This window comes from Pseudomonas sp. Emmai (assembly GCF_055179735.1).
The window spans coordinates 6,840,687-6,895,497 of sequence record NZ_CM143685.1; the positions used below are offsets into that span (position 1 = coordinate 6,840,687).

The following is a 54,811-nucleotide window of genomic DNA, read 5'->3' on the forward strand; positions in this document are numbered from 1 at the left end:
ACCGCCAACGCGTCCAAGCCGCTGAAAACCACGATCGTCGGCGAGTCGCTGTTCAACGATGGCACGGCGGTGGTGGTGTTCACCGTGTTGCTGGGTATCGCGCAATTGGGCGAAACCCCGACCGTCGGCGCCACGGCCATGCTGTTCGCCCACGAGGCGATTGGCGGCGTGGTGTTTGGCGGGCTGATCGGTTACCTGGTGTACCTGATGATCAAGAGCATCGAGCAGCATCAGATCGAAGTGATGCTGACCCTGGCGCTGGTGATCGGCGGTTCGGCCATGGCTTCGGAGCTGCACGTGTCCGCGCCGATCGCGATGGTGGTCGCCGGTCTGATCATCGGTAACCTGGGGCGCAACCTGGCGATGAACGACATGACCCGAAAGTACCTGGACGGTTTCTGGGAACTGCTCGACGACATGCTCAACGCCCTGCTGTTCGCGCTGATCGGCATGGAACTGTTGCTGCTGCCATTCAACTGGCTGCACGTATTGGCCGCGAGTTTGCTGGCGTTGGCGATTCTGCTGTCGCGTCTGTTGACCGTGGCCCCGGCCATCCTGCTGTTGCGGCGCTGGCGCACCGTGCCGCGCGGGACGATCCGAATCCTGACCTGGGGTGGTTTGCGCGGCGGTGTGTCGGTAGCCCTGGCCCTGGCGTTGCCGCTGGGCCCGGAGCGGGATCTGATCCTGAGCATCACCTACATCGTGGTGTTGTCGTCGATCCTGTTGCAGGGTTTGAGCATCGGCAAACTGGTCAAGTACGTGACCCGGGATGAGCCTGCGCCAACGGCACAGGCCGAGCATCACTGATTACTTTTTGATCTTCTGCGGGTCAGGCTTCCCGGGCAGATCCGCAGCCTTGTTCGGCGTGCTGCTTTCACTGCGCACCTGGGCATGGCTGATCAGGGCAAAAATGAAACTGCCGCCAATGATGTTGCCCGCCAGCGTCGGCCCGGCGAACACCAGCCAGAAATCCTTCCACGGCAACTCGCCGGCAAACACCAGGTACGACACCTCCGCCGAACCGACGACGATGTGGGTGAAATCCCCCAGCGCCATCAGGTAGGTGATGAGGATGATGATCCACATCTTGGCGCTCTCCATGGACGGGATCATCCAGACCATGGTGGCGATCATCCAGCCGGAAATGATGCCTTTGGCGAACATCTGGCTGGCGCTGTTTTCCATGATCTTGCGCCCGATGTCGAGGAAGGCCAGGTCGGTGTTGGTGTCGAAGATTGGCAGGTGCAGCATCACGTAGGCCACCAGCAACGTCCCGCACAGGTTGCCGAACAGCACGACACCCCACAGGCGCAGCAAGCGCCCGAAATTGCTCAACGTGGGTTTGGTCATGATCGGCAGCACGGCCGTCAGGGTGTTTTCGGTGAACAGTTGCTGGCGCGCCAGGATCACCGCGAGGAAACCGGCGCAGTAGCCGAAACTGGCGATCACCTTGAAACCTTCGCCGTCCGGCAGGCGGGAATTGAGCAGCCCCATGGCCATCAGCGACAGGCCCATGGTCAGGCCGGCGGCCAGGGCCGACCACCACAGCGCGGCGACGCTGCGTTCCAGCTCCTGATCGCCCTGGGTGCGGATGATTTCATGCAACACCGCCGCCCGGGGCGGCTGGTTGCGGTCGGCTTCGTGCTGCTCTTCAGCCGAGAGGTTCGGGGTCTTGCCGTCTTTTTGAGTGTCCATGGAGCTCCGGAACCGGTGGCGTGTCATGTAGGTACGACACGCGGGGTTCGGAGCTGTTCACTGACCTCGGCAGATCGCTCCCACGCTCTGCGTGGGAATGCCTCTTGTAACGCTCTGCGTCACGCTTTGGGACGCAGAGCGTCCCGGGCTGCATTCCCACGCGGAGCGTGGGAACGATCATCAATCGACGACGACGTCATCCTTGAACTGGTCTTTGACGTAGAGGATTTCGGTGCGGCCGTGGGGCGCCGGCAGGCCGTCTTCGCCGAGGTTGACGAACACCATGCGCTCGACGGTCAGGATACTTTTGCGGGTGATCTTGTTGCGCACTTCGCAGGTCAGGGTGATCGAGGTGCGGCCGAACTCGGTGGCGGTGATGCCCAGTTCGATGATGTCGCCCTGGCGCGAGGCGCTGACGAAGTTGATCTCGGAAATGTACTTGGTGACCACGCGCTGGTTGCCCAACTGGACGATCGCATAGATCGCCGCTTCTTCGTCGATCCAGCGCAACAGGCTGCCGCCGAACAGCGTGCCGTTGGGGTTGAGGTCTTCGGGTTTTACCCATTTGCGGGTGTGGAAATTCATGGGGGGCTCCGGGGTTGAGGCGTTTGAGCGATAGGTTTCTGCCCCCAGCTTCAAGTTTTAAGCGACAAGCTGCAAGTAAAAGCAGATTCGCTGTTACTTGCCGCTTGTAGCTTGTCACTTGCCACTAGCCGGACAAAGAAAGCTATAATCGCCACCGTTTCAAAACGGCTACTACCGTTTTCCCGCCACCTGTCCGAGGGGCGCTGCAGCAGGTCAAACCTGTCAGGCTCGGATGGGGCGTTGCCTGGCCCTGGCCAGACACTAAACGCACAACGGCGCCCATTCGCATACATTACGAATGGAGGCTCATCATGAGCGCTGTCATCACGCCTGCAGATTTTACCGATTACAAAGTTGCCGACATGTCCCTGGCTGCCTGGGGTCGTCGCGAAACCATCATCGCCGAATCCGAAATGCCTGCCCTGATGGGTCTGCGCCGCAAGTACGCCGGTGAGCAGCCGCTCAAAGGCGCCAAGATTCTCGGCTGCATCCACATGACCATTCAGACTGCCGTGCTGATCGAAACCCTGGTTGCCCTGGGTGCCGAAGTACGCTGGTCGTCCTGCAACATTTTCTCGACTCAAGACCAGGCCGCTGCTGCTATCGCCGCTGCCGGCATCGCGGTGTATGCCTGGAAAGGCGAAACCGAAGAAGAGTACGAGTGGTGCCTGGAGCAAACCATCCTGAAAGATGGCGCGCCTTGGGATGCCAACATGATCCTCGACGACGGCGGCGACCTGACCGAGCTGCTGCACAAGAAATACCCGGCGATCCTGGACCGCGTCCACGGCGTCACCGAAGAAACCACCACTGGCGTGCACCGTCTGCTGGACATGCTGGCCAAGGGCGAGCTGAAAATCCCGGCCATCAACGTCAACGACTCGGTGACCAAGAGCAAGAACGACAACAAGTACGGCTGCCGTCACAGCCTGAACGACGCGATCAAGCGCGGCACCGACCACCTGCTGTCCGGCAAGCAAGCGCTGGTCATCGGTTACGGTGACGTGGGCAAGGGCTCGGCCCAGTCCCTGCGTCAGGAAGGCATGATCGTCAAGGTTTCCGAAGTTGACCCGATCTGCGCCATGCAAGCCTGCATGGACGGCTATGAGCTGGTTTCGCCGTTCATCGACGGCATCAACAACGGCACCGAAGCCTCCATCGACAAAGCGCTGCTGGGCAAGATCGACCTGATCGTGACCACCACCGGTAACGTCAATGTGTGCGACTCGAACATGCTCAAGGCCCTGAAGAAGCGCGCTGTTGTCTGCAACATCGGCCACTTCGACAACGAAATCGACACCGCTTTCATGCGCAAGAACTGGGCATGGGAAGAAGTGAAGCCACAGGTTCACAAGATCCACCGCACCGGCCCTGGCGCATTCGACGCCCAAAACGACGACTACCTGATCCTGCTGGCCGAAGGCCGTCTGGTTAACCTGGGTAACGCCACCGGTCACCCAAGCCGCATCATGGACGGTTCGTTCGCCAACCAGGTGCTGGCGCAGATCTTCCTGTTCGGTCAGAAGTACGCCGACCTGTCGCCAGCCCAGAAAGCCGAGCGCCTGACCGTTGAAGTACTGCCGAAGAAACTCGACGAAGAAGTGGCCCTGGAAATGGTCCGCGGTTTCGGCGGCGTCGTGACTCAACTGACCAAGACCCAGGCCGACTACATCGGCGTGACCGTCGAAGGCCCGTTCAAGCCGCACGCCTACCGGTACTGACAGCAGCTGCAAGTGGCAAGCTTCAAGCGGCAAGTAAAAGCGGTTCGTTTACTTGTGGCTTGAGGCAGGTGCTTGCTTCTTCATCGCTTTTTTGCAGCCGTGAGTTGCGGGCTTCAACTACGAGAGTCGGCGCTACGCCCTCTTGCAGCTTGCAACTTGCAGCTGGAGGTCCCCTCCATGTCCCAAGACCGTCGCTACAGCTTCGAGTTCTTCCCGACCAAGACCGATGCTGGGCATGAAAAACTGCTCGCCACTGCCCGTCAGCTGGCGACGTACAACCCCGATTTCTTTTCCTGCACCTATGGCGCTGGCGGTTCGACCCGTGATCGCACCATCAACACCGTGTTGCAGCTCGAAAGTGAAGTCAAAGTCCCGGCCGCACCGCATCTGTCTTGCGTGGGCGACAGCAAGGACGACCTGCGCAGCCTGCTGACGCAATACAAGGCTGCCGGCATTACCCGTATCGTTGCCCTGCGCGGTGACCTGCCTTCGGGCATGGGCATGGCCAGCGGTGAACTGCGCCACGCCAACGACTTGGTTGAATTCATTCGTGAAGAAACCGGCGATCATTTCCACATCGAAGTCGCCGCTTACCCGGAAATGCATCCGCAAGCGCGCAATTTCGAAGACGATCTGAACAACTTCGTGCGCAAGGCCAACGCCGGCGCCGACAGCGCGATCACCCAGTACTTCTTCAACGCCGACAGCTACTTCTACTTTGTCGAGCGAGTACGGGCGATGGGCGTGAACATCCCGATCGTGCCGGGGATCATGCCGATCACCAACTACAGCAAACTCGCGCGCTTCTCCGATGCCTGCGGTGCGGAAATCCCGCGCTGGATCCGCAAGCAACTGGAAGCCTACGGCGATGACACCCAGAGCATTCAAGGCTTTGGCGAGCAAGTCATCACCGAAATGTGCGAACGCCTGCTGCAAGGTGGCGCGCCAGGGTTGCACTTCTATACGTTGAACCAGGCTGAGCCGAGTCTGGCGGTGTGGAATAACCTGAAGTTGCCGCGGTAAAACAGCTGCAAGCTTCAAGTTGAAAGCGACAAGCCAGATCAAAAGATCGCAGCCTTCGGCAGCGCCCACGCGCCTCCGAGCGCTGCGATCTTTTGCTTTCAACGCCCGAAACAGAGCTTCTGGATCCCGTTTCTGGCTCTTTACGGTTTCTCGTCGTAATCTCAAGTCATGCCATTGATCGCGCAGTTACTGACCGTGCTTCTTTTCACTTGCCTGAGCTTCGCCGCCCGGGGCGAGAAATTGCGCATTGTCACAGAGCCGTGGGCGCCGTACGTGTACGAGGAAAACGGCAAAGCCCTGGGCCTGGACTACGAAACCACCGCCATCGTCTTCAAACGCCTGGGCATCGAAGTGGAATGGCAATTCCTGCCCTGGAAGCGCTGCCTGTCGATGCTCGACACCGGCCAGGCCGACGGTGCGCTGGATATTTTCCACAGCGACGAACGCGACGCCACCCTGCTCTACCCCAGCGAACCGCTCTCGGAAGTCGAGTTCGTGATGTTCTACGCCAACGAACGACCTCATCCGTTTCGCACCCTTGAAGAACTCAAAGGCCTGACCATCGGCACCTCGCCGGGTTATCTCTACAGCGAGGACTTCAGCGGTTCGACATTGTTTACCCGGGAGCCGGCGCCGACCCACGAAGCCAACTTCGGCAAGCTGCTGCGCGGGCGCATCGACCTGTTGATCACTGACCGCCGGGTCGGCCAGCATTTGCTGGATGAGCTAAAGATTCGCGATCAGATCAGCGAAAACCCGACGATCATCAGTCACCAGAGCCAATTCCTGGCGGTCCGACGCAATGCCGGCATGGATTTGCTGGTGCAACGTTTCGGCGCCGAACTCAAGCGCTTCAAGCGCGAGCCCGCCTACGCCGAGCTGAGCGCCCGTTATGGCGCCGGCCCGGCCCCCGATCTGCAAGCGCCAGGCATCACCGCCGCCCGTGGAAAAACCGTTGAGCAGCAGGAAAGCGGCGCGCAGTGAATGCTCTGTTATACTCCGGCCTTCCCGCCAGGCTCACGCCCGGACGCTCGGAATCGTTCAAGGCATCTCGACCCCGCTACAGCGCAGCTTTTCAGCCCGCGCGAGCGCTCCAGACGAGCCTTCGAAACCCAGCAGGACCGGACGGGATTGCGTCCTCTTAAACGCCATTCGCGCCAGGCAAGACTCCCATTGGGCCAAGCCCTAACTAAAACAGGATTACTCATGTCCTTTGCTTCCCTCGGTCTCTCCGAGGCTTTAGTCCGTGCCATCGAGGCAGCGGGCTATACCGAGCCTACTCCGGTGCAACAGCGGGCTATCCCCGCCGTGTTGCAAGGTCGCGACCTGATGGTTGCGGCGCAGACAGGTACTGGTAAAACCGGCGGCTTCGCCCTTCCGATCCTGGAGCGGTTGTTCCCCAACGGTCACCCGGACAAATCCCAGCGTCACGGCCCGCGCCAACCGCGCGTCCTGGTCCTGACCCCTACCCGCGAACTCGCGGCTCAGGTCCATGAAAGCTTCAAGGTCTATGCCCGTGACCTGAAGTTCGTCAGCGCCTGCATCTTCGGCGGCGTCGGCATGAACCCACAGGTTCAGGCCATGTCCCGCGGTGTTGACGTGCTGGTGGCCTGCCCTGGCCGCCTGCTCGACCTCGCCGGTCAAGGCAGCGTCGATCTGTCCCACGTGGAAATCCTCGTGCTGGACGAAGCCGACCGCATGCTCGACATGGGCTTTGTCCATGACGTGAAAAAGGTCCTTGCCCGTCTGCCGAGCAAACGCCAGAACCTGCTGTTCTCGGCGACCTTCTCCAAAGACATCACCGACCTCGCCGGCAAACTGCTGCACAACCCGGAACGCATCGAAGTCACGCCGCCGAACACCACGGTCGAGCGTATCGAACAGCGTGTGTTCCGCCTGGCCGCGAGCCACAAGCGCTCCTTGCTGGCGCATTTGATTACCGCCGGCGCCTGGGAACAGGTTCTGGTCTTCACCCGCACCAAGCACGGCGCCAACCGCCTGGCCGAGTACCTGGACAAACACGGCCTGAGCGCCGTCGCGATCCACGGTAACAAGAGCCAGAACGCGCGCACCAAAGCCCTGGCCGACTTCAAGGCCGGTGAAGTGCGCATCCTGGTTGCCACCGACATCGCCGCTCGCGGCCTCGACATCGACCAGTTGCCCCACGTGGTCAACTTCGAACTGCCGAACGTCGACGAAGACTATGTGCACCGTATCGGCCGTACGGGCCGGGCCGGTCGTTCGGGCGAGGCGATCTCGCTGGTCGCCCCGGACGAAGAGAAGCTGCTGAAAAGCATCGAGCGCATGACCAAGCAGAAGATTGCCGACGGCAACCTGATGGGCTTCGACTCCAGCGCTGTAGAAGCCGAGAAGCCAGAAGTCCGCGAGCGTCCGGATGTGCGTAACCCGCGCAACCCACGTGGCCCGCGCGGCGACGGTCCGAACGGCACTGGCGGTGGCGGCGGTCGTAAAGACAAAGGCAAGGACAAGGGCGGCAAGGAAAAACCTGCCGCTACTGGCCGTGGCGATCGTCCTGCCCGTGAGCACAAACCACGCGAAGGCACTCCGGCCCGCGAACAACAGCGTCCGGCGCCACGCGCTGCGGCGGCTGATCGCGCTCCGGACGAGTTCCTGGACGATGACGTGGATAACTTCGGTAACCGCGTTGACTACGTGCCGCAAGCCAAACCGGCCCAGGGCCGTGGTCGTCGTCCGGGTGCTCCGGCACAAGGCGCGGCGGCGGGCGCAGGTGCTGGTGCTCCGCGCACCGGCGGCAAGCCTCAGGGTCGCCAAAGCGGTCCGCGCAGCAGCGACGGCGCCACCACCGGCACCCCGCCAGCCAAGCGCAGCGGCCCACGCAACGGCGCGCCACGTGACGGTCAGGCCCGTCGCGAAGAGTCCCGCAACCGCCGCCCGGCCCGCACCGACGACCAGCCTCGTTCGGAACCGGCCGTGCAGAACCCGCGTGGCCCGGCACCGAAGATCATCCATAAAGAGTCGAAAACCGATCGGTTCCCGACGCCTGAGCAACTGGATCAACTGCCAGGCCGCCCACGCGGCGAAAAACCAGCATTGCTGACTCGCAATCGCTGATTTAACGCAGTAACCAAAAATGCCCCGGATCGCGAGATTCGGGGCATTTTTTATGCGCACCAACCCCTGTAGGAGCGAGGCTTGCCCGCGAACGGGGGCAACTCGGTTTCTGTTGTGTCGCGGATGGCGCCTTCGCGGGCAAGCCTCGCTCCTACAGGGTTTTGTCGTCCATGCAATTTGTGTTCGGCCATAAAAAAACGCCCCCGATCGCGAGATCGGGGGCGTTTTTGTTGAAGCGGCGAAGGTTACTTCGCTTTCACACCTTCAAACGTGACGTACAGATCAACCGCGTCGGACTGCGGACCCAGGTCCATCATCTTGCCGAAATCAGAGCGCTTGATGCTGGTGGTGCCTTCGAAGCCGGCACGGTAGCCGCCCCATGGATCCTTGCCTTCACCCAGGAAAGTGGCCTTGACCACAACTGGTTTGGTGACACCAGCAATAGTCAGGTTGCCCGCCACGTCGGCAGTGACTTTACCGTCGGCGTTTTTGCCGGTGGTTTTAACGCCGGTGGACACGAACGTAGCTTTAGGGAAATCAGCTACTTTCAGGAAGTCTTTGCTGGAGATGTGCTTGTCGCGCTCAGCGTTGTTAGTGAAAACGCTGGCGGTGTTCACGTTGAACTCGATCTTGCTGTCTTCTGGCTTGGCAGCGTCGAAGCTGAACTTGCCGTCGATATCCTTGAAGGAACCGGTGATGTAGCTGTAACCCAAGTGGCTGATCTTGAAGTCAACGAAGGCGTGCTGGCCTTCCTTGTCGACGGTGTAGTCAGCAGCCATCACGTTAGCGGACAGCAGCGCAGAACCGATTGCCAGAGCGGCGAGAGTCTTTTTCAACATGCTTTATTTCCTTTTGGAGTCGAGGTTGAATTTCAGGCTTTGCGACCCAGCATTCGCTTAAGGGTCACATCACGGTCGATAAAGTGGTGCTTCAATGCTGCCAACGCATGGAGACCGGAAAAAATTACCAGCGCCCACGCCAGGTACAGATGAATCGCACCTGCGGTATCTGCCTGGTCCGGTAGTCCGGACACCAGTGCAGGCACTTCAAACCAATCAAACACCGGGATCCCGACGCCTTCTGCGGTGGAAATCAGGTAACCGGCAATCATCACAGCAAACAGGCAGAGATACAGAAAGGCATGCCCGAATTTCGCGCCCAGGCGCGTCATGCGGCTGTAGCTGGTCAAGGTCGGTGGCGGTGGGCTGATAAGGCGCCACACCACGCGAAACACCATCAACGCCAGCAAGATCAGACCGATGCTCTTGTGGATATCCGGCCCTGCCTTGCGCCAGGGATCGTAATAACCGAGACCGACCATCCACAGACCCAACGCGAACATTGCGAACACCGCCAGCGCTACGCCCCAGTGCATGAAGATGCTGACCCAGCCGTAGCGAGCAGTAGAGTTTCGTAGTTGCATTGCCAAGTCCCTGTAAGTGCTGGCCCAAGACTATCGAGTTATCTATCGATTTAAAGCGGAAAATTTCGCTTTGAAATATCGAGAAATACGATCAAGAGTCTCTTAGGGATGCGTTAAGGAAAGATTAAAGACGCCAATCTCTGAAAAACCAGGTAGTCCAGGCCAAGAACACCTGCGCCATCCGGTTTATTCGAATCGTGAGGGCCCTTTTCTTCAGGCGTAAAAAAAGCGCGGCATCACTGCCGCGCTTTCTTTTTCAACCCAAAGCCTTACTGCGCTTTGGTATCGGTCGCTGCCGGTGTCGTTGCAGCAGGCTTCTTGGCCGCTGGCTTCTTCGCCGGTTCAGCTTTCTTGGCCGGAGCCTTTTTAGCATCGGTTTTCGCTGCTGGCTTCTTCGCCGCAGGCTTGGCCGCTTTCTTCGCAGGCTCGGCCTTGGCCGGTGCCGCTGGCTTCGGTGCTTCCACTGGCGCCGGGGCCGGGGTTGGCACTGGAGCAGGGGCCGGAGCTGGCGGGGTCACTGGCTCTGGGGCCTTGACCGGTTCTGGCTTCTTGTCGTCATCCGAACCGCCGAACAGGTTGGTGAAGAAGTTACCTTTCTTCGCCGCCACTGCGCCGGCCGCTGCTGCGGTCGCTGCCGGCACAACTTTCACCGGTTCAAACGACTTGCCCGCCGCCAGGTCTTCAACCTGACTGGCCGCACGCTGGCCAGTGCGCAAAGCGCCTTCCAGGGTGCCCGGGTACAAGGTGTCGGTATGTTCGCCAGCAAACGCTACGCGTTGCAGCGGACGCTCCCACAGGCGCCAGTACTTGCTGATCTGGCCCGGACCGAAGGCCAGGTAAGCGCCACCCATCGACGGGTCGGTGCTGTAGCGGCGGATTTCATAACCAGTGAACGAACCGCGCGCCTGTGGATAAAACGCGTGCAGGCGAATCAGCACCTGATCGACCATCTGCTTGTCGCCGAAAGCCTGCATCACCCGCGCATTGTCGCCGGACAGGTTGATCACCACGTTGGCGCCACCCTTGAGCGCCGGCTCTACCCACAACATACCGAGGCCGGCGTTGCTGTAGATCTCGCCGGACATGCGCGCCTTGCTTTCCCAGACCGGGGTCTTGAACTTCAGCATGATCTGGTCGCGCCAACCGTAGTTGGTGCCCTTGATCGCGCCCATGTGCTGGGCATCCAGCGACGGGGTCATGATGATCTTGCTCAGGGCGCGCAATGGCACAGCGACCACCACGTAGTCAGCCTGGTAGCCAACACTGCCGACCTTGACGGTCACGCCGTCCTTGTCCTGGGTGATGGCCGAGACTGGCGAGTTGGTTTTGATGGTCTTCAGTTGTTTGACGAAGGCCTGGGCCAGCACCGGGCTACCGCCGATCAGGCGCCAAGCGCGCAAGTCACGGTCGGAAACGCCTTGGTACACCCGGCTCTGTTGTGCGAAATACAGCAGCGACAGGCGCGAAGGTTCGTCGTAACGGGTACGAATCTGCTGGTTCACCAACTGACGGGCAGTCGCTGGCAGGGTCAGACGATCGAGCCAGTTGGCCACGTTGATCTGGTCCAGGGCGAACAGCGTGCTGTTGGCCGCCGGGTTCTGCGGGTCGGTGATCGAGCGCGCCAGGTCGTCGAGGGTCTTTTCGTAGCGCTTGAGCGCTTCGGTGGTGGCCGGTTGCTTGGTTGCCAGGTCGGCGGCGGTGAAGTATTCGCCGTCGATCAGGTAGCCCGGCGTACGCACGAATTCAGGCGCCGGCGTGGTGCCGAGCTTGAAGGTCGACACGTACTTGTTCAGCACCGGCTGGGTCTTGTCGTTGCCGATCCACTCGCTGGTGGCCATGCCGGAGCGACCGCCCAGGCTCGGCTTGGCTTCCAGCAGGGTGACCTGCCAGCCTTTGTTTTGCAGCTCGTAGGCCGCGGTGAGGCCCGAAAGCCCGCCGCCGATCACGATCGCCGTTTTATCCTTGGCCAGCGCAGACACGCTGAACAGCCCCAACATCACCAGCGCACAGGCGCGCAGCCAACCAGCAGACATTCAGCGAACTCCGGAAATCAGGTAGGAAAAAGCAGTTTTGCGAGTCAGACGACTCAAAGAACCGCGAAGAATACGTCAGCCATCAAAACGCCGCCAGCGACGTCTATCTCCCCATACAAAGTAGCTCAATCGACACAATGGGTTGTCCCGGCGCGATGCATTGCATAGGCTTGCGCGATTGTTTGCCCGCGCCTGCCGCGGACCGCCTCGAGGAGACTGTAAATGGGCCTGAATAATCAGTGGATGCAACGGGACCTGGCCGTGTTGTGGCACCCCTGCACCCAGATGAAAGACCACGAACAGCTGCCGCTGATCCCGATCAAGCGCGGTGAAGGCATCTGGCTGGAAGACTTCGAAGGCAAACGCTACCTCGACGCCGTCAGTTCCTGGTGGGTCAACGTGTTCGGCCACGCCAACCCGCGAATCAATCAGCGCATCAAGGACCAGGTCGATCAACTGGAACACGTGATCCTTGCTGGTTTCAGCCATCAGCCGGTGATCGAGCTGTCCGAACGCCTGGTGAAGATGACCCCGGAAGGCCTGACCCGGTGCTTCTACGCCGATAACGGTTCGTCCTGCATCGAAGTCGCGCTGAAAATGAGCTTTCACTACTGGCTCAATCGCGGCCAGCCGAACAAGAAGCGCTTCGTCACCCTGACCAACGGCTATCACGGCGAAACCATGGCGGCGATGGCGGTGGGCGACGTGCCGCTGTTCACCGAAACCTACAAAGCCCTGCTGATGGACACCATCAAGGTGCCGAGCCCGGATTGCTACCTGCGCCCGGAAGGCATGAGCTGGGAAGAACACTCGCGCAACATGTTCGTCGCCATGGAACAGACCCTGGCCGAGAACCATGACACCGTCGCCGCCGTGATCCTTGAGCCGTTGATTCAAGGCGCGGGCGGCATGCGCATGTACCACCCGGTGTACCTCAAGCTGCTGCGCGAAGCCTGCGACCGTTATGGCGTGCACCTGATCCACGACGAAATCGCCGTCGGCTTCGGCCGCACCGGGACGATGTTCGCCTGTGAACAGGCCGGCATCCGCCCGGACTTCCTGTGCCTGTCCAAAGCCCTGACCGGCGGCTACCTGCCACTGGCGGCGGTGCTGACCACCGACGACGTCTACAGCGCCTTCTACGACGACTACCCGACCCTGCGCGCCTTCCTCCATTCCCACAGCTACACCGGCAACCCGCTGGCGTGCGCAGCGGCACTGGCGACGCTGGATATCTTCGAAGAAGACAACGTCATCGAGAACAACAAGGCCCTGGCCCAGCGCATGGCCACCTCCACCGCGCACCTGGTCGATCACCCGAACGTGGCGGAAGTGCGCCAGACCGGCATGGTCCTGGCCATCGAGATGGTCAAGGACAAGGCGACCAAGGAAGCCTACCCGTGGCAAGAGCGCCGTGGCTTGAAAGTGTTCAAGCACGCCTTGGAGCGCGGTGCTTTACTTCGCCCGTTGGGCAGCGTGGTGTATTTCCTGCCGCCGTATGTGATTACCCCGGAGCAGATCGACTTTTTGGCCGAAGTGGCCAGTGAAGGGATCGATATTGCGACCCGCAATAGCGTCAGCGTGTCGGTGCCGGAAGACTTTCACCCCGGCTTCCGCGATCCGGGCTAACAGGCACTGCATAACCCTTGTGGCGAGGGAGCTTGCCACAAAGAGTCAGCAGCCACAAAAGCGATTCCGAGCCAATTTTTAGAGACCCAAGATGAGACTGTCCCGCTTCTTTATCGACGCCCCCCTGAGCACCGGCGAGCACGAGTTGCCCGAGGCCCAGGCCCATTACATCAGCCGCGTGCTGCGCATGGCCGAGGGTGATGCGGTGCAATTGTTCGACGGCTCGGGCCACGAGTTTCGGGGTTCGCTGGTGGAAGTCGGCAAGAAACGCGTGGTGGTGCAACTCGATGAAAGCTTCATCGGGCAAGTGGAGTCGCCGTTGTCGATCCACCTCGGCCAGGGCCTGTCCCGTGGCGAGCGGATGGATTGGGCGATCCAGAAAGCCACCGAACTGGGCGTGACGGAAATCACCCCGATCTTCACCGACCGCTGCGAAGTCCGCCTCAAGGACGAACGCGCCGACAAACGCCTGCTGCACTGGCGCCAGGTGGCGATCAGCGCTTGCGAGCAGTGCGGGCGCTCACGGGTGCCGGTGATTCATCCGCCGCTGCTGTTGGCGGATTGGTTGAAGCAGACCGAGGCGGAATTGAAGCTGGTGCTGCATCCGGTGGCGCAGCCGCTGGTGAGTCATGCCAAGCCGCAGACTCTGGCGTTTCTGATCGGCCCTGAAGGGGGGTTGTCGGAGGCGGAAGTGGATCAGGCCAAAGGGGCGGGTTTTCATGCGGCTCGACTGGGGCCGCGGGTGTTGCGCACAGAGACCGCGCCAGTGGTGGCGTTGGCGGTGGCTCAGCAGCTTTGGGGTGATTTCTAAAAAAGATCGCAGCCTTTGATCGTTCCCACGCTCTGCGTGGGAATGCCTCTTCGGACGCTCTGCGTTCGGCTCTGAATGGGACGCGGAGCGTCCCGGGCTGCATTCCCACGCGGAGCGTGGGAACGATCAACGATCAGGAGGCGGTTATTGCACCGGCTCACTCACCGGTTTGGCGATGATCGCTTTCAGCTCGCTGGTCATTGGGAATTTGATCGTTCCCACGCTCTGCGTGGGAATGCCTCTTCGGACGCTCTGCGTTCGGCTCTGGATGGGACGCGGAGCGTCCCGGGCTGCATTCCCACGCGGAGCGTGGGAACGATCAACGATCAACGATCAGGATCAGGAGGCGGTTATTGCACCGGCTCACTCACCGGTTTGGCGATGATCGCTTTCAACTCGCTGGTCATCGGAAACTCCAGGTTCAAGCCCTTGGGCGGGATCGGCTGCTGGAACCAGCGGTTGTAGATGCCGTTGATTTCCCCCGAGCTGTACAGGTCGGCGAGGGTCGAGTTCACCAACTCAAGAAATTGCGGATCGCCCTTGCGCACCATGCAGCTGTAGATTTCCCGCGATTGTTCCTCACCCACCACCACCCAGTTATGCGGATCGCGAGCCTTGGCCCGTTCGCCGTAGAGCAGCGCATCGTCCATGTAAAACGCCGCCGCCCTGCCCGACTGCAACATCTGGAACGCTTCGCCGTGGTCCTTGGCGCTGATCACGAACATGTCGATTTTGTGATCGACGTTGTAGCTCTTCAGAAACCGCTCATTGGTGGTCCCGGCGGTGGTCACGACATTCTTGCCGCGCAGGTCGGCGAAGCTTTTGATCCCGCTGTCCTTGGCCGTGAGCAACTGCCCTTTCACATAGATAAACCCGTAGGAAAACGCCACTTGCTGCAGGCGCTCGGCCGTCACCCCGGTGGAGCCGCACTCAAGGTCGACCGTGCCGTTCTGCACCAGCGGAATGCGGGTTTGCGAGGTCACCAGGTTGTACTTCACCTGCAAGTTCGGCTGATCGAGTTTTTGCTTGATGCGCTCGACAATCTTGCCCGCCAGGTCCACCGAGTAACCCATCGGCTGCCCCGAGTGATCACCCACGTAGGAGAACGGCACCGACGCATCGCGATAGCCCAGGGTGATGCTCTTGGCATTCGCGACCTTGTTCAGCGTGCCCGTCAGCGGCGCTTCCGTGGCCTGGACCTGACTGCCAAGCAGCAGGCCGAAGGTGCAGCCGATCAACGTGATTTTTTGCATTGTTATTCTCCGTTGTGGGTGGGGCGATTAGCGGCGGGCGGCGATCACGGTGATTTCCACCAGTACTTCGGGACGGGCCAGTTGCGCCTGCAAGGTGGTGCGGGTCGGCGCCTTGCCCAGCGACAGCCATTGCGACCAGACCTCGTTCATGGCGGCGAAATCGCGGCCAATGTCGCTTAGGTAAATAGTCGCGCTGAGCAGGTGATCCTTGTCGCTGCCGGCCTCGGCCAGCAGCGCATCGATTTTCGCCAGCACCTCGGCGGTCTGGCCGCTGACGTCGCGGCTCTCGCCCGGCACCTGGCCCGAGAGAAACACCAGTTCGCCAAAGGTCAGGGCGGCGGAGAGGCGGCTGTTGCTGTTGATTCGGTTGATGCTCATCGGTTCTTCCTTATCAAGCTCAAGTCAGGCGACGCGAGGCGCGAGGCCGTGCATTTCAATCGAAGGTGCGCGCTGCGTCAGCAAATCCCTGAGCAGTCGCGCGCTGCCGCAGGCCAAGGTGAAGCCCAGCGCGCCATGGCCGAGATTGAGCCAAAGGTTGCGGTACGCCGTGGCGCCAATCAGCGGCACGCCGCTGGGGGTCGCCGGGCGCATGCCGGCCCATTCGATGGCGGCGTCGTAGTCGCCGGCATGGGGCAAGGTGTCCCGGGCCTGGCGTTTGATCAGCGCCAGGCGCTTGGGATCGAGCGCCGGGTCGAAGCCGACAATGTCGACCATCGCCGCCACCCGCAGTTGAGCACCGATGCGGGCGTAAACGATCTTGCGGTTGTAATCGGTGATGCTCAGGTCCGGCGCCCGATGTTCGGCGCGAATCGGTGCGGTCAGGCTATAGCCCTTGAGCGGGTACAGCGGCAGGTTCATACCGGGCAACGCCAGCGCCGGGCTGCGATGCCCGGCCGCGATCACCAGTTGCTCGACCGGCAACACCTGCGCGCCCATTTCGATGGCCTGCACCGCGCCGTCCGTGTGGCGAATGCCGGTGACCGTTTGCCCGAGCAAAAACTCGCAACGCCCCGACGCCTTGAGCCGGGCCACCAGTTGCTGGCAGAACCCGTGGCAGTCGGCGACTTCTTCATCGGGGGTGTAAATCGCGCCCACGAACGGCGCCTCGGCAAGTGCCGGCTCCAGTTCGGCGCATTCGGCCCGGGACAACACCTGCTGCTGTTGTGGATCAGCCAGACCGTGGCGCGCATGCTCGAAACTCGTGGTTTCACGAAACGTCACCAGTTTGCCGTTGCGCCGCCAGTCGAAGCCGTCGAGACGATCTTTCTCGCGCCAGCCTTGCAACGTCGCCTGGCTGAGCAGCGCCAGGCGCAGCAGATGCGCGCTGTTGCGCTGGTTCACCGAGCTGCGGCAGGCCGCCAGAAAGGACGCCATCCAGCGCCATTGCGCCGGGTCCAGGCGCGGGCGCAGCTTCAGGGGTGAGTCACCGCGCAGCATCCAGCCGATCGCCTGCAACGGCACGCCGGCGTCGGCCAGCGGTGCGACGTAGCGGTAGGACAACTGGCCGCCGTTGGCGAAACTGGTTTCGCTGGCCAGCGAGTCCCGGGCCTCGACCAGCGTCACGTCGATGCCGTCGCGCACCAGTGCGTAAGCCGTTGTCAGCCCGATGACGCCGCCGCCGATGATGCAAACCCGCTGAGCCATGCCTGTCCTTAACCGTTGTTGAAACAGGCCCCAGGTTAGGACCAGGTGACAGCCGTTGAACAATGCATAAAGATGGCTAACCCATAAACAAAGGTTATGGACTCGCCATGCGCCTGCGTCACATCGAGATTTTCCAAGCCATCCGCCAGACCGGTTCGGTCAGTGGTGCCGCGCAGTTGCTGCACGTCTCGCAGCCGGCGGTGAGCAAGGTGCTGCAACACGCCGAGCAGCAACTGGGCTTTGCGTTGTTCCTGCGGGTGCGCGGTAAATTGCAGGCCACGCCCGAAGCGCTGGAGCTTGAGCGCGAGGTCGATAAGGTCACCGAAAGCCTGCAAGGTGTGCGACGCCTGGCCCAGAGCCTGCGCCGCGAGCCGGGCCACAGCGTGCGGATCGGCGCGATCCCGGCGTTAGCGCTGTCGCTGCTGCCACCGGCGATCAACGAATGGACACAACGTTACCCGGACATCGTCTGCGAACTGTCCAGCGCCCACAGCCGTGAGCTGATGCAGAACCTGTTGATGCGCGAAGTGGACGTCGCCCTGACGTTGCAGCCGCCGGATCATCCGGGGCTGAAGGCCCAAGCCCTGGCCAGCGGGATGCTGGTGGCGTTGGCGCCGCTGGGTTATTGGCCCGCTGACAGCCACGGCCAGCCGTTGCCATTGCTCGAACTGGCCGGCGCGCCGCTGATCGGCCTGTCCAGCGCCGACCCATTGGCCGCCCGGCTCGACAGCTACCTGGAAGCGGTCGATCCGCCGCCGCGAGTGCGCATTGCCGTGCAAACTTATTCACTGGCCCGGGCGATGGTGGAATCCGGGGCCGGGCTGGCGGTCATCGACCCGTTCACCGCCCTCGGCGCCTCCCCCGCCGCCACGGCGATTCGTCCCCTGGCACCGGCGCTGCCGATCACCTTGTACGCCGTGACCCGCGCCGACGAACCGCCGCCGCATACCTTGAGCGACCTGTTGCAGGTCTTCAGCCGCAGGGCGCAGGCGCAACTGGATCGATTGATTCTGTAATGTGTCCCTGCTCGCGAAAGCGTCAGCAATTGTGGGGGGACTTCTAGGGCCCCATCACCCGTAGGAGCGAGGCTTGCCCGCGAAAGCGTCGGTACATTCAACATTTATGCTGACTGACACGCCGCCTTCGCGGGCAAGCCTCGCTCCTACAGGACGCATTATCGTTTAGAGCACGTAAAACAGAATCGCCACAAAGTGCAGCAGGCTCCCGGCGATCACGAACAGATGCCAGATCCCGTGGGCATGGCGCAGGCGATGGTCGAGGGCAAAAAAGATAATGCCCACGGTGTACAACACCCCGCCCGACGCCAGCCAGGCAAAACCGGTCGAGCCCAGCGCCGCAAGCAGGGGCTTGACCGCCACCAGCACGATCCAGCCCATCACCGCGTAGATCACGATCGACAGAATCCGCGCCTCCGAGCGCGGCTTGATCTCTTGCAGGATGCCGATCAACGCCAGCCCCCAGACAATGCCGAACAACGTCCAGCCCCACGGCCCACGCAGGGTCACCAGGCAGAACGGCGTGTAGCTGCCGGCGATCAGCAAATAGATCGAAAAGTGATCAACCTTCTGCATGATCTCTTTCTTGCGCCCGCGCACGCTGTGGTACACGGTCGACGCGCTGTAGAGCACCATCAAGGTGAAACCGTAAATCGCCACGCTGACAATCTTCCACGGGCTGCCGTCCATGCTGGCGATCACCAGCATCCACACCACCCCGACCGTCGCCGCCACCGCCCCGACCAAATGCGTCCAGGCGTTCAATCGTTCCCCGTGATACATGAATCGCTTTCCTCAAATTTCGTTACAACATGGCGCAAGGCTCAGCCCTTGAGACTAAAAGCGCAATGTTTCAGGACACATATCCCCGTATTCCCAACATGCGTGCACAATCGAGCCATTCGAATAAGAGTGCGGCCCATGCTGATCGACGAAGAGTTGACCCTGAAAAAACTCGAGGTGTTCCTGGCCTTCATGCGCACCGGCAACCTGGCCCGGGCCGCTGCCGAGTTGCAGACCAGCAACGTCAGCGTGCACCGGGCCATTCATTCCCTGGAAAGCGCACTGCGCTGTCCGTTGTTCAAGCACGAAGGCCGCAACCTGACGCCGCTGGAAAGCGCTTATGTGCTGGAAGAACGGGCGCAGAAGCTAATTCAGGACGTGGTCGAAAGCGTGCGCCTGACCCGCGAAGCGGCCGGGTTCTCGGCGGAACGCTTCAAACTCGGCTCGCTGTATTCATTGACGGTGAAGACCGTGCCGCAGCTGATCATGGGCCTGAAAATCCGCCGCAGTGAACTCAACATCGACCTGATCCTCGGCTCGAACATCGACCTGCTCTACAAGCTGAAAAACATGGAAGTCGACGCGATCCTGGTGTCCCTGGACGACAGCGTCAACGACCCGGACTGCGAGCAGATTCAACTGTTCTCCGACGACATCTTCCTCGCCACCCCGGCCGATTCGAAGTTTGCCCAACGGGCGGAAGTCGACCTGGCGGAAGTGCGCGACGAAACCTTCATCACCCTGACCCAGGGCTTCGCCACGCACCAGGACGGGATCCGGGTGTTCAAGCAGGCGGGTTTCGAGCCGAAAGTGGCGATGCAGGTCAACGACATCTTCACCCTGCTGAGCATGGTCAGCTCGGGAGTGGGTTATGCGTTGCTGCCGGGGCGGATTGCGGCGGTGTATGAGAATCGGGTGAAGCTGATCCCGTTGCAGGAAAAGTACCGGTTGCAGCAGCACATTGGCGTGGTGTTCCTGAAGGCCAAGGAGCGCGATCCGAATCTGCTGGCGTTGCTGGCGGAGTGTCGGATGTATGCCAATCGCAATACCTCCACCTGATCGTTCCCACGCTGGGCGTGAGAACGATCATTAGCGGTCAAGACACCCGCGAAGGCGTCAGCCCATTAACCCACGCATGATCAGAAACAGCAGCGACGGCCCGAGCAAACAACCCAGCGCGGTATAGAACGCTGCGGTCAGGCAACCATAAGGCACCAGCTTCGGATCCGTGGCGGCCAACCCGCCCGCCACTCCGCTGGACGTGCCCATCAAGCCGCCGAAAATCACCGCACTGCGTGGATTGTTCAGACCAATCAACGGCGCCACGAACGGCGTCATTACCATCACCAAAATGGCTTTGATCAACCCGGCTGCAATCGACAGCGCCATGACCTCGGAGCTGGCGCCGATGGCGGCCCCGGTTACCGGACCGACGATATACGTCACGGCCCCGGCCCCAATGGTGGTAAGGCTCACCGCATCGGTGTAGCCGAAAGCCATGGCCACCGCGACCCCCGCAATGAACGAGGTCCCGACACCCACGAACAAGGCCAGCACGCCGACGAATCCGGCACGCTTGAGCTCATCGACACTGACGCCGAACGCGGTGGCCACGATGGCAAAATCGCGCAACATCGCACCGCCCAACAGACCGATCCCGGACAGCAGCGGGATGTCCACCACGCCCTTCTGGCCACCGGTCAGTGCACCGCCGACATACGACAACAACAGGCCAAGCAAAATGGCGATGGCCGAGCCGTGCAAGCGGCCTTTGGTGAACGTATTGGAAATCCAGTAGGACACCCACATGGTCACGCCGACAATCGCAAAGCCACTGATCAAGCCGTAGCCGGTAATCACCTTCATCATCGATTCGTACATGGCGCTCACCCGACAGTCTTAGGAGGAATGATCGGGGCCGGTTCTTTGTTGCCAATACGAACCAGGACCGGAACCAGGGCAAACGCGATGGTGACTGCAGCCACGCCAGCCAGAATCGCCATCGGCCCGCCCTTGAGCGCGCCGTACACGTTTTGCTGTGCGGCCATGGCGACGACAATCGGGATATAAATCGCACTCCAGAACTCTACGCCTTGCTCGGTCTTGCCTTTGAGCCAGCCGGTTTTGTAGAGGTAGCTGCCGAGGCCGATCAACAGCAACATCGCAATGCCGACACCACCGACGTTGGCGGGGATGCCTATCAGCTTGCCAAGCAACTCGCCGATAAAAATACCCGTCAGGGTACAAAAGGCGAGAAACGCCACACCGTAAATAATCATTGTTGTAGTCCTCAAAATGCATTTTCGAATGTTGTTTTTGTTTGTTCGAACGCCTGAGTCGGTGTCTTAAGGTTGGCGGCTTCCCTCCTCACGCAACAGCGCTTGCAAGGTGTCGAGGCGAGCACCGTCGAAGGCAATCACGGTGCCCTGCTCGAACACCCGGCGCGCCAGCCCGGTCAACACCGCACCGGGCGGCAGTTCGATTTGTAGCCGTACGCCGCGCTCGTAGGCGCTTTGCACGGTGCCGCGCCAATCGACGACGCGGCACATATTGAAAGCGAGGTCGTCGCGCAGGGCTTCGACGTTGACGATGGGCCGGGCGCGACTGCCGCTCAGGTAGCCCATCGATGGGGTTTTCAGTGACACCTTGGCGAAGGCTTCGGCGAGGGTTTTCGCTGGCGCGTCCAGCAAAGGACAGTGCGACGGCACGCTGACGGCCAGACGCTTGGCCAGACCTGCACCGTGACCTTTCGCCAACTGCGCCACGGCTTTCATCGCCCCATCGCTACCCGCAATCACCACCTGGTTATCGGCGTTGATATTGGCCAGGTACACCGGCGTTTCATTGCTGTGAACCTGCGCGAGCAACTGTTCGACGGTGGATAAATCGAGACCGATGATCGCGGTCATGCCGTAGCCCTGTGGATAAGCCTGTTGCATCAGCTCACCGCGCAGGCTGACCAGATGCAGGGCATCGCTGAAGCCCAGAGCCCCGGCAACCACCGCTGCCGGATAGGCGCCGATGGACAACCCGGCCACGTAATCCGCTGGCTCCTGCAATTGCCGTGAAGCCGCGACGCCAGCGATCAGTAAACAGAGTTGAACCGCCCGCGTCGTCTTCAACGCCTCGGCAGAATCCAGCAGCAACGCGTCTTCGCCGAGGACTTCACTCGCCTCCGTCACCGTTTCCAAAGGCAAACGATGGAGCATGCCCGGCTGCTGCGCACCTTGGCCCGGGAACACCAGCAAACTGCTCACGCCGCTTGCTCCTGGGGGTTCCACGGATCAAGTACCAGACAAGCTTCAGTAGCGTTTTTCAGCAGGACTCGCCGCGCAGGCCCGGCCCATTCGCGCAGGGCGATGGCACCGAAAGGCGTCTGCAATTGCATGTCCACCTGACACGCGGCGGTATCGAAAATCTTCACCAGTTCCCGGGCCTGCATGCGGCTCAAGGGTTGCGGTGTGCGCAGGATCAGGTCGAGGTCGCTGCGTTCATGCAAGGCGTCAATTCCGCTGGCCAATTCGAAACCGGCGCTGCCGCTGATACCCCAGACGAAACCGCAAGCATCCAGCATCGCCCGCAGTTGAGTCAGTGCGCGCAATGCGGGTAGATCCCGATCAATCGAAACATGACGAAGATCTTCAGGTTTGACCCGACGCTGAATCGCCTCGACTGCCATCACCGTCGCAAACCGCTGCTCACGCATCGGCCCACGTACGCCGACGGCAACCTGACCCGGCGCGCACAACGCACGCCGGACCACCACTGGCTGACCCTGAGCCAAAGCATCTGTCGCCCACATCGGCGCATCCACCGGCAACTGCTCCGGGGTCATGCCCCAGAGCAAGTCGTGAGCCAGAAACGTATTCACCACTGCGCTCTCAGCAGTTCACGCACCTTGCTCGACGCCCCGCGGTTGCTGGCGCCCAAGCGACTGCTCAGGTCGCGGCCTTTCGCGGCGACATCGCTGATCGCTTGATTCAGGCACTCCGTCACGCGGGTCAGATCCTGCGCCGTCGGTTGCTCAATCTGCTCCACCGACAAGGTTTCCCAGAGCAAACCGAGGCTGGCGTAGCTTTCAATGTCATACGCCATCGGCGGCACGCTGGCGGCCAGGGCTTCGAGTTCTTCGACACTGCGCAACGTCACCCGCGCGGCCGAGGCCTTGCCCATCGCATGCACCATCACGCCCGGGTCGCGCAGGGCGATCAGGCGATTGGCTTGATACCCGTGAGCGAGAAATGCCCCGGACATCGCCTTGCCCACCAGCAGACCAATCACCGCGTGACCGGCCAAACGTGCGCGAGCGTAACTGTCCGCCGCACCAGCCAATGCCTGATGAATACCGAGGGCTTCTTCACGGCGACCGTAGGCCTGGCTCGGTACATCGACGATGGCGATCAAGGCACGCTTCTGAGATTTATCGCTGTCGGCCGCGATGACTTCATCCACGGCTTTGGCCAACCCCCAACCTTCCAGCAAACCGACCTCACCGTTGCGAGCACGGACGAAGCGGTTGTCGGGATCAGTCACCACCGCGATAAACCGCACGGGTTGATCACCCAAGAAGCCGTCGGCCACCTTCAACGAAGCAGGCAAACCTTCGACCGGTTTCGCACCGGTACTCAAGGCGTTAAACCAGTTCAAACCTCTCATGAGCGCTCTCCTTGATACAGATCGCGAACCACCGACGGTTCGATTTGCGGTTCAGCATCCAATCGCGCCAAGCGCTCCAGAAACAACCCGGCCTGCTGGCTACGTTGCTGCTCCGGCAAGCCTTGCTTGAGCAATTCACTGACCTGCAGTTGAATCTGCGCCACATCATCGGCCACATAACGATCCACCAAACCACTGGCGAACCGCTGCTCGCCGCCGGTCAGGCTCCAGATGAAAGGACGATCCCGGGAGTCGTATTCCTCAAGCCCCGCTTCCTGCTCGATCACCTGCGGACCGTTGAGGCCAAGCCGCGCTTCCTGAGTCACCAGCAAATAGCTGCACAACCCGGCGGCAATCGACATCCCGCCAAAGCAACCCACGCTGCCCGCCACGACGCCAACAACAGGCTGGTACTGACGCAAATCGACAATCGCCGCATGGATATCCGCAATCGCTGCCAACCCGAGATTGGCCTCCTGCAACCGTACGCCGCCCGTTTCCAGCAGCAACACGGCGCGGGTTGGAATGCCTTTGCGGTTATCTTCGGCGGCGAGTTCCAGCGCACCAGAAATCTTCGCCCCGCCGACTTCTCCAAGGCTCCCACCCTGAAACGCGCCTTCAATCGCCGCGATCACCACCGGCAAACCGCCGATGCTGCCCTTGGCGATCACCACGCCGTCATCGGCTTGCGGCACCACGCCCTGGCGCGACAGCCACGGCGACATGACGCGTTGAAATGGATCGAGCAATTCGCGGAAGGTGCCGGCGTCGAGCAAGGCTTTCGCCCGTTGCCGCGCGCCGAGTTCGACGAAGCTGTGTTTGCTGAGGAGATCAGTCATGGCCGATCTCCTCAAAGCCTTGCTCCAGACGCAAGCGCACCACACCCGGCGTCGCGCCGAAGTCGTGGATATCGATGGCCATCGCCGGCGGTGTCTGACCGTCAAACATCCGCGCAAACAGATGCTGCCAGCGTTGTTCGGCGCCATTGACCGAGGTCTGCACCTGGATGGTCAACTTGCCGGCCACACCCGGTTCGATCAGCACTTCCAGATCGCCCGAGCCAACACAGCCCACCAGCGTCCGGCCCCGGGGCGGCTGCCCGGCGGGGAATTCAAAGGATAAGGTTTCCATCAGAAAGCTCCGAATTCGAGGCGGTCGATGAACAGGCACGCGGCGAGCAAATCAGCGGCTCCACCCGGCGAGGCGTTCAACGCGATGAGTTGTTCATCCAGTTCATGCAAGCGGCGACGACCACCGAGGCTGGCACTGCCGCCTGCGTCGAGCACCGCTTGGGCACCGAGTTGCATGGTTTGCAGGCCTTGTTCGCCGGCGCGGTAAAGAACGCAGGTGTCGGCCAGTCGGGTCATGATCGCGAGCAAGGCGTCGAGGCGAGCGTTTTGTTCGCCGTGGCCCAGGGCGCGGCTGCGTTTGAGTTGTGGGAGCGCGCGTTGCAGGACGGAAGGGAAGCCGAGTTGCGCTTCTTCACGGGCACCACCTGCGCCGTAACGTTGGGCGACTTGGGCGCCGTGGCTTAGCGGGCGTGGCGCGTGACGGTCGTCGAGCAAAGCCAAACGTGCGGCGCACAGCGTGACGGCGCTGGCGTTGGTGTTTTCAAGGGCGGCGGCAGCGACCAACAGCCCCAGCGCCCAGATCGCCCCACGATGAGTATTCACGCCATCGGTGGTGGCGAGCATCGCTTGCTCCCCTTCCCGACCGATCCGTCCGAGGGCTTCGCGCAACGGCAGACCGACGTCGCCAAATTCGATGGCCACGTCGGCCATTTCCTTGAACGCCGGCCATAACGACAGCGCCGAAGCGTGCATCAAGCCCAGGTGCAAATCGGTGTGCGCGCCATTGCCGCGACGGTCCACCAGCGCCGGTTTCGGCGACAGGTCTGCTTCGTCGATCAGCGCGTCCACCGCCAAATCTGCCAGCCGCTCGGCCAGGGTCAGTGTTTTGGGTTGCAGGTTAAGTGCGTGCATTTACCAGCTCCTGAACTTGGCGGGCGGGTTGTAGAGGCCACCGGACCACTCCACCAGATCGGCCACGCTTTTGGCCGCGAGCAGTTCGCGGGTGGCGTCGGTGCGGCGGATGCCGAGGTCTTCGGGCAAGGCGATCAAACCTTCGCGGCGCATGCGGGCGGTGTCTTTCGGGTTGTGGCGCAAGCCGATCACGGTGACGCCCGCGACCGCCGCGATCATCGCCTGGCGTTCTTCCAGCGAGCGCGCCTTGTACAGATAGGCGATGCCTTCTTCGGTCAGCAGGTGGGTCACGTCGTCGCCGTAGATCATGATCGGCGCCAACGGCATGCCGCTTTTACGCGCCACTTCCACCGCGTCGAGGGTTTCGACGAAGGTCGGTTTGCCGCCCTCCTGGAACGTCTCGACCATTTGCACCACGAGTTTTTTGCCGCGTTCGAGCAAGGCTTCCGGCGCATCGTCGTGGCGCATGTCGAGCCAGGCCGGGGTGCCATGGCGGCGACCGCGCGGGTCGTGGCCCATGTTCGGCGCGCCACCGAAACCGGCCAAACGTCCGCGAGTCACCGTGGAGGAATGGCCGTCGCCATCCACTTGCAGGGTCGCGCCAATGAACAGGTCCACCGCGTACTGTCCGGCCAGTTGGCAGAACATGCGGTTGGAGCGCAGCGAGCCGTCGCGCCCGGTGAAGAACACGTCGGGCCGGGCGGCGATGTAGTTTTCCATCCCCAGTTCGGTGCCGAAGCAATGCACACTCTCGACCCAACCGCTTTCGATGGCCGGGATCAGGGTTGGGTGCGGATTGAGCGTCCAGTTGCGGCAGATCTTGCCTTTGAGGCCGAGGGATTCGCCGTAGGTCGGCAGGATCAATTCGATGGCGGCGGTGTTGAAACCGATGCCGTGGTTCAGGGACTGGACGTTGTGTTTTTCGTAGATCCCGCGAATCGCCATCATCGCCATCAGGACGTGCACAGGCTTGATGTGCCGTGGGTCGCGGGTGAACAGCGGTTCGATGTAGAACGGCTTGTCGGCCACCACCACGAAATCGACCCAGGACGCGGGGATGTCGACGCGGGGCAGATCGGTGACGTCGTCCACCAGTTGATTGACCTGGACGATAACGATGCCATCGCTGAAGGCTGCCGGTTCGATCAATGCCGGGGTGTCTTCGGTGCTCGGCCCGGTGTAGATGTTGCCGGCGCGGTCGGCCATGAAACCGGCCGAGAGCACGACATTGGGAATGAGGTCCACCACCAGTCGTGCGTAGAGTTCGATGTAGGTGTGGATCGCGCCGATTTCCAGCAGGCCATCTTCCAGCAACTGACTGATGCGCAGGCTCTGGGTGCCGGCGAAGGAGAAATCGAGCTTGCGGGCGATGCCCCGTTCGAACAAATCGAGGTGCTCGGAGCGGCCGACGCTGGGCATGATCATGTGCAAATCGTGCAACTTGGCCGGATCGGCCTTGGCCAGGGAGCGCGAAAGGAAATCCGCCTGCTTCTGGTTATTGCCCTCCAGCACCACCCGGTCGCCGGGCAGAATCAACGCCTCCAGCGCCGCGACGATCTTGTCGGTGGGCAACACCACGCCATCGGCAAAACCTTTGACCAACTCAAGACGCCGCTGCTTCTCGCTGCGCCGCCGCGTCCATCGCGAGTCGGGGGATATTGTTGTTGTCATGACCACTCCACGGGTTCGCTGTCGTGGGGCCACCTTAGGAGGGTTGGGGAGTGGGCATCAATCAAGCAGAGCGACGGATCGTTACGGTCAGGGTAATGGTTGGCCGGGCTGACGTCTTCGCGGGCAAGCCTCGCTCCTACAAGGTCGCGTCGTACACAACCTCTGCGAACGACACAAACCTGTAGGAGCGAGGCTTGCCCGCAAAGAGGCCAGACCAATCACCGCGATCTTCGATCAGTCCCAAAAGAGGACCGATCAGTCCCTTTTTGGGACTTTGATCGTTCCCACGCTCTGCGTGGGAATGCCTCAACGGACGCTCCGCGTTCGGCTCTTGGGACGCGGAGCGTCCCGGGCTGCATTCCTTTGCTGCGCGTGGGAACGATCAACTCCTGTGGCGAGGGGGCTTGCCCCCGTTCGGCTGCGCAGCAGTCGTAAAACCATCGCACCCGGTGTGCCTGATACACCTCGGTTGCAGATTTTGGAGCTGCTTCGCAGCCCAACGGGGGCAAGCCCCCTCGCCACAGGGAGTTCGACCGCCGGGGGATTTGTGTTTAAAAGTTGCGGCGCAGGAAGGGTTGGCGGCTACGCGGTCTGACGTCACTGCCTACAGCAATGGGGGAACACGCTGACTGGTGGGGTTTTGCGTTGATCTTTATCGTTTGTGTGTCGCTGCCAATTCAGCGACCGGGTCTGGAATCCCGAGGTGTAGAAGGCGCGAAAGCGCCCCTCATGACGTATGCTTGCGCACCTTTAATGTGTGCATTCAGTTATGGCGGCTGTGCGCGGGAGACCTTCGGGTCTACCGGGTTTTCTCCACCTCGGGTTCCAGCCCGCGTACAGCTGCCACCCCTTCGGCTGGAACCGAGGGAGCAGCTGAAACTCATTACTGGAGATTTCACTATGTTCAAAGCTACCCCCAACCCCCCAGAATCCGGCACCGATTCCCAACCATCCCTCGATGCCGAAAAGATGAAAGAAGCCGCCGACCGCGCCTTCGCCCATTACTTCCCCCCGGCGGATGCAAAACCCGCCAAGCGCCGGAAATACCAACTCTTCGCCGTTGCCCCGGGAATCAACGACCCCGAGGCCCTGCTGGCCAACGCTTCCGAAGACTTGCTGTCCATCAGCGCGATTGCTGCCGATTTGGCGGACGATGTGGAAGGCACGCGCCGTTCGGTAGCTTTGGCGATCAGCCGTTTGACCGATGGCGTGCAATTGTTGGTGGAGCGGGTGCTGGATCACCATGAGGCGTTGGCTGAGGCCAAGCTCTAGCCGTTACGCCTGATCGTTCCCACGCTCTGCGTGGGAATGCAGCCCGGGACGCTCTGCGTCCCATTCGAGAGCTGGAACGCGGAGCGTCCCTTGAGGCATTCCCACGCAGAGCGTGGGAACGATCAGTGGGTTAGGCCGGCAGTGATCAGCAGTTCTTCCAGCGCCAGCAAATCCGGCACTTTCGCCACTTGCTCCCCCACCTGCACCGCCGCTTGCTCAAGCGGACACAACGGCACATCCACATAGCTCAATTGGCTATCCAACTTGTACGAGCGCGGAATCCCCTGCACCAACAGCGCAATGAACTTCAACTCCGGCCGCCCGCCCAGGGCATTGAGAATGACGATCCTGACGCGCTCGCCGATCACCACTTTGCTGCCACATGCCGACTCAAAACTGAGTAACGGAATCTGCCGATCCCGCCACGTCACCAGCCCCAGGTACCACGGCGGTGTATCGAGGTCGAACGCCGCTGGTTGGTAGTCGATCAACTCGGCGACGGCGACGTTGGGCAGGATCAAGTTGCGATCCGCCAAGGGCAGCAACAGGCCCGTGAGGTTGCTGGTGCGATGCTCAAGCATGGGTTCTGCTCCACAGGGCGATGCTTTCGAGCAGCACCGATTCCTGGTACGGCTTGCCGAGGTAGTCGTTGACGCCAATGGCCATGGCGCGGTCGCGGTGTTTTTGGCCAGTGCGGGAGGTGATCATGATGATCGGCAGGTGTTGCAGGCGTTCGTCGGCGCGCACTTGGGTGGCGACTTCGAAGCCGTCCATGCGCGGCATTTCGATGTCGAGCAGCATCACGTCGGGCATGTGCTCTTCAAGCAGCAACATGGCATCGACCCCGTCCTTGGCGGTGAGCACGTTCATGCCGTGGCGTTCGAGCAAACGGCTGGTGACCTTGCGCACGGTGACCGAGTCGTCCACCACCAGCACCAGCAACGGCTTGTGCGGCTCGGCTTCCATTTCCTGAAGCACCGGGCGTTGCGGCACGCGGGCCTGCATGGCGCGGATCGGCGCCAGCAAATCGAGAATCAGCACCACCCGGCCATCCCCCAGAATCGTCGCCCCGGACAACCCCTGCACGGCGGCAAATTGCGGGCCGAGGCTTTTGACCACGATCTCCCGCGTACCGGCCATGGAATCCACTTGCACGGCGATGTGCCGTTCGTTGCATTGCACCAGCAGCACCGGCAGCGGCAGGCTCTGGCCCAGCAGTTTCGGGCGGGTGCTGGTTTTCAGCAGTTCGCCGAGGTAGCACAGTTCGTAGTCCTGCCCGGCGTATTTGTAGGTCGGCGGATCGAGGCGGTAATGGCCTTCGAGTTCGTTGGGCAACACGCGGACGATGCCGTCGATGGTGTTCAGCGGGATTGCGTATTGGTCATCAAAACACTGCACCATCAGCGCGCGGTTGACCGACACGGTGAACGGCAGGCGAATGCGGAAATGCACGCCCCGCCCCGGCACAGAGTCGATCACCATGCTGCCGCCCAGTTGCCGCACCTCTTCATGCACCACGTCCATACCGACGCCACGCCCGGAAATCTGGGTGATTTTCTCGGCGGTGGAGAACCCCGGTTGCAGGATGAATTGCAGGACGTCGCGGTCGCTGATGTCGCTGTCCGGCGCGAGCATGCCGCGCTTGATCGCCTTGCTTCGCACCGCGTCCAGCGGCACGCCGGCACCGTCGTCGCGGATGTCGAAAATGATGTCGCCGCCCTCTCGCGACAGGTCCAACGTGATACGACCCTGGGCCGGTTTGCCCGCCGCGATCCGCGCTTCGGTGGATTCCAGGCCATGGTCCACAGCGTTGCGCAGCATGTGTTCCAGCGGCGCGGCCATGCGTTCCAGCACGTTGCGATCCATCTCGCCTTCGGCGTTACCGACGACGAACTCCACGTCCTTGCCCAGTTCGCTGGAGACCTGACGCACGATACGTTTCAAACGCGGCAGCATTCGTTCGAACGGCACCATGCGCGTGCGCATCAGGCCTTCCTGCAATTCGGTGTTGATGCGGCCCTGCTGTTGCAGCAGGTTGTCCGCGTCCTGATTGGTCCGGTCGAGGGTTTCCTTGAGGTCGAGCAAGTCGGAGGCGGATTCGAATAGCGCCCGGGACAGTTGCTGCAACTGCGAATGGCGGTCCATTTCCAGCGGATCGAATTCTTCGTAGCCCAAGCGTTCGGCTTCGACTTGCTGGCGGCTGAGAATCCGCCCTTGGGTTTCGGTGTCGAGGCGCCGCAACTGATCGCGCATCCGCTCAATGGTGGTTTCCATCTCGCTCAGGGCCACGCGGGCGTCGTTGACCTGCTGCTCGATACGGCCACGGAAGATCGAAGTTTCCCCGGCGAGGTTGACCAGATCGTCCAGCAACTCGGCCGAAACCTTGACCATGTCCGCGCCGGCCTCGGGCGTCGGCACTTCCGGTTTAGCCACAACAGGCGCGACTACCGGGGCTTCAGGAACGGCCGGATGACTGAAATTCTTGATCGCATCAATCAACCGGTCCGCTGGCGGACAAGGTTGCCCGGCGCGGGTGGCATCGAGCATCTGCGCCAAACGGTCATGGCTGCTTTGCAACAGCGTGAACAGCGGCGCCGTCGGTTGCAGCACCCCGGCGGACAAGCCTTCGTAAAGGAATTCCAGCTCATGGGCGAGGTCGCCAATCGGGGCGATTTCCACCATCCGCGCGCCGCCCTTGAGGGTGTGCAAATCCCGCAGCAGGGTTTCCACTTCCTGGCGATTCGACGGCTCGGCCTGCCAGCGCACCAGCGCCGCGCCGGAGTTTTCGATGATGTCGAAACCTTCTTCGAGGAAGATCTCCAGCAGCTCCGGGTCATGGCCGGGGGAATCATGTTCGTGGGTCGGCTCGACAGCTTCTGGCGTGCTGGCGTGGCTTTGGCGGAACTGGCGAATCGCTTCGATCTGCTCGCTCGGATCACCCAAGGCTTTCTGCTGCTGCAACTGTTCCAGCAGCACCGCCAAGCGGTCATGACTGGTTTGCAGCAACCGCGCCAGCGCTTCGCTGTGGCTGTAACGGCGGTCAACCAAGCCTTCGTAAAGATTCTCCAGCTCATGGGCCAGGTCGCCGACTTCTTCAACCTCGGCCATGCGCGCGCCGCCCTTGAGGGTGTGCAAATCCCGCTGCAACGACGACAACGGTGCGGCGTTATCCGGGTCGTTCAACCAGCGCTGCAAGGCCTGGCCGGCGCTTTCGAGGATATCCACCGCTTCTTCGAGGAAGATCGAAACGATCTCGTCGTCGTGTTCAAGTTGCGTCGCGGTTTTCGACAGCTCAGCGGTGGCAGTGCCCAGTTCGCGAATGCTCAGGCTACGACTGCCATCGCTGCGAATCAGGCCCGTGGCCGACGGATCGAGGCTGGTGTCGAGCAAATCGCGCAAGGCCCGGACCCGTTCCGGTTGCGGGCTGACTTCCTGGCCGGCGGCCAGTTCGTCGAGCATGTTGATCAGCGCTTCGTGGGCACTTTGCGCTTCATGGAAAAACTCGTCGCTGACCGCCAGGCTGCTTTCTTCCACCGCGCCATACAGGTCGAGCAAGGCTTCGCACAGTTCATCCACCGGGTGCAGGTCGGCCAGGTGCGCGCCTTCACCGAGGGTGGTCAGCTCATCCAGCAACGCGCTGAGTTCCTGGCGCTCGCCGGGGTGTTGCTGCCAGCGGCGCAACAGGCTTTCGGCGTCGAGCAGGATGTCCATGCCCTGGGCCAGGAAGTTGTTGATCAACTGCGGATCGCGCTTGATCCGCAGGCCCCGATTCGGCGCGCTGAGGATCGCTTCCAGGCGTTCGTCCAGCAACGTTCGCGTGCGCTCGATCAACGAACGGGCGCCGGGAATCTCGGCCAGTGGATCGGTCTTGAGTTGACGCAAGCCGAGGCGGAACAGCCCTTCGGCTTCCAGCAGCAACTCGACCTCATCCAGGTCCAGCGCAATCAGGTGCGCCTTGTATTCCCGGGCCAGGTGATCCAGCGGCGCGGCGAGTTCGGCAATCGGCACCACACCGGCCATCGAGGCGCTGCCCTTGAGCGTGTGCAAGGCCCGCTGCAATTCGTCGCTGGCTTGCAGCGGCACATGCTCGGCGGCTTGATCGAGGTAGCGGTTGAGGCTGGCGAGGTGGGTTTCGGCCTCGTTGCGGAAGATCTCCAGCAACAACGGATCGAGGGCGGCGACGTCCTGGGTGTCTTCGTCGGACAGCAGCGCATCGCCCTTGGCCAAGGCGTGAGCCCGGGCGGCCAAGCGGTCGACGTCGTCGCGCTGGCGCTGGGCGTCGGCGGCAAAATCGGTGATCAGCGTCGGCAGCAGGTTCAATGCGTTGGTCAGCAGTTGTTGTACCGCCGGCCCCGGCTCGACGCTGTGTTCCAGCACGCGGTTGAGCAGGTTTTCCACGGCCCAGGCCAGTTCGCCCAGCACCAGTGCGCGGACCATCCGGCCGCTGCCTTTCAAGGTATGGAAGGCGCGGCGCAGTTCGCTCAGCGCAGCAGCGTCGTCAACATTCGCGGACCAACGCGGCAGGTATTCGCGCAGCACGTCCAGGACTTCGTCGGTTTCTTCGAGAAAGACTTCCCGCAGTTCATCGTCCACCGGTTCTTCACCCGACGGCGGCGGCAACAGGCTGCCAGGGGTGTTCAGGGCCGGCGGGTTGACGGCGGACACCGGGCTGGCCAACACAGCGGCCAGGGACTGCACGGTGTCGGGATCGTCCAGTTCCTGCAGGTCTTGCATGACCTGGGCCTCGTTGGGGCTCAGTACGTCTTCAAGTACCGGGACGAGTTTTTCGGCAGGGAAAAACCCGAGGGCGGCCAGGCTGTTTTCCGCGACGTCGAGCAGGTGTTCATCGAGTTCTTGCGGGTCGTCGTTCAGGCGTTCGAGGTAGTACTCGATGCTGGTGATGACGTCGGCCAGGCTGTCGAGTTGCTGCCAGCCGGGGTGATCGGTGTCCACCAGCAAGTGTTCGCGGATAAAGCCGTTGCAGGCTTCGATCAGGCTCGCGGCACGGTTCAGCGGAATCATCGCCAGTGCGCCGCGCACCTGGGTCAGCAGCGCCGGCAAGGGTTGCAGTTGCTGGCGATCCCAATCGGCGTCGATGTAGTCGACGATCATGTCCTTGGCTTGTTGCAGGCAAATCCGTGCTTCGCGGATGACGATCTGATGAATCTGGGTCAGGTCGGTGGTCGGCAGGCGGCTTTCTTCCTGGCTCTCCGGCTCCACGGTGCCGACCATCCCGGCCAGCGTCGCTTCGACGTAGAGCAAGGCGCCGGCCACGTCCATCAGGATCGCGTCGTTGGGTTCGCGCTGGCCTTGGGCAAGGCTGAGCACCACCGCCAGTTGATCGATGATCACTTTGCGCGGCTGGCCGAAACCGAGCACCGCCAGGGTGTCGGCGATTTGCCGCAGGGGCGCCAGCAGGCTTTCCAGGTCGGAGGTGTGCTGGCGGTCGCTGCGCACGAACAGGTCCAGGCGTTCCTTGACCCGCACCAGTTCTTCGCACAGCGCGGCGAGCACCGAGCGCATGGCATCGCGGTCGGGGCCGGCGAGGCGTGCGCGTTCTTCGTCGACCATCGCGCTGTCAGGCAGCGCATCGTCCAGTCCGTAGCGATCTTTCATGGTCAGCATCTGCCCGGTGGGATGTTCGGCTTTGGCAATGTAGAACAACAAGCTTTTGAACAGCTCGGGCGGCGGCGCCTGATTGACCCCGGCCATGCCCTGTTCCAGCAAGCGTTTGAGTTCCTTGTCGGCGTCCTTGAACAGGCTGCGAAGGGCCGGGCTGTTGGCAATCGCGCCATTGCGCAGGCCTTCGACCAGCGCCGACGCGACCTGCCACAACGGGCTCAGCGGCGCGTCACCGCACAACGCTTCGAGCTTGGCGAAGACTTTGGTCAGGTAATCCAGATTGGTTTCGCCATCCTGCTCGCGAAGCAAACCGACCAAGGCCATCTGCAACATCTGCCGCAATTTGCGCAGCACATTCGGTAATTCGGGTGGTTCCAGCAGCGCCAGATCGTCCGGATCCAGCGGCGGCAAGTCCGGCAGTTGCGGGCTGAACAGGCTGGTTTCCGAGAGCAGGCTTTCGCCTCGGGCACTGCGCAGATCGTTGATCAGCGGCAGCACCACCAGCGGCAGGTCGCGACGTGCGCCTTGCACCCGGTCGAGGTAGATCGGCAGTTGCCCCAGGGCCTGTCTTAACAGATGAATGGCTTCATCGCGATGACTGACGCGGTTTTGTTGCAGGGCAGCGGTCAGTTGCTCCATTTCTTCGGCGAGCAGGGCCGCGCCGTAGAACTCGACCATCTGCAAACTGCCGTGCACCTGATGGATACACGCCAGGCACTCGCCCAGCGCGTAGGTCGCCTGGGGGTCGTCGAGCAGTTGCTCCAACGCCTGATGAGCCTGCTTCAGCGTTTCGGCAATCTCGCCTTTGACCCACTCGAGGGCCACATAGTCGTGCCGATCACCCATAACCACTCCACTCTTCATTCTTTACGCCCGCAGGCGGTTCAAGCCTTGTCCGTGGCCGGCTTGGGCTCGGTCGGCAAGGTGAAACCCGACACCGAGCGCCGCAACTGGCTGGCCATTTTCGCCAGGTTGCCGATGCTCTCGGCGGTCGCCGTGGAGCCGGACGAAGTCTGCGAGGTGATCTGCTGGATCACGTTCATGGTCAGGGAAATCTGCCCGGCGGACGACGTCTGTTGCTGCGCGGCGTTGGAAATGCTCTGGATCAGCGCCGCCAGGGTCTTCGATACGCCTTCGATTTCTTCCAGGGCCACCCCGGCATCCTGCGCCAGCCGCGCGCCACGCACCACTTCGGTGGTGGTCTGCTCCATGGAAATCACCGCTTCATTGGTATCAGTCTGGATCGCCCGGACCAGGGTTTCAATTTGTCGGGTCGCGGCGGACGAACGTTCGGCCAGCCTTTGCACTTCGTCAGCGACCACGGCAAAGCCGCGCCCGGCGTCACCGGCCATGGAGGCTTGAATGGCTGCGTTGAGGGCGAGGATGTTGGTCTGGTCGGCAATGTCGTCGATCAGGCTGACGATGTCGCCGATTTCCTGGGAAGACTCGCCCAGGCGCTTGATGCGTTTGGCGGTGTCCTGGATCTGCTCGCGGATGTTGTCCATGCCGTGGATGGTGTTGTGCACCACCTCGTTGCCCTTGTTGGCGATTTCCACCGAACGCTCGGCCACCGCGGAGGATTCGGCAGCGTTGGCCGAGACCTGATCGATGGACTGCGCCATGTCGTTGATTGCCGTGGAGGCTTCGGAAATCTGCTGCGCCTGATGCTCCGAGGCCTGCGCCAGGTGCATGGCGGTGGCCTGGGTTTCCTGCACGGCGGCGGCGACCTGGCCGGCGGTGAGGTTGATGGTCGCCACCAGATCGCGCAGTTGGTCCACGGAATAGTTGATCGAGTCGGCGATGGTGCCGGTGAAGTCTTCGGTCACCGAAGCGGTCACGGTCAGGTCGCCGTCGGCCAGGTCTTCGATTTCGTCGAGCAGGCGCATGATCGCGTTCTGGTTGCGCTCGTTCTTCTCGGCGGTTTCCTGGAGCTGGCGGTTGGTTTCGCGAACCATCACCAGACCGATGAGGATGATCGACATCAGCGCCAACAGGCCCAGCACGTAACCGCCGATGGTGTCGGTGTTGCGCCCGCCCGCGAGGTTTTCGAAACCGGTGGCCAGGTGCGAGGCTTCATCGAGCAGGGTTTGCGACAGGGTGAAGATGCTGGTGGCGGACTCGCGGACTTTGAACAGTTCCGGCGAGGTTTCGAGGATTTCATCCACCGAGCCGGAGACGAATTCGAACAGTTCGGAGATTTCGGTCAGGCGCGCCCGGGCATCTTTGTCTTCGACCTGGCTGACTTTCAGCGCCGGGTTGCCCTGGAGCATGCCGTTGAGCACCTGGCCGAAACGGGCGGCATCGCGGCCGAAGGCGTCGGCGGCCTGCTGCGAGTTTTCGTCGCCGGACAACACCGTGTTCACCGCGCCGAGAATCCGTTCAGCCAACAGCGATTGACGCTGGGCCATCGCGACCTGAGTTGCCGGGGCACCGCGCTGCAGGAGGATTTCGACGACTTTTTCGTACTCGACCTGCAACTGCGGCACGGTTTCGGCCAGGGTCGCGGCGACCTGATGCAGGGACAGCACGGTTTGTTCGCTGGACAGAATGGCGTCGGTGTTTTTCAGCAGGCGTTCCCAGTCCAGCTGCACGGCGCGCATTTCCGGGCGCACGGTGGACGGCGCGGGCGGCAGGCCGGTGCTCGGGTCGCCCTTTTTCAGGTAACCCCAGCGCTGGGCAAAATCATTGCGCGCATCGCTGAGCAACTTGAACGCGGCAGCCTTGCCGGCGGCGGCTTCCGTGGCGTTCTTGGCGATGCGCTGGGACAGCACGCGCAGCTCACCGGCGTGACCGATGTACTGCTTGTCGTAGGTGGCCTGGGTGTTGAGGTAAGCGAAGTTGGCGAACAGCAGCATGATGAAGATGATCAGCGCGATAAACAGCACGATGATCTGCGAACGGCTGCGGGACCCTTCCGGGGCACCTGTTTTTGCTTTTGTCATCGGTCCTCGCCTGTACTGCCCAATTCAACCCATCCCCTGTAGGAGCGAGGCTTGCCCGCGAAAGCGGTTATTCATTCAACATTAATGTCGACTGACACGACGCCTTCGCGGGCAAGCCTCGCTCCTACGGGATTGCGGTGCCTACACCGCGACATGCATGAAATCCTGGGACTGCGCCAACGCAAACGGGCTGAACACTTGCCAGCTCTGTTCACGCTGGAACCGGCCCTGGACGAACGCGTCCATCGCGCCGCTGATCTCGTTCGGCGGCACCGCTTCCAGGCTGTCCTGGGCGAAGTGCTGCAAACCGTAGACTTCATCGACCATCAACCCGGCGAATACGTCTTTGTATTCCACCACCAACACCCGCCGCTGCTTGCGCACCGCCGACAGCTCATGACCGAGCTCTTGATCAGAAAAGAAAGCGCACACGTCCATGATCGGCAACAACCGCCCGCGCAAGTTGGCCACGCCCTTGACCCAAGGCTTGACCCCCGGCAGTTGGGTGTAGCGCGGTTCATGCAGGACTTCGCTGACTTCGCCCATCGGCGCGACGTACCAGTGCTCGCCCAGGCGAAAACCGATGCCGCTCCAGTTGTCCTGTCGCGACGGCTGGGACGGCAAGTCTGCGGCCAGCACGCGACAACGCTGGTCGATCTGCAGCAGCAGTTCGAAAGCCGTCAGCGACTCGCTCATGACCGGGCGATCAACCGGCCAGCACGTTGTTCAGGGTCTTGATCAGGGTTTCTTCGTCGACCGGTTTGGTCAGGTAGTCCTTGGCGCCCTGGCGGGTGCCCCAGACCTTGTCGGTCTCCTGATCCTTGGTGGTGATGATGATCACCGGGATGTGCCCGGTGTCCGGGTCTTTGGTCAACTGGCGGGTGGCCTGAAAACCGTTGAGGCCGGGCATGACGATGTCCATCAGCACGGCGTCGGGTTTTTCCTGGCGGGCCAGCGCCACGCCGTCGGCGCCGTTTTCGGCTTTCAACACTTCATGACCGTGCTTTTCCAGCATGCCGGTCAGTTTGTACATTTCGGTCGGCGAATCATCGACGATCAGAATACGTGCCATGGTCTTCCCCATTCTTCTTGTCGACGCCGGGCCCGTTGGCCGAGCGTCACTGTGCGTGTCCTACTGCGGCAAAACGGCGGCGAAGCCCGGAACATGGGCCTGGATCGCGTTCAGCAGTTCTTCCTTGCTGAAAGGCTTGGTCAAAAACTGGTCGGAGCCGACGATGCGCCCCTTGGCCTTGTCGAACAACCCGTCCTTGGACGACAGCATAATCACTGGCGTGGACTTGAACGCACTGTTGTTCTTGATTAAAGCGCAGGTCTGATAACCATCCAGGCGCGGCATCATGATGTCGACAAAGATAATGCCCGGGTGATTGTCGGCAATCTTGGCCAGCGCATCGAAACCATCGACGGCGGTGATGACTTCACAGCCCACGTTTTTCAGCAGCGTTTCGGCGGTGCGGCGAATCGTCTTCGAATCGTCGATCACCATGACCTTCAAGGCGCTGGAATGCTGTTCCATAAATGCTCTACCGTCGCCTTTGCGAATCAATTTGTCCGTTTGACGGCTTCAAACCCTTGATGGTGAAGGGCCAGTCGCACTTGGCGACCTTTTTAGCACAGTCTCAATGACCAATCTATCGGCCGACGGGCGCGGTGGTTTTTCCTTGACCGGGAACACACTCAGCGCCACTCTGACGCCACTTTTTCGTGTCCTTTCGGACCACCCCATTTCGAGGAAAAACCCATGAGCGTTCGCGTCGGGATTGTCATGGACCCTATCGCCAGCATCTCCTATAAAAAGGATAGCTCGCTGGCCATGCTGCTGGCCGCACAGAAGCGCGGCTGGGAACTGTTCTATATGGAACAGAAGGATTTGTACCAGGGCGAAGGTGAAGCACGGGCGCGGATGCGGCCGCTGAAGGTGTTCGCCAACCCGGAGAAGTGGTTCGAACTGGAAGCCGAGACCGACGCGTTGCTGAGCGATCTGGACGTGATCCTGATGCGCAAGGATCCGCCGTTCGACATGGAATTCGTTTACTCCACCTACTTGCTGGAGCAAGCCGAGCGCGCGGGCGTGCTGGTGGTCAACAAGCCGCAGAGCCTGCGCGACTGCAATGAAAAGCTGTTCGCCACGCTGTTCCCGCAGTGCACGCCGCCGACCGTGGTCAGCCGCCGCGCCGACGTGTTGCGTGAATTCGCCGCCAAGCACGGCGATGTGATCCTCAAGCCGCTGGACGGCATGGGCGGTACCTCGATCTTCCGTCACCGCGCGGGCGATCCGAACCTGTCGGTGATCCTCGAAACCCTGACCGCCCTGGGCACCCAGCAGATCATGGGCCAGGCTTACCTGCCGGCAATCAAGGACGGCGACAAACGCATCCTGATGATCGACGGCGAGCCGGTGGATTACTGCCTGGCGCGCATTCCGGCGGCGGGCGAAACCCGTGGCAACCTCGCCGCCGGTGGTCGTGGCGAAGCCCGTCCGTTGAGCGACAAGGACCGCTGGATCGCCGCCCAGGTCGGCCCGACCCTGCGTGAGAAAGGCCTGCTGTTCGTGGGTCTGGACGTGATCGGCGAGAGCCTGACCGAAATCAACGTCACCAGCCCGACCTGCATTCGCGAGATTGATAACGCGTTTGGCACCGATATTGGCGGCCTCTTGATGGAGGCGATCGAGAAGAAGCTGCAAGCTGCAAGCCACAAGCCGCAAGTTTGAAGCGCTCGGCGTGCAACTTGTCGCTTGAAGCTTGAACCTTGAAGCTAAAAACCAACATTGCGTTATCATGCCGAGCCCGTAAAAACGCGATGTTGGTTTTTCTGTTATGACGCTCCCGTCCGATCTGCCCGTTGAACTCGCCCATCGTGGCGTGCGCCCGGCCGATCGCCTCGGTTTTACCCTGTTTCTCGCGGCGTTGATTCACTTGGCCTTGCTGTTGGGCGTCGGCTTTTCCATGGTCGAACCCAAGCAGATCAGCAAAACCCTGGAAATCACCCTCGCCACGTTCAAAAGCGACACCAAGCCGAAAAAAGCCGATTTCCTCGCCCAGGAAAATCAGCAAGGCAGCGGCACCCTGGATAAAAAGGCGATTCCCAAGACCACCGAGGTCGCGCCGTTCCAGGACAACAAGGTGCAGAAAGTCACTCCACCGCCGGCAGCCAAGCCCGAAGTGCGTGACGCCGCGCCCAAGGCTGCGGTGACCACCGTCGCGCCGAAGCCGAAAAAAGCCCCGGCCAAGAACGAAGAACCCAAGACCCCGCCCAAACCCGCCGTGGCCGCGCCGACGTTCGACAGCTCGCAGCTGTCCAGCGACATTGCCAGCCTGGAAGCGGAATTGGCCAACGAACAACAGCTGTACGCCAAGCGCCCGCGCATCCACCGCTTGAGCGCGGCTTCGACCATGAAAGACAAGGGCGCCTGGTACAAGGACGAATGGCGCAAGAAGGTCGAGCGCATCGGCAACCTCAACTACCCCGACGAAGCGCGACGCAAGCAGATCTACGGCAACTTGCGCCTGATGGTCTCGATCAACCGCGACGGCTCGCTTTACGAAGTGCTGGTGCTGGAATCCTCCGGGCAGCCGCTGCTGGACCAGGCGGCCCAGCGGATCGTGCGGCTGGCGGCACCGTTTTCGCCGTTTACCGGGGATTTGTCGGACATCGACCGGCTGGAAATCATTCGGACGTGGAAGTTTGCGCGCGGGGACAAGCTCTCCAGTAACTGACCGATGGATTTGTTGATCGGGCCGACGCCCTCGCTCCTGTAGGAGCGAGGCTTGCCCGCGAAGGGGCCCTCAAGCAAACCCAGATCAAAAACACACCCGCGCAGCCATTTCCTACACATCCCCAGCTTGTCAGTTCGCCCCTCCAACGCCACACTAGCGCTCATGAAGAACGTCAGCCCCAGCTACCTCAAGCATCACTTCCTGATCGCCATGCCTCACATGGCCGACCCGAACTTTGCGCACACCTTGACCTACATCGTCGAGCACACGGCCAATGGCGCCATGGGGCTGGTGGTCAACCGTCCGCAAGAACTGAACCTGGCCGATATCCTCGAGCAACTGCGCCCTGACATCGAGCCGCCCGTGCTCTGTCAGCATGTGCCGATCTTTATCGGCGGGCCGGTGCAGACCGATCGCGGGTTTGTCCTGCATCCGTCGGGGAAAACCTTCCAGGCGACCGTTGATCTGGAAGGCGAGCTGTCCTTGTCCACCTCCCAGGACGTGCTGTTCGCCATCGCCGACGGCGTCGGTCCGGCAAAAAGCGTGATCACCCTCGGCTACGCCGGTTGGGAAGCCGGGCAACTGGAAGCCGAGCTGGCGGACAACGCCTGGCTGACCTGCCCGTACAACGCCGACATCCTCTTCAATACCAGCAGCGAATCGCGCCTCGAAGCGGCGGCCCGGCACTTAGGTGTCAACCTCAGCCTGCTGACCAGCCAGGCGGGCCACGCCTGATGGCCCTGCGACTGATCCTGGGTTTTGACTACGGCACCAAACAGATCGGCGTGGCGGTCGGCCAGGTGATTACCGGCCAGGCTCGCGAGCTGTGCACCTTGAAGGCACAAAACGGTATCCCAGACTGGAATCAGGTCGAAGCCCTGATCAAGGAATGGAAACCCGACGCCGTGGTGGTCGGCCTGCCGCTGAACATGGACGGTACGCCGAGCGACATGTGCCTGCGGGCCGAGAAGTTCGCCCGCCGCCTCAACGGCCGCTACAACCTGCCCTTCTATACCCACGACGAACGCCTGACCACTTTTGAAGCCAAGGGCGAGCGGCGTGATCGTGGCGGGCAAAAAGGCAGTTACCGCGACAACCCGGTCGATGCCATTGCCGCCGCGCTGCTGCTGCAAGGCTGGCTCGACGAAAACACCGCACTGTTCGAATCCTGAAGAGTCGTCTCGACGCCTCTCTATAGCGACAACCCGAGCCAAACCACGCCGCCTTACTCAAAGGCAGGGCTCGGGCCCAAGAAGGAGCAACCATGAGCCTGCCCAATCCCGCCGAACTGATCAGCCAGATGGCGATCCGTCTCAAGGCACACCTGGAACACCGTGGCATCAGCGAACCGCGCTACATCGGTATTCGTACCGGCGGCGTCTGGGTCGCCCAGGCCTTGCTCGATGAACTGGGCAGCGACTCGCCCCTCGGTACCCTGGACGTGTCCTTCTACCGCGACGACTTCAGCCAGAACGGTCTGCACCCGCAAGTGCGCCCGTCGGCCCTGCCGTTCGAGATCGAAGGTCAGGATCTGGTGCTGATCGACGACGTACTGATGAGCGGCCGCACCATCCGCGCCGCCTTGAACGAACTGTTCGACTATGGCCGCCCGGCCAGCGTGACGCTGGTATGCCTGCTGGACCTGGACGCCGGCGAGCTGCCGATCCGCCCGAACGTGGTCGGCGCAACCCTGTCACTGGCGGCCCACGAACGGGTGAAGCTGTCCGGCCCGTCACCGCTGGTGCTCGAACTGCAAGACCTCGCCCTTTAATCCGCCCTATTGAGAGTCCCCCTCGCGATGACGCCTCTAGATACCAAGCGCCCGCTGCAGCTCAATGATCAGGGCCAGCTGCGCCACTTCCTCTCGCTCGACGGTTTGCGCCGCGAGCTGCTGACGGAAATCCTCGACACCGCCGACTCGTTCCTCGAAGTCGGCGCCCGGGCGGTGAAGAAGGTCCCGTTGCTGCGCGGCAAGACCGTGTGCAACGTGTTCTTCGAGAACTCCACCCGCACCCGCACCACCTTCGAACTGGCGGCCCAACGCCTGTCGGCGGACGTGATCACCCTGAACGTGTCGACCTCGTCGGCGAGCAAGGGCGAAACCCTGCTCGACACCCTGCGCAACCTGGAAGCCATGGCCGCCGACATGTTCGTCGTGCGCCACGGTGACTCCGGCGCCGCGCACTTCATCGCCGAACATGTTTGCCCGCAAGTGGCAATCATCAACGGTGGCGACGGCCGCCACGCGCACCCGACCCAGGGTATGCTCGACATGCTGACGATTCGTCGGCACAAGGGCGGCTTCGAAAACCTCTCCGTGGCCATCGTCGGCGACATCCTGCACTCGCGGGTCGCGCGCTCGAACATGCTCGCGCTGAAAACCCTCGGCTGCCCGGACATCCGCGTGATCGCGCCGAAAACCCTGCTGCCGATCGGCATCGAGCAATACGGCGTGAAGGTCTACACCGACATGACCGAAGGCCTGAAAGACGTCGACGTGGTGATCATGCTGCGCCTGCAACGTGAGCGCATGACCGGCGGCCTGCTGCCGAGCGAAGGCGAGTTCTACCGCCTGTTCGGTCTGACTACCGCGCGCCTGGCCGGGGCCAAACCGGATTGCATCGTCATGCACCCGGGGCCAATCAACCGTGGGGTGGAGATTGAGTCGGCGGTAGCCGACGGCCCGCACTCGGTGATCCTCAACCAGGTGACTTACGGTATTGCGATTCGTATGGCCGTGCTGTCCATGGCCATGAGCGGGCAAACAGCCCAGCGCCAATTCGAGCAGGAGAACGCCCAGTGAAGCTCAGCATTCTCGGCGCACGCGTCATCGATCCAGCCTCGGGCCTGGATCAAGTTACCGATATCCATGTTGAAGCCTGCAAGATCGTTGCCCTTGGCGCGGCGCCGGCCGGTTTTGTTCCGGTCGAGACCATCGACGCCAAAGGCCTGGTGGCCGCGCCTGGGCTGGTTGACCTGAACGTCGCCCTGCGCGAACCGGGTTACAGCCGCAAAGGCTCGATTGCCAGCGAAACCCGCGCCGCTGCCGCCGGTGGCGTGACCAGCCTGTGCTGCCCGCCGAAGACCAAACCGGTGCTCGACACCTCCGCCGTGGCCGAACTGATCCTCGACCGCGCCCGGGAGGCCGGCAACACCAAGGTGTTCCCGATTGGCGCCCTGAGCAAAGGCCTGGACGGCGAGCAGCTGGCCGAACTGGTCGCGTTGCGCGATGCCGGCTGCGTGGCCTTCGGCAACGGCCTGGAGAGCTTCCGCAACACCCGCACGCTGTGTCGGGCGCTGGAATATGCGGCGACGTTCGACCTGACGGTGATTTTCAACTCTCAGGATCATGACCTGGCCGAAGGTGGCCTGGCCCATGAAGGCCCGACCGCGAGTTTCCTTGGCTTGCCGGGGATTCCGGAAACCGCTGAAACCGTGGCCCTGGCCCGGGATCTGCTGCTGGTCGAGCAAAGCGGCGTGCGTGCGCACTTCAGCCAGCTCACCAGCGCTCGCGGCGTGGCCCTGATCGCTCAGGCCCAGGCCCGTGGATTGCCGGTGACCGCCGATGTCGCCCTGTACCAGTTGATCCTGACCGACGAAGCGCTGATCGACTTCAGCAGCCTTTATCACGTCCAGCCGCCGCTGCGCACCCGCGCCGACCGCGATGGCCTGCGGGCGGCGGTGAAGTCCGGTGTGGTTTCGGCCATCTCCAGCCATCACCAGCCCCACGAGCGGGACGCCAAACTGGCGCCGTTCGGTGCCACCGAGCCAGGGATCAGCAGTGTTGAGCTGTTGCTGCCGTTGGCGATGACCTTAGTGGAGGATGGCTTGCTCGATCTGCCGACCCTGCTCGCGCGCTTGAGCGCAGGGCCAGCCGAGGCCTTGCGCTTGCCGGCGGGCAAGTTGGCGGTGGGCGGTGCGGCGGACATCGTGCTGTTCGACCCGGCGGCCTCGACCGTGGCCGGTGAAACCTGGCTGTCCAAGGGCGAGAACTGCCCGTTCATTGGCCACAGCTTGCCGGGCGTAGTGCGTTACACCCTGGTGGATGGGCGGATCAGCCACCAGGCTTAACACCTTGTGGCGAGGGGGCTTGCCCCCGTTGATCGTTCCCACGCTCCGCGTGGGAACGATCATCATCTTCGCTCTTATCTTTGGCTCTGCGCGTTACGCACCGACACCTGATCATTCAGCGTCCAGAAGTCATACAACACCCCCAGAAAGAACACCCCGCCCGTCACCAGGTACAGCAAACCGCTGATCCACTTCCCCTGATACATCCGGTGCACGCCGAACACCCCAAGAAACGCCAGCAGGATCCACGCGACGTTGTATTCGATCGGCCCAGCGGTAAAACGCAGGTCTGCCTCACGGTCCATGGCCGGGATCAGGAACAGGTCGATCAGCCAGCCGATGCCGAACAAACCGAAAGTGAAGAACCAGATCGTCCCGGTCACCGGCTTGCCGTAATAGAAGCGGTGAGCCCCGGTAAAACCGAAAATCCACAGCAGGTAACCAATGACTTTGCTGTGGGTGTCTTGGTATTCGCCAGGGTGTCGATAGCTGTTCATTGATGACCTCGTTTCAGACGATAGATAAATATTGTTGAATTCTTTGTGACTTTTTTACGAGCACCCGACGTATGGCAAATGCTACCTTCACTCCCGTCAAAGCCTTATACCACCTGACCTCTGTCAGACAATCGCGTCAATTTACCGCTTATTTGGTTCCGTTGACTCCAAGGTCCAATCGACCAACGGGCTCGGAAGGGTCAAAAAAGCTGTTATAAAGTTGCGCGCTAACCCATATGAGCCTTGCCTAATGCGTCCATTTTTCAAGACATGGCTAACCATTTGCCTTTTGATGCCACTGGCCGCCCACGCCACCAATCGTGAGCAACGTCTTCCAAACGTTAATGGTTACACCCCGAAATCCCATGTTTCTGCTCCTTCGAGCAAAAACAAGCAAAGTGCCAAACACTCCACCACGCTGGCCACCGCCAACAGCAAGCTGGTGCCGCCAATGGCGACCAAGCAAAGCAGCAACGTGTTGAGCCGTGCCGTGAACGTCCTCGGTACTCCTTACCGTTGGGGCGGCAGCAGCCCAAGTAAAGGGTTCGATTGCAGTGGCCTGGTGAAATACGCGTTCAACGACGCTACGTTCGACCTGCCGCGCACGTCCAACGCGATGGCCAGTGGTCATGGCGAGAAAGTCGATCGCAAGGATCTCAAGCCCGGCGATCTGATTTTTTTCAACATCAAGAGCCGTCGAGTCAACCACGTCGCCATCTACCTGGGCAACGACCGCTTCATCCACGCACCACGTCGTGGCAAAGCGGTGTCCATCGATACGCTGAAAAAGCCGTATTGGGAAAGCCACTATGTGGTGGCCAAGCGGGTTTTGCCGAAAGAACCGAATCAGATGCGCGTCGTTCAGCGTTGATTTGAAGCTTCCGTCGTTCTTGAGGTCCCCTTCGCGGGCAAGCCTCGCTCCTACAGGTCATGCGCCATTTTCACGGCACATATCAATCCTGTAGGAGCGAGGCTTGCCCGCGAAGGCGTTTGTGGATCTGTCAAAAGTTATCCGGCGACCGCGCCTTCTCCCGCGCGTGCTCGCGGCTGATCAAGCCCTTGGTCACCAACTCCTTCAAGCACATATCCAGCGTCTGCATCCCCAGGTTGCCCCCGGTCTGAATCGACGAGTACATCTGCGCCACTTTGTCTTCGCGGATCAGGTTACGGATCGCCGACGTGCCGAGCATGATCTCGTGCGCCGCAATCCGCCCGCCGCCGATCTTCTTGACCAGCGTCTGTGACACCACCGCCAACAACGATTCGGACAGCATCGAACGCACCATCGACTTCTCGTCCCCCGGAAACACGTCCACCACCCGGTCGATGGTCTTCGCCGCCGACGTGGTGTGCAGCGTGCCAAACACCAGGTGACCGGTCTCGGCTGCGGTCAACGCCAAGCGAATGGTCTCCAGATCGCGCATCTCGCCCACCAGAATCACGTCCGGGTCTTCGCGCAGCGCCGAGCGCAGGGCGGTGGCGAAACTGCGGGTATCACGGTGAACTTCGCGCTGATTGATCAGGCATTTGCGCGATTCATGCACGAACTCGATCGGGTCTTCGATGGTGAGGATGTGGTGATGACGATGGTTGTTGAGGTAATCGATCATCGCCGCCAGGGTGGTGGACTTGCCGGAACCGGTCGGGCCGGTCACCAGCACCAGGCCACGGGGGGCGTCGGTAATCTTGCGAAACACATCGCCCATGCCGAGGTCGTCCATGCTCAGGACCTTCGACGGAATGGTGCGGAACACGGCGCCGGCGCCCCGGTTCTGGTTGAACGCGTTGACCCGGAAGCGCGCCAGGCCCGGCACGTCAAAGGAAAAATCGGTTTCCAGATGCTTCTCGAAGTCCACCCGCTGGGTGTCGTTCATGATGTCGTAGATCAGCTCCTGCACCTGTTTCTGGTCCAGAGCCGGCAGATTGATCCGCCGCACATCGCCATCGACGCGAATCATCGGTGGCAGGCCGGCAGACAGGTGCAAGTCGGACGCGCCCTGTTTGGCGCTGAATGCCAGCAGCTCAGTGATATCCATAGCGCTCCTCAATTCCAGTAGAATGCCGCGAACCTTCAGACTGGCGGCGCCTCTTGATGTCCACGATAGCAGACAACATTCTCCAGGTTAGTTCGCGTATCCAGGCTGCGACCCAAGCGGCTCACCGCGATGAGCACAGCGTCCAGTTGCTGGCCGTGAGCAAGACCAAGCCTGCCGAGGCCCTGCGTGAAGCCTACGCCGCCGGGTTGCGGGACTTTGGCGAGAATTATCTGCAGGAAGCCCTGAGCAAACAGCTCGAATTGGCCGACCTGCCCTTGATCTGGCACTTCATCGGCCCCATTCAATCGAACAAGACTCGCGCTATCGCCGAGCACTTCGCTTGGGTGCATTCCGTGGATCGTTTGAAAATCGCACAACGCCTGTCCGAACAACGTCCTGCCGATTTGCCACCTCTGAACATCTGCATCCAGGTCAACGTCAGCGGCGAGGACAGCAAGTCCGGCTGCACCCCGGCCGACCTGCCCGCGCTGGCGAATGCCATCAGCGCCTTGCCGCGCCTGAAGTTGCGCGGCTTGATGGCGATCCCCGAGCCGACCGAAGATCGCGCCGCCCAGGATGCCGCTTTTGCTGCCGTGCAAAGCCTGCAAGCCAGCCTGAACCTGCCGCTCGACACACTTTCCATGGGCATGAGCCACGACCTCGAGTCGGCTATCGCCCAAGGCGCCACGTGGGTCCGTATCGGTACGGCCCTGTTTGGCGCCCGCGACTATGGCCAGCCATAACGTGACTGATTCCTCTCTTTACAAGGACCTGACATGAGCAAGACTCGTATTGCCTTTATCGGTGCCGGCAACATGGCCGCCAGCCTGATCGGTGGCCTGCGCGCCAAAGGTCTGGAAGCGGCCCACATCCGCGCCAGCGACCCGGGTGCCGAAACCCGCGCTCGCGTGAGCGCTGAACACGGCATCGAAGTGTTCGCCGACAACGCCGAAGCCATCCAGGACGCCGACGTCGTGGTGCTGGCGGTCAAACCCCAGGCGATGAAAGCCGTGTGCGAAGCGATTCGCCCAAGCTTGAAACCGAACCAACTGGTGGTGTCCATCGCCGCCGGCATCACTTGCGCCAGCATGAACAACTGGCTCGGCGCCCAGCCGATCGTGCGTTGCATGCCCAACACCCCGGCGCTGTTGCGTCAGGGCGTGAGTGGCTTGTACGCCACCGCCGAAGTGAATGCCGAGCAACGCCAACAGGCGCAAGAGCTGCTGTCCGCCGTCGGCCTCGCGCTGTGGCTGGACGAAGAGCAGCAACTGGACGCCGTCACCGCTGTTTCGGGCTCGGGCCCGGCGTACTTCTTCCTGCTGATCGAAGCGATGACCGCGGCCGGGGTGAAACTCGGCCTGCCTGCGGACATCGCCGCGCAACTGACCCTGCAAACCGCACTCGGCGCCGCGCACATGGCGGTCGCCAGTGATGTCGACGCGGCAGAACTGCGTCGCCGTGTGACTTCGCCTGCGGGCACCACGGAAGCCGCCATCAAGTCGTTCCAGGCCGGGGGCTTCGAAGCCCTGGTAGAAAAAGCACTCGGCGCCGCTGCGCACCGCTCGGCCGAGATGGCCGAACAATTGGGTCAATAAGGAGCCTTTCATGATTGGATTGAACACTGCAGCGGTCTACGTGCTGCAAACCCTCGGCAGCCTGTACCTGCTGATCGTGCTGTTGCGCTTTGTGCTGCAACTGGTGCGCGCCAACTTCTACAACCCGCTGTGCCAGTTCGCGGTAAAAGCCACCCAGCCGCTGCTCAAACCACTGCGCCGGATCATCCCGAGCATGTTCGGCCTGGACATGTCCTCGCTGGTGCTGGCGATCCTCGTGCAACTGGCGTTGATGGCCCTGACCCTGCTGCTGACCTACGGCACCACCGGCAACCCGCTGCAATTGTTTATCTGGTCGCTGATCGGCGTGACCGCGCTGTTCCTGAAGATCTTCTTCTTCGCCCTGATCATCAGCGTGATCCTGTCCTGGGTCGCTCCGGCCAGCCATAACCCCGGCGCCGAACTGGTGAACCAGATCTGCGAGCCGGCCCTGGCGCCGTTCCGCAAGATCCTGCCCAACCTGGGTGGCCTGGATATCTCGCCGATCCTCGCGTTCATGGTGCTCAAACTGCTGGACATGCTGGTGATCAACAACCTCGCCGCCATGACCATGATGCCGGACATCCTGCGTCTGCTGATCTGACCCGGTGAGCTACTTTCGCTGGGACGGTGATGACCTGATTCTGGAATGTCACCTGCAACCGGCGGCCCGCAGCGATGATTTCTGCGGGCTGCATGGCGACCGACTGAAAATCCGCCTGACCGCGCCGCCGGTCGAGGGCAAGGCCAACGCCTACCTGATGGCGTTTCTGGCCAAGGCGTTTGGCGTGTCCAAGAGCCAGGTGAGTTTGATCAGCGGCGAGCTGAACCGGCAGAAGCGAGTGCGGATTTGTTCGCCGAAGAAGTTGCCTGAGTTGCCGGATCTGGTGCGTCCGGCAGGTTGACCGCGTTATCGTTCTTCGCGGGCAAGCCCCGCTCCTACAGGTCCGGGGTCGCACCCGATTCCGCTACCAACACAAACCCCGTAGGAGCAAGGCTTGCCCGCGAAGGCCGCACCTCGGTTTAACTGAATGAAATCAGCCCCGCCCTTTGCTTGCCGCTAGCCACAGCGGTCTTTAGACTTACGCCTCATTTCAACGAGAGCAGGGTCGATGCCAACTGCCTTTCCCGCCGATTCTGTTGGTCTGGTGACGCCGCAAATGGCGCACTTCAGTGAACCCCTGGCCCTGGCCTGCGGCCGTTCGCTCCCAGCTTATGACCTGATCTACGAAACCTACGGCACGCTGAACGCCACGGCGAGCAACGCCGTGCTGATCTGCCACGCCTTGTCCGGTCACCACCACGCTGCCGGTTTCCACAGCCCCGACGACCGCAAACCCGGTTGGTGGGACAGCTGCATCGGCCCCGGCAAGCCGATCGACACCAGCAAGTTCTTCGTGGTCAGCCTGAACAACCTCGGCGGCTGCAACGGTTCCACCGGCCCCAGCAGCCTCAACCCGGAAACCGGCAAGCCGTTCGGCGCCGACTTCCCGGTGCTGACCGTGGAAGACTGGGTGCACAGCCAGGCGCGTCTGTCCGACCTGCTCGGCATCCGCCAGTGGGCGGCGGTGATCGGCGGCAGCCTCGGCGGCATGCAGGCCTTGCAGTGGACCATCACCTACCCCGACCGCGTGCGGCACTGCCTGGCCATCGCCTCGGCGCCCAAGCTGTCGGCGCAGAACATCGCGTTCAACGAAGTGGCGCGCCAGGCCATCCTCACCGACCCCGAGTTCCACGGTGGTTCGTTCCAGGAAGCCGGGGTGATCCCCAAGCGTGGCCTGATGCTGGCGCGGATGGTCGGGCACATCACTTACCTGTCCGACGATTCCATGGGCGAGAAATTCGGCCGCGGCCTCAAGAGTGAAAAGCTCAACTACGACTTCCACAGCGTCGAGTTCCAGGTCGAGAGCTACCTGCGCTATCAGGGTGAAGAGTTCTCCGGGCGTTTCGACGCCAACACTTACCTGTTGATGACCAAAGCCCTGGATTACTTCGACCCGGCGGCAAACTTCGACGATGACCTGGCGAAAACCTTCGCCGGCGCCACCTCCAAGTTCTGCGTGATGTCGTTTACCACCGACTGGCGCTTCTCCCCTGCCCGCTCCCGGGAGCTGGTGGACGCGCTGATGGCGGCCAAGAAAGACGTGTGCTACCTCGAGATCGATGCTCCGCAAGGCCACGACGCCTTCCTGATTCCGATCCCGCGTTACCTGCAGGCGTTCAGCAATTACATGAACCGTATTTCGTTGTGAGTAAGCCATGAGAGCTGATCTGGAAATCATCCAGGAATGGATTCCCGCCGGTAGCCGCGTGCTCGACCTCGGTTGCGGCGACGGCGAACTGCTGACCTGGCTGCGCGACAACAAGCAAGTCACCGGTTATGGCCTGGAAAACGATGCGGACAACATCGCCGAGTGCGTGGCCAAGGGCATCAATGTGATCGAGCAGGACCTGGACAAGGGCCTCGGCAACTTTGCCAGCAACAGCTTCGACATCGTGGTCATGACCCAGGCCCTGCAAGCTGTGCATTACCCGGACCGGATTCTCGACGAAATGCTGCGGGTCGGGCGCCAGTGCATCATCACCTTCCCCAACTTCGGTCACTGGCGCTGCCGCTGGTACCTGGCGAGCAAGGGCCGGATGCCGGTGTCCGAGTTCCTGCCGTACACCTGGTACAACACGCCGAACATCCACTTCTGCACTTTCGGCGACTTTGAAGAACTGTGCCGCGAACGTGAAGCGAAGGTCATTGATCGGCTTGCCGTGGATCAACAGCACCGACACGGGTGGGCCAGTAAGCTATGGCCTAATCTGTTAGGTGAGATCGGTATCTACCGCGTCAGCAGTCCCGGGCTGCAAGACCACAAGGTCGCGGTCTGAAACCACGCCATTCCAAGGAGAACGAACATGGGTCGTCTAGCGCTGTTTGTACTTACTGCCTGCCTGAGCGTCACCGCCATGGCCGCCGATATCATCAAGGGCGAGCGCCAGGAAACGTTTGGTGATGTGACGGTGCACTACAACACCTTCAATTCCACGTTTCTGACACCGGACATTGCCAAAGCGGCCGAGCTGATCCGCAGCAAGAACCAGGGCGTGATCAACGTGTCGGTGATCAAGGACGGCAAACCGCTGATCGCCCAGGTCAGCGGCACAATCAAAGACCTGACCAGCAAAACCGTCACGCTGAACTTCCGCCAGATCACCGAACAGGGTGCGGTCTACTACATCGCGCAATACCCGGTGGACCAGCAGGAAACCCGCACCTTTGAAATCAAGGTGCAGAACGGCGATAAAATCAACACCATCAACTTCAACCAAGAGCTTTTCCCCGGCGAATGATGAACTTCACGCAACTCGTACTGGCCAGCCATAACGCCGGCAAACTCAAGGAACTCCAGGCCATGCTCGGCGCCTCGGTGCAACTGCGCTCGATCGGCGAGTTCAGCAGCATCGAGCCTGAGGAAACCGGCTTGTCGTTCGTCGAGAACGCCATCCTCAAGGCCCGCAACGCCGCGCGCATCTCCGGCCTGCCGGCGCTGGCCGACGATTCGGGGCTGGCGGTGGATTTCCTGGGCGGTGCCCCGGGCATTTATTCGGCGCGTTACGCTGACGGTCAGGGCGATGCGGCGAACAACGCCAAACTGCTCGACGCCATGAAAGATGTGCCGGAAGCCGAGCGCGGTGCGCAGTTCGTCTGCGTGCTGGCGCTGGTGCGACATGCCGAGGATCCATTGCCGATCCTCTGCGAAGGCCTGTGGCACGGCCGAATCCTGCAAGCTGCCAGCGGCGAGCACGGTTTTGGTTATGACCCGCTGTTCTGGGTGCCGTCACGCGACTGCTCCAGCGCCGAATTGAGCCCGAGCGAAAAGAACCTGATCAGCCACCGCGCCCGTGCAATGGATCTGCTGCGCCAGCGTCTAGGCTTGATATGACCCACGACTCATCCGCGTCACCGCTGATCTTCGGCGGCGCCGCCCAATCGCCTCGGGCCGCGCTGCCAGTGCTGCCGCCCCTGGCGCTGTACATCCACATCCCGTGGTGTGTGCGCAAATGCCCTTATTGCGACTTCAACTCCCACACCGCCAGCCCGGTGCTGCCGGAAGAAGAGTACGTCGACGCGTTGCTGGCCGACCTCGATCAGGACCTGCACGCGGTTTACGGGCGCGAACTGAGCTCGATCTTCTTCGGTGGCGGCACGCCGAGCCTGTTCAGTGCCGCAGCACTGGGCCGTTTGCTCAAGGGTGTGGAACAACGGATTCCGTTTGCCGGCGACATCGAAATCACCCTGGAAGCCAACCCCGGGACCTTCGAACAAGAGAAGTTCGTTGCCTACCGCGCGCTGGGGATCAATCGCCTGTCGATTGGCATCCAGAGCTTCCAGGAAGAGAAACTCAAGGCCCTGGGGCGAATTCACAACGGCGACGAAGCGATACGTGCCGCCGGCATGGCCCGTCAGGCCGGGTTCGACAACTTCAACCTGGACCTGATGCACGGCTTGCCCGATCAGTCTCTGGACGACGCCCTGAGCGACTTGCGCCAGGCCATCGCCCTGAAACCCACCCATTTGTCCTGGTATCAGCTGACCCTGGAGCCGAACACCGTGTTCTGGAACCAGCCGCCTACGCTGCCGGAAGACGACACGTTGTGGGACATTCAAGAGGCTGGCCAGGCGCTGCTCGCCGAACACGGTTACGCGCAGTACGAAGTTTCGGCCTATGCCCTGCCCGGTCGCCCGGCGCGGCATAACCTCAATTACTGGAGTTTCGGCGACTTCATCGGCATCGGCGCCGGCGCCCACGGCAAGCTGAGTCACCCGGACGGGCGCATCGTGCGCACCTGGAAAACCCGCTTGCCAAAGGATTACCTCAACCCGGCCAAAAGCTTCAAGGCTGGCGAGAAAGCCCTGACCAATGACGAGTTGCCTTTCGACTTCCTGATGAACGCCCTGCGTCTGACCGAGGGCGTGGAATCGCGCCTGTATCCGGAGCGCACCGGCCTGCCCCTGGAAAGCCTCGCCGAAGGTCGCCGCGAGGCAGAACAAAGCGGCTTGTTGCAGGTCGAACCGTCACGTCTGGCGGCCACCGAGCGCGGACAACTGTTTCTCAATGACTTGCTGCAGACATTTCTGAGCTGATTTCAGCCTTAAGGGAAAACCAATGGATCTGATCCTTGACCTGCTCGCCACCGTGTCCCGCTGGAGCCGTAGCAACCTGTCGGAAATCTCCCTGGCCCTGGTGGGCTGCCTGCTGGTGCTGTTCGGCGCCGACATCAAAGGCTGGGTCGAACAACGCCTGGGCGGCATCGCCGGCGCCCTGCGCGTCCCGTTGATGTCCCTGCTGTGCATGGTGGGTAGCGGCGTTGCACTGATCTACGCCACGCCATGGATCATCAAAGGCCTGAGCCAGTTCAACAACTACAGCCTGGCGCCGGTGCTGCTGGTGGTGTTGGTGTTGATTGGCGTGGTCGCTGATCGCCGCTGAATCCCAGAAAAACCCGTAGGAGCGAGGCTTGCCCGCGAAGGCGTCGTATCAGTCACCCTCTTCATCAACTGATATGACGCCTTCGCGGGCAAGCCTCGCTCCTACAGGGGTTGTGGTCGATGCATTGTTTGCTAACAGTCAGGGAAGATCATGAGTAAAAAGCTGCTGGACGAGACAAGCAAATTTCTCAGCTATGTATTGCGTCACGAACCCCAGGCCATCGGGCTGGAACTGGATGCCGACGGCTGGGCGGATATCGACGCACTGATTAGCGGCGCGGCGCTCGATGGCAGAACGCTGGATTGGGACTTGATCCAGCAAGTCGTCGATAGCAGCGACAAGAAACGCTTTTCAATCTCCGAAGACAACCAACGCATTCGCGCCGTGCAAGGCCACTCGACCAAAACCGTCGACCTGCAATTCGAAGAGAAACGCCCTCCTGCCACGCTGTACCACGGCACCGCGACACGGTTCATGGCATCGATCAACGAGCAGGGATTGATTGCGGGATCGCGCCATCACGTGCACCTGTCCCAAG

Annotated in this window: 55 protein-coding genes and 1 riboswitch (2 of these 56 only partly in view); of the genes, 29 read left to right on the forward strand and 26 right to left on the reverse strand. The window is 61.6% G+C overall.

What is annotated here, in order from left to right; translation table 11 throughout:
- Positions 1-807 carry the 3' portion of a cation:proton antiporter gene (locus ACY4LX_RS31440; protein WP_149659695.1) on the forward strand. The gene continues 459 nt to the left of window position 1, outside the view, so the window shows 807 of its 1,266 coding nt (coding positions 460-1,266); the start codon falls outside the window, past its left edge; it ends in the stop codon at positions 805-807.
- On the opposite strand, the gene ACY4LX_RS31445 is transcribed toward ACY4LX_RS31440, so the two are convergent.
- Together ACY4LX_RS31445 and ACY4LX_RS31450 are read right to left on the reverse strand one after the other, a co-directional pair.
- Complete coding sequence (locus ACY4LX_RS31445; protein WP_463258725.1) at positions 808-1,695, reverse strand: formate/nitrite transporter family protein; 888 nt, start codon at positions 1,693-1,695, stop codon at positions 808-810.
- A 180-nt stretch (positions 1,696-1,875) separates the two neighbouring features.
- Positions 1,876-2,280 carry an acyl-CoA thioesterase gene (locus tag ACY4LX_RS31450; RefSeq protein WP_123514743.1) on the reverse strand — a complete coding sequence of 135 codons (405 nt, stop codon included), beginning with the start codon at positions 2,278-2,280 and terminating at the stop codon, positions 1,876-1,878.
- Between the two features lie 189 nt (positions 2,281-2,469).
- A riboswitch (S-adenosyl-L-homocysteine riboswitch) is annotated at positions 2,470-2,568 on the forward strand.
- A 23-nt stretch (positions 2,569-2,591) separates the two neighbouring features.
- On the opposite strand from ACY4LX_RS31450, the gene ahcY reads away from it, so the two are divergent.
- The 4 genes from ahcY to ACY4LX_RS31470 all read left to right on the forward strand — a co-directional run bounded on the left by ahcY (position 2,592) and on the right by ACY4LX_RS31470 (position 8,117).
- Positions 2,592-4,001: an adenosylhomocysteinase gene (gene ahcY, locus ACY4LX_RS31455; RefSeq protein WP_133835625.1), complete on the forward strand. Its 1,410-nt coding sequence runs from the start codon at positions 2,592-2,594 to the stop codon at positions 3,999-4,001.
- 177 nt (positions 4,002-4,178) lie between these two features.
- Entirely contained in the window at positions 4,179-5,024 is an 846-nt protein-coding gene (metF, locus tag ACY4LX_RS31460) for a methylenetetrahydrofolate reductase [NAD(P)H] (RefSeq protein WP_123599646.1), read from the forward strand.
- Between the two features lie 168 nt (positions 5,025-5,192).
- A complete protein-coding gene (locus ACY4LX_RS31465; RefSeq protein ID WP_463258726.1) occupies positions 5,193-6,008 on the forward strand; it encodes a substrate-binding periplasmic protein in 816 nt (271 codons plus the stop codon).
- 222 nt (positions 6,009-6,230) lie between these two features.
- Positions 6,231-8,117, forward strand: a complete 1,887-nt coding sequence (locus ACY4LX_RS31470) for a DEAD/DEAH box helicase (RefSeq protein ID WP_149659697.1) — start codon at positions 6,231-6,233, stop codon at positions 8,115-8,117.
- Positions 8,118-8,362: 245 nt separating this feature from the next.
- On the opposite strand, the gene ACY4LX_RS31475 is transcribed toward ACY4LX_RS31470, so the two are convergent.
- The 3 genes from ACY4LX_RS31475 to ACY4LX_RS31485 form a co-directional block, all read right to left on the reverse strand.
- A complete protein-coding gene (locus ACY4LX_RS31475) occupies positions 8,363-8,956 on the reverse strand; it encodes a YceI family protein (protein ID WP_463258727.1) in 594 nt (197 codons plus the stop codon).
- 32 nt (positions 8,957-8,988) lie between these two features.
- On the reverse strand, positions 8,989-9,540 hold the full coding sequence (locus ACY4LX_RS31480) for a cytochrome b (RefSeq protein WP_149659699.1): 552 nt from the start codon (positions 9,538-9,540) through the stop codon (positions 8,989-8,991).
- Between the two features lie 269 nt (positions 9,541-9,809).
- Complete coding sequence (locus ACY4LX_RS31485; RefSeq protein WP_463258728.1) at positions 9,810-11,573, reverse strand: flavin monoamine oxidase family protein; 1,764 nt, start codon at positions 11,571-11,573, stop codon at positions 9,810-9,812.
- 222 nt (positions 11,574-11,795) lie between these two features.
- On the opposite strand from ACY4LX_RS31485, the gene ACY4LX_RS31490 reads away from it, so the two are divergent.
- Both ACY4LX_RS31490 and ACY4LX_RS31495 read left to right on the forward strand, forming a co-directional pair.
- Entirely contained in the window at positions 11,796-13,202 is a 1,407-nt protein-coding gene (locus tag ACY4LX_RS31490; protein ID WP_149659701.1) for an adenosylmethionine--8-amino-7-oxononanoate transaminase, read from the forward strand.
- 91 nt (positions 13,203-13,293) lie between these two features.
- Positions 13,294-14,013 carry a 16S rRNA (uracil(1498)-N(3))-methyltransferase gene (locus tag ACY4LX_RS31495; protein ID WP_463258729.1) on the forward strand — a complete coding sequence of 240 codons (720 nt, stop codon included), beginning with the start codon at positions 13,294-13,296 and terminating at the stop codon, positions 14,011-14,013.
- A gap of 350 nt (positions 14,014-14,363) precedes the next feature.
- Here the strand turns inward: ACY4LX_RS31495 and ACY4LX_RS31500 are convergent, their stop codons facing one another.
- Genes ACY4LX_RS31500 through ACY4LX_RS31510 form a run of 3 tightly spaced genes read right to left on the reverse strand, consistent with a single transcriptional unit; the run spans position 14,364 to position 16,910 of the window.
- Entirely contained in the window at positions 14,364-15,266 is a 903-nt protein-coding gene (locus ACY4LX_RS31500; RefSeq protein WP_463258730.1) for a transporter substrate-binding domain-containing protein, read from the reverse strand.
- Between the two features lie 27 nt (positions 15,267-15,293).
- Positions 15,294-15,644: a RidA family protein gene (locus tag ACY4LX_RS31505; protein ID WP_463258731.1), complete on the reverse strand. Its 351-nt coding sequence runs from the start codon at positions 15,642-15,644 to the stop codon at positions 15,294-15,296.
- Between the two features lie 24 nt (positions 15,645-15,668).
- The gene (locus ACY4LX_RS31510; RefSeq protein WP_463258732.1) at positions 15,669-16,910 is read right to left on the reverse strand and encodes a D-amino acid dehydrogenase; all 1,242 of its coding nucleotides are present in this window, start codon (positions 16,908-16,910) and stop codon (positions 15,669-15,671) included.
- A gap of 107 nt (positions 16,911-17,017) precedes the next feature.
- On the opposite strand from ACY4LX_RS31510, the gene ACY4LX_RS31515 reads away from it, so the two are divergent.
- The gene (locus tag ACY4LX_RS31515; RefSeq protein ID WP_463258733.1) at positions 17,018-17,926 is read left to right on the forward strand and encodes a LysR family transcriptional regulator; all 909 of its coding nucleotides are present in this window, start codon (positions 17,018-17,020) and stop codon (positions 17,924-17,926) included.
- A 165-nt stretch (positions 17,927-18,091) separates the two neighbouring features.
- Here the strand turns inward: ACY4LX_RS31515 and trhA are convergent, their stop codons facing one another.
- On the reverse strand, positions 18,092-18,709 hold the full coding sequence (gene trhA, locus ACY4LX_RS31520; RefSeq protein WP_054044362.1) for a PAQR family membrane homeostasis protein TrhA: 618 nt from the start codon (positions 18,707-18,709) through the stop codon (positions 18,092-18,094).
- Positions 18,710-18,847: 138 nt separating this feature from the next.
- Here trhA and ACY4LX_RS31525 point away from each other — a divergent pair, with 138 nt between their 5' ends.
- Positions 18,848-19,768 (forward strand): LysR family transcriptional regulator, encoded by a 921-nt coding sequence (locus ACY4LX_RS31525; protein ID WP_149659707.1) that lies wholly within the window; start codon positions 18,848-18,850, stop codon positions 19,766-19,768.
- A 57-nt stretch (positions 19,769-19,825) separates the two neighbouring features.
- Here the strand turns inward: ACY4LX_RS31525 and madM are convergent, their stop codons facing one another.
- The 9 genes from madM to mdcA all read right to left on the reverse strand — a co-directional run bounded on the left by madM (position 19,826) and on the right by mdcA (position 27,018).
- The gene (gene madM / locus ACY4LX_RS31530) at positions 19,826-20,590 is read right to left on the reverse strand and encodes a malonate transporter subunit MadM (protein ID WP_149659708.1); all 765 of its coding nucleotides are present in this window, start codon (positions 20,588-20,590) and stop codon (positions 19,826-19,828) included.
- Positions 20,591-20,595: 5 nt separating this feature from the next.
- Positions 20,596-20,988: a malonate transporter subunit MadL gene (gene madL, locus ACY4LX_RS31535; protein ID WP_149659709.1), complete on the reverse strand. Its 393-nt coding sequence runs from the start codon at positions 20,986-20,988 to the stop codon at positions 20,596-20,598.
- A 66-nt stretch (positions 20,989-21,054) separates the two neighbouring features.
- Entirely contained in the window at positions 21,055-21,966 is a 912-nt protein-coding gene (gene mdcH / locus ACY4LX_RS31540; protein ID WP_463258734.1) for a malonate decarboxylase subunit epsilon, read from the reverse strand.
- The gene (locus ACY4LX_RS31545) at positions 21,963-22,583 is read right to left on the reverse strand and encodes a malonate decarboxylase holo-ACP synthase (protein WP_463258735.1); all 621 of its coding nucleotides are present in this window, start codon (positions 22,581-22,583) and stop codon (positions 21,963-21,965) included. The genes mdcH and ACY4LX_RS31545 overlap by 4 nt, the downstream gene beginning before the upstream one ends.
- Positions 22,577-23,365 (reverse strand): biotin-independent malonate decarboxylase subunit gamma, encoded by a 789-nt coding sequence (mdcE, locus tag ACY4LX_RS31550; RefSeq protein WP_463258736.1) that lies wholly within the window; start codon positions 23,363-23,365, stop codon positions 22,577-22,579. Before mdcE ends, ACY4LX_RS31545 begins: the two co-directional genes overlap by 7 nt.
- On the reverse strand, positions 23,362-24,204 hold the full coding sequence (locus tag ACY4LX_RS31555; protein ID WP_463258737.1) for a biotin-independent malonate decarboxylase subunit beta: 843 nt from the start codon (positions 24,202-24,204) through the stop codon (positions 23,362-23,364). The genes mdcE and ACY4LX_RS31555 overlap by 4 nt, the downstream gene beginning before the upstream one ends.
- Positions 24,197-24,496 carry a malonate decarboxylase subunit delta gene (locus tag ACY4LX_RS31560; protein ID WP_123404225.1) on the reverse strand — a complete coding sequence of 100 codons (300 nt, stop codon included), beginning with the start codon at positions 24,494-24,496 and terminating at the stop codon, positions 24,197-24,199. Before ACY4LX_RS31560 ends, ACY4LX_RS31555 begins: the two co-directional genes overlap by 8 nt.
- Entirely contained in the window at positions 24,496-25,347 is an 852-nt protein-coding gene (locus tag ACY4LX_RS31565) for a triphosphoribosyl-dephospho-CoA synthase (RefSeq protein ID WP_463258738.1), read from the reverse strand. The genes ACY4LX_RS31560 and ACY4LX_RS31565 overlap by 1 nt, the downstream gene beginning before the upstream one ends.
- Entirely contained in the window at positions 25,348-27,018 is a 1,671-nt protein-coding gene (gene mdcA / locus ACY4LX_RS31570) for a malonate decarboxylase subunit alpha (protein ID WP_133835608.1), read from the reverse strand.
- A 900-nt stretch (positions 27,019-27,918) separates the two neighbouring features.
- Here mdcA and ACY4LX_RS31575 point away from each other — a divergent pair.
- The gene (locus tag ACY4LX_RS31575) at positions 27,919-28,290 is read left to right on the forward strand and encodes a DUF6124 family protein (RefSeq protein WP_463258739.1); all 372 of its coding nucleotides are present in this window, start codon (positions 27,919-27,921) and stop codon (positions 28,288-28,290) included.
- Positions 28,291-28,412: 122 nt separating this feature from the next.
- Here the strand turns inward: ACY4LX_RS31575 and ACY4LX_RS31580 are convergent, their stop codons facing one another.
- The 6 genes from ACY4LX_RS31580 to pilG all read right to left on the reverse strand — a co-directional run bounded on the left by ACY4LX_RS31580 (position 28,413) and on the right by pilG (position 38,391).
- Positions 28,413-28,871 (reverse strand): chemotaxis protein CheW, encoded by a 459-nt coding sequence (locus ACY4LX_RS31580; RefSeq protein ID WP_463258740.1) that lies wholly within the window; start codon positions 28,869-28,871, stop codon positions 28,413-28,415.
- Positions 28,864-34,758: an Hpt domain-containing protein gene (locus ACY4LX_RS31585; protein WP_463258741.1), complete on the reverse strand. Its 5,895-nt coding sequence runs from the start codon at positions 34,756-34,758 to the stop codon at positions 28,864-28,866. Before ACY4LX_RS31585 ends, ACY4LX_RS31580 begins: the two co-directional genes overlap by 8 nt.
- A 38-nt stretch (positions 34,759-34,796) precedes the next feature.
- Positions 34,797-36,854 (reverse strand): methyl-accepting chemotaxis protein, encoded by a 2,058-nt coding sequence (locus ACY4LX_RS31590; RefSeq protein ID WP_463258742.1) that lies wholly within the window; start codon positions 36,852-36,854, stop codon positions 34,797-34,799.
- Positions 36,855-36,995: 141 nt separating this feature from the next.
- Positions 36,996-37,550, reverse strand: coding sequence for a chemotaxis protein CheW (locus tag ACY4LX_RS31595; protein ID WP_149659720.1), 555 nt, complete (start codon positions 37,548-37,550; stop codon positions 36,996-36,998).
- A 10-nt stretch (positions 37,551-37,560) separates the two neighbouring features.
- On the reverse strand, positions 37,561-37,926 hold the full coding sequence (pilH, locus tag ACY4LX_RS31600; protein ID WP_027926574.1) for a twitching motility response regulator PilH: 366 nt from the start codon (positions 37,924-37,926) through the stop codon (positions 37,561-37,563).
- Between the two features lie 60 nt (positions 37,927-37,986).
- Entirely contained in the window at positions 37,987-38,391 is a 405-nt protein-coding gene (gene pilG, locus ACY4LX_RS31605) for a twitching motility response regulator PilG (RefSeq protein ID WP_111448588.1), read from the reverse strand.
- Between the two features lie 225 nt (positions 38,392-38,616).
- On the opposite strand from pilG, the gene gshB reads away from it, so the two are divergent.
- The 7 genes from gshB to ACY4LX_RS31640 all read left to right on the forward strand — a co-directional run bounded on the left by gshB (position 38,617) and on the right by ACY4LX_RS31640 (position 44,665).
- Positions 38,617-39,588, forward strand: coding sequence for a glutathione synthase (gene gshB / locus ACY4LX_RS31610; RefSeq protein ID WP_463258743.1), 972 nt, complete (start codon positions 38,617-38,619; stop codon positions 39,586-39,588).
- Positions 39,589-39,694: 106 nt separating this feature from the next.
- A complete protein-coding gene (locus ACY4LX_RS31615; protein ID WP_463258744.1) occupies positions 39,695-40,594 on the forward strand; it encodes an energy transducer TonB in 900 nt (299 codons plus the stop codon).
- 162 nt (positions 40,595-40,756) lie between these two features.
- Positions 40,757-41,329 (forward strand): YqgE/AlgH family protein, encoded by a 573-nt coding sequence (locus ACY4LX_RS31620; protein WP_123404202.1) that lies wholly within the window; start codon positions 40,757-40,759, stop codon positions 41,327-41,329.
- On the forward strand, positions 41,329-41,766 hold the full coding sequence (gene ruvX, locus ACY4LX_RS31625; protein WP_005792259.1) for a Holliday junction resolvase RuvX: 438 nt from the start codon (positions 41,329-41,331) through the stop codon (positions 41,764-41,766). Before ACY4LX_RS31620 ends, ruvX begins: the two co-directional genes overlap by 1 nt.
- Before the next feature lie 92 nt (positions 41,767-41,858).
- Positions 41,859-42,365: a bifunctional pyr operon transcriptional regulator/uracil phosphoribosyltransferase PyrR gene (gene pyrR, locus ACY4LX_RS31630; RefSeq protein ID WP_149659723.1), complete on the forward strand. Its 507-nt coding sequence runs from the start codon at positions 41,859-41,861 to the stop codon at positions 42,363-42,365.
- 27 nt (positions 42,366-42,392) lie between these two features.
- Positions 42,393-43,397 (forward strand): aspartate carbamoyltransferase catalytic subunit, encoded by a 1,005-nt coding sequence (locus ACY4LX_RS31635; RefSeq protein WP_007913665.1) that lies wholly within the window; start codon positions 42,393-42,395, stop codon positions 43,395-43,397.
- Positions 43,394-44,665 (forward strand): dihydroorotase, encoded by a 1,272-nt coding sequence (locus ACY4LX_RS31640; RefSeq protein WP_463258745.1) that lies wholly within the window; start codon positions 43,394-43,396, stop codon positions 44,663-44,665. Before ACY4LX_RS31635 ends, ACY4LX_RS31640 begins: the two co-directional genes overlap by 4 nt.
- A gap of 74 nt (positions 44,666-44,739) precedes the next feature.
- On the opposite strand, the gene ACY4LX_RS31645 is transcribed toward ACY4LX_RS31640, so the two are convergent.
- The gene (locus ACY4LX_RS31645; protein WP_149659725.1) at positions 44,740-45,162 is read right to left on the reverse strand and encodes an NINE protein; all 423 of its coding nucleotides are present in this window, start codon (positions 45,160-45,162) and stop codon (positions 44,740-44,742) included.
- Positions 45,163-45,412: 250 nt separating this feature from the next.
- On the opposite strand from ACY4LX_RS31645, the gene ACY4LX_RS31650 reads away from it, so the two are divergent.
- The gene (locus ACY4LX_RS31650) at positions 45,413-46,033 is read left to right on the forward strand and encodes a C40 family peptidase (protein WP_149659726.1); all 621 of its coding nucleotides are present in this window, start codon (positions 45,413-45,415) and stop codon (positions 46,031-46,033) included.
- A gap of 130 nt (positions 46,034-46,163) precedes the next feature.
- On the opposite strand, the gene ACY4LX_RS31655 is transcribed toward ACY4LX_RS31650, so the two are convergent.
- Positions 46,164-47,198: a type IV pilus twitching motility protein PilT gene (locus tag ACY4LX_RS31655; protein ID WP_133835591.1), complete on the reverse strand. Its 1,035-nt coding sequence runs from the start codon at positions 47,196-47,198 to the stop codon at positions 46,164-46,166.
- 56 nt (positions 47,199-47,254) lie between these two features.
- Here ACY4LX_RS31655 and ACY4LX_RS31660 point away from each other — a divergent pair, with 56 nt between their 5' ends.
- The 11 genes from ACY4LX_RS31660 to ACY4LX_RS31710 all read left to right on the forward strand — a co-directional run.
- On the forward strand, positions 47,255-47,941 hold the full coding sequence (locus ACY4LX_RS31660) for a YggS family pyridoxal phosphate-dependent enzyme (RefSeq protein WP_149659727.1): 687 nt from the start codon (positions 47,255-47,257) through the stop codon (positions 47,939-47,941).
- Positions 47,942-47,974: 33 nt separating this feature from the next.
- Positions 47,975-48,793: a pyrroline-5-carboxylate reductase gene (proC, locus tag ACY4LX_RS31665; protein ID WP_463258746.1), complete on the forward strand. Its 819-nt coding sequence runs from the start codon at positions 47,975-47,977 to the stop codon at positions 48,791-48,793.
- Positions 48,794-48,803: 10 nt separating this feature from the next.
- Positions 48,804-49,394 carry a YggT family protein gene (locus ACY4LX_RS31670; RefSeq protein ID WP_149659729.1) on the forward strand — a complete coding sequence of 197 codons (591 nt, stop codon included), beginning with the start codon at positions 48,804-48,806 and terminating at the stop codon, positions 49,392-49,394.
- A 4-nt stretch (positions 49,395-49,398) separates the two neighbouring features.
- Positions 49,399-49,695, forward strand: a complete 297-nt coding sequence (locus ACY4LX_RS31675; protein WP_149659730.1) for a DUF167 domain-containing protein — start codon at positions 49,399-49,401, stop codon at positions 49,693-49,695.
- A 207-nt stretch (positions 49,696-49,902) separates the two neighbouring features.
- Complete coding sequence (metX, locus tag ACY4LX_RS31680; RefSeq protein WP_149659731.1) at positions 49,903-51,042, forward strand: homoserine O-succinyltransferase MetX; 1,140 nt, start codon at positions 49,903-49,905, stop codon at positions 51,040-51,042.
- Positions 51,043-51,049: 7 nt separating this feature from the next.
- Positions 51,050-51,670, forward strand: coding sequence for a methionine biosynthesis protein MetW (gene metW, locus ACY4LX_RS31685; RefSeq protein WP_054044417.1), 621 nt, complete (start codon positions 51,050-51,052; stop codon positions 51,668-51,670).
- Positions 51,671-51,697: 27 nt separating this feature from the next.
- The gene (locus ACY4LX_RS31690) at positions 51,698-52,132 is read left to right on the forward strand and encodes a DUF4426 domain-containing protein (RefSeq protein ID WP_149659732.1); all 435 of its coding nucleotides are present in this window, start codon (positions 51,698-51,700) and stop codon (positions 52,130-52,132) included.
- Positions 52,129-52,725: an RdgB/HAM1 family non-canonical purine NTP pyrophosphatase gene (gene rdgB, locus ACY4LX_RS31695; protein WP_463258747.1), complete on the forward strand. Its 597-nt coding sequence runs from the start codon at positions 52,129-52,131 to the stop codon at positions 52,723-52,725. The genes ACY4LX_RS31690 and rdgB overlap by 4 nt, the downstream gene beginning before the upstream one ends.
- Positions 52,722-53,927 carry a radical SAM family heme chaperone HemW gene (gene hemW, locus ACY4LX_RS31700; RefSeq protein ID WP_149659734.1) on the forward strand — a complete coding sequence of 402 codons (1,206 nt, stop codon included), beginning with the start codon at positions 52,722-52,724 and terminating at the stop codon, positions 53,925-53,927. Before rdgB ends, hemW begins: the two co-directional genes overlap by 4 nt.
- A 22-nt stretch (positions 53,928-53,949) precedes the next feature.
- On the forward strand, positions 53,950-54,273 hold the full coding sequence (locus ACY4LX_RS31705; RefSeq protein ID WP_054044425.1) for a DUF3392 domain-containing protein: 324 nt from the start codon (positions 53,950-53,952) through the stop codon (positions 54,271-54,273).
- Between the two features lie 150 nt (positions 54,274-54,423).
- On the forward strand, positions 54,424-54,811 hold the 5' portion of the coding sequence (locus ACY4LX_RS31710) for an RNA 2'-phosphotransferase (RefSeq protein WP_463258748.1). 161 nt of this gene lie beyond the right edge of the window; 388 of the gene's 549 nt are visible here — the first part of the coding sequence; it begins with the start codon at positions 54,424-54,426; its stop codon lies beyond the right edge, outside the window.

Excerpts from the sequence above, each read along its gene's own strand:
- ACY4LX_RS31660 (WP_149659727.1), top strand. The coding sequence starts at position 47,255 with ATGTCCACGATAGCAGACAACATTCTCCAGGTTAGTTCGCGTATCCAG.
- ACY4LX_RS31585 (WP_463258741.1), bottom strand. The coding sequence starts at position 34,758 with ATGGGTGATCGGCACGACTATGTGGCCCTCGAGTGGGTCAAAGGCGAG.
- hemW (WP_149659734.1), top strand. The coding sequence starts at position 52,722 with ATGACCCACGACTCATCCGCGTCACCGCTGATCTTCGGCGGCGCCGCC.
- ACY4LX_RS31580 (WP_463258740.1), bottom strand. The coding sequence starts at position 28,871 with ATGCTTGAGCATCGCACCAGCAACCTCACGGGCCTGTTGCTGCCCTTG.
- ACY4LX_RS31555 (WP_463258737.1), bottom strand. The coding sequence starts at position 24,204 with ATGACTGATCTCCTCAGCAAACACAGCTTCGTCGAACTCGGCGCGCGG.
- ACY4LX_RS31485 (WP_463258728.1), bottom strand. The coding sequence starts at position 11,573 with ATGTCTGCTGGTTGGCTGCGCGCCTGTGCGCTGGTGATGTTGGGGCTG.
- ACY4LX_RS31635 (WP_007913665.1), top strand. The coding sequence starts at position 42,393 with ATGACGCCTCTAGATACCAAGCGCCCGCTGCAGCTCAATGATCAGGGC.
- ACY4LX_RS31595 (WP_149659720.1), bottom strand. The coding sequence starts at position 37,550 with ATGAGCGAGTCGCTGACGGCTTTCGAACTGCTGCTGCAGATCGACCAG.
- ACY4LX_RS31515 (WP_463258733.1), top strand. The coding sequence starts at position 17,018 with ATGCGCCTGCGTCACATCGAGATTTTCCAAGCCATCCGCCAGACCGGT.
- pilG (WP_111448588.1), bottom strand. The coding sequence starts at position 38,391 with ATGGAACAGCATTCCAGCGCCTTGAAGGTCATGGTGATCGACGATTCG.
- ACY4LX_RS31445 (WP_463258725.1), bottom strand. The coding sequence starts at position 1,695 with ATGGACACTCAAAAAGACGGCAAGACCCCGAACCTCTCGGCTGAAGAG.
- metX (WP_149659731.1), top strand. The coding sequence starts at position 49,903 with ATGCCAACTGCCTTTCCCGCCGATTCTGTTGGTCTGGTGACGCCGCAA.
- rdgB (WP_463258747.1), top strand. The coding sequence starts at position 52,129 with ATGATGAACTTCACGCAACTCGTACTGGCCAGCCATAACGCCGGCAAA.
- ahcY (WP_133835625.1), top strand. The coding sequence starts at position 2,592 with ATGAGCGCTGTCATCACGCCTGCAGATTTTACCGATTACAAAGTTGCC.
- ACY4LX_RS31620 (WP_123404202.1), top strand. The coding sequence starts at position 40,757 with ATGAAGAACGTCAGCCCCAGCTACCTCAAGCATCACTTCCTGATCGCC.
- ACY4LX_RS31465 (WP_463258726.1), top strand. The coding sequence starts at position 5,193 with ATGCCATTGATCGCGCAGTTACTGACCGTGCTTCTTTTCACTTGCCTG.
- metF (WP_123599646.1), top strand. The coding sequence starts at position 4,179 with ATGTCCCAAGACCGTCGCTACAGCTTCGAGTTCTTCCCGACCAAGACC.
- ACY4LX_RS31450 (WP_123514743.1), bottom strand. The coding sequence starts at position 2,280 with ATGAATTTCCACACCCGCAAATGGGTAAAACCCGAAGACCTCAACCCC.
- madL (WP_149659709.1), bottom strand. The coding sequence starts at position 20,988 with ATGATTATTTACGGTGTGGCGTTTCTCGCCTTTTGTACCCTGACGGGT.
- ACY4LX_RS31590 (WP_463258742.1), bottom strand. The coding sequence starts at position 36,854 with ATGACAAAAGCAAAAACAGGTGCCCCGGAAGGGTCCCGCAGCCGTTCG.
- ACY4LX_RS31560 (WP_123404225.1), bottom strand. The coding sequence starts at position 24,496 with ATGGAAACCTTATCCTTTGAATTCCCCGCCGGGCAGCCGCCCCGGGGC.
- mdcA (WP_133835608.1), bottom strand. The coding sequence starts at position 27,018 with ATGACAACAACAATATCCCCCGACTCGCGATGGACGCGGCGGCGCAGC.
- ACY4LX_RS31645 (WP_149659725.1), bottom strand. The coding sequence starts at position 45,162 with ATGAACAGCTATCGACACCCTGGCGAATACCAAGACACCCACAGCAAA.
- ACY4LX_RS31490 (WP_149659701.1), top strand. The coding sequence starts at position 11,796 with ATGGGCCTGAATAATCAGTGGATGCAACGGGACCTGGCCGTGTTGTGG.
- ACY4LX_RS31705 (WP_054044425.1), top strand. The coding sequence starts at position 53,950 with ATGGATCTGATCCTTGACCTGCTCGCCACCGTGTCCCGCTGGAGCCGT.
- mdcE (WP_463258736.1), bottom strand. The coding sequence starts at position 23,365 with ATGAGAGGTTTGAACTGGTTTAACGCCTTGAGTACCGGTGCGAAACCG.
- ACY4LX_RS31470 (WP_149659697.1), top strand. The coding sequence starts at position 6,231 with ATGTCCTTTGCTTCCCTCGGTCTCTCCGAGGCTTTAGTCCGTGCCATC.
- ACY4LX_RS31575 (WP_463258739.1), top strand. The coding sequence starts at position 27,919 with ATGTTCAAAGCTACCCCCAACCCCCCAGAATCCGGCACCGATTCCCAA.
- proC (WP_463258746.1), top strand. The coding sequence starts at position 47,975 with ATGAGCAAGACTCGTATTGCCTTTATCGGTGCCGGCAACATGGCCGCC.
- ACY4LX_RS31495 (WP_463258729.1), top strand. The coding sequence starts at position 13,294 with ATGAGACTGTCCCGCTTCTTTATCGACGCCCCCCTGAGCACCGGCGAG.
- ACY4LX_RS31505 (WP_463258731.1), bottom strand. The coding sequence starts at position 15,644 with ATGAGCATCAACCGAATCAACAGCAACAGCCGCCTCTCCGCCGCCCTG.
- madM (WP_149659708.1), bottom strand. The coding sequence starts at position 20,590 with ATGTACGAATCGATGATGAAGGTGATTACCGGCTACGGCTTGATCAGT.
- ACY4LX_RS31670 (WP_149659729.1), top strand. The coding sequence starts at position 48,804 with ATGATTGGATTGAACACTGCAGCGGTCTACGTGCTGCAAACCCTCGGC.
- trhA (WP_054044362.1), bottom strand. The coding sequence starts at position 18,709 with ATGTATCACGGGGAACGATTGAACGCCTGGACGCATTTGGTCGGGGCG.
- metW (WP_054044417.1), top strand. The coding sequence starts at position 51,050 with ATGAGAGCTGATCTGGAAATCATCCAGGAATGGATTCCCGCCGGTAGC.
- ruvX (WP_005792259.1), top strand. The coding sequence starts at position 41,329 with ATGGCCCTGCGACTGATCCTGGGTTTTGACTACGGCACCAAACAGATC.
- ACY4LX_RS31480 (WP_149659699.1), bottom strand. The coding sequence starts at position 9,540 with ATGCAACTACGAAACTCTACTGCTCGCTACGGCTGGGTCAGCATCTTC.
- ACY4LX_RS31565 (WP_463258738.1), bottom strand. The coding sequence starts at position 25,347 with ATGCACGCACTTAACCTGCAACCCAAAACACTGACCCTGGCCGAGCGG.
- pilH (WP_027926574.1), bottom strand. The coding sequence starts at position 37,926 with ATGGCACGTATTCTGATCGTCGATGATTCGCCGACCGAAATGTACAAA.
- ACY4LX_RS31615 (WP_463258744.1), top strand. The coding sequence starts at position 39,695 with ATGACGCTCCCGTCCGATCTGCCCGTTGAACTCGCCCATCGTGGCGTG.
- gshB (WP_463258743.1), top strand. The coding sequence starts at position 38,617 with ATGAGCGTTCGCGTCGGGATTGTCATGGACCCTATCGCCAGCATCTCC.
- ACY4LX_RS31690 (WP_149659732.1), top strand. The coding sequence starts at position 51,698 with ATGGGTCGTCTAGCGCTGTTTGTACTTACTGCCTGCCTGAGCGTCACC.
- pyrR (WP_149659723.1), top strand. The coding sequence starts at position 41,859 with ATGAGCCTGCCCAATCCCGCCGAACTGATCAGCCAGATGGCGATCCGT.
- ACY4LX_RS31510 (WP_463258732.1), bottom strand. The coding sequence starts at position 16,910 with ATGGCTCAGCGGGTTTGCATCATCGGCGGCGGCGTCATCGGGCTGACA.
- ACY4LX_RS31650 (WP_149659726.1), top strand. The coding sequence starts at position 45,413 with ATGCGTCCATTTTTCAAGACATGGCTAACCATTTGCCTTTTGATGCCA.
- ACY4LX_RS31525 (WP_149659707.1), top strand. The coding sequence starts at position 18,848 with ATGCTGATCGACGAAGAGTTGACCCTGAAAAAACTCGAGGTGTTCCTG.
- ACY4LX_RS31500 (WP_463258730.1), bottom strand. The coding sequence starts at position 15,266 with ATGCAAAAAATCACGTTGATCGGCTGCACCTTCGGCCTGCTGCTTGGC.
- ACY4LX_RS31475 (WP_463258727.1), bottom strand. The coding sequence starts at position 8,956 with ATGTTGAAAAAGACTCTCGCCGCTCTGGCAATCGGTTCTGCGCTGCTG.
- ACY4LX_RS31655 (WP_133835591.1), bottom strand. The coding sequence starts at position 47,198 with ATGGATATCACTGAGCTGCTGGCATTCAGCGCCAAACAGGGCGCGTCC.